Annotated in this window: 46 protein-coding genes and 1 tRNA gene (1 of these 47 running past the window's edge); 18 read left to right on the forward strand and 29 right to left on the reverse strand. The window is 71.4% G+C overall.

Going from position 1 to position 57,671, the window contains the following annotated elements; all coding sequences use genetic code 11:
- On the forward strand, window positions 1-295 hold a 295-nt coding region (locus B9O00_RS33910; RefSeq protein ID WP_235017193.1), incomplete at its 5' end, for a transposase.
- 83 nt (window positions 296-378) lie between these two features.
- Here B9O00_RS33910 and B9O00_RS24895 read toward each other — a convergent pair.
- From B9O00_RS24895 to B9O00_RS24930, 8 genes are all read right to left on the reverse strand, one after another.
- On the reverse strand, window positions 379-1,149 hold the full coding sequence (locus B9O00_RS24895; protein ID WP_085125449.1) for an SDR family oxidoreductase: 771 nt from the start codon (window positions 1,147-1,149) through the stop codon (window positions 379-381).
- Window positions 1,146-2,030, reverse strand: a complete 885-nt coding sequence (gene mazG / locus B9O00_RS24900; RefSeq protein WP_085125450.1) for a nucleoside triphosphate pyrophosphohydrolase — start codon at window positions 2,028-2,030, stop codon at window positions 1,146-1,148. The genes B9O00_RS24895 and mazG overlap by 4 nt, the downstream gene beginning before the upstream one ends.
- 85 nt (window positions 2,031-2,115) lie before the next feature.
- Window positions 2,116-2,388 carry a hypothetical protein gene (locus B9O00_RS24905; RefSeq protein ID WP_085125451.1) on the reverse strand — a complete coding sequence of 91 codons (273 nt, stop codon included), beginning with the start codon at window positions 2,386-2,388 and terminating at the stop codon, window positions 2,116-2,118.
- A gap of 45 nt (window positions 2,389-2,433) precedes the next feature.
- Entirely contained in the window at window positions 2,434-3,048 is a 615-nt protein-coding gene (locus tag B9O00_RS24910) for a short chain dehydrogenase (RefSeq protein ID WP_085125452.1), read from the reverse strand.
- A gap of 125 nt (window positions 3,049-3,173) precedes the next feature.
- On the reverse strand, window positions 3,174-4,517 hold the full coding sequence (locus tag B9O00_RS24915) for a TRAP transporter large permease (protein ID WP_085125453.1): 1,344 nt from the start codon (window positions 4,515-4,517) through the stop codon (window positions 3,174-3,176).
- A gap of 3 nt (window positions 4,518-4,520) precedes the next feature.
- On the reverse strand, window positions 4,521-5,036 hold the full coding sequence (locus tag B9O00_RS24920) for a TRAP transporter small permease (RefSeq protein ID WP_159460322.1): 516 nt from the start codon (window positions 5,034-5,036) through the stop codon (window positions 4,521-4,523).
- On the reverse strand, window positions 5,024-6,106 hold the full coding sequence (locus tag B9O00_RS24925) for a C4-dicarboxylate TRAP transporter substrate-binding protein (protein WP_085125455.1): 1,083 nt from the start codon (window positions 6,104-6,106) through the stop codon (window positions 5,024-5,026). The genes B9O00_RS24920 and B9O00_RS24925 overlap by 13 nt, the downstream gene beginning before the upstream one ends.
- A gap of 89 nt (window positions 6,107-6,195) precedes the next feature.
- Entirely contained in the window at window positions 6,196-7,365 is a 1,170-nt protein-coding gene (locus B9O00_RS24930) for a hypothetical protein (RefSeq protein ID WP_085125456.1), read from the reverse strand.
- Between the two features lie 156 nt (window positions 7,366-7,521).
- Between B9O00_RS24930 and B9O00_RS24935 the strand changes: the two genes are divergently transcribed.
- The 6 genes from B9O00_RS24935 (at window position 7,522) to B9O00_RS24960 (ending at window position 13,845) form a co-directional block, all read left to right on the forward strand.
- Window positions 7,522-8,250: a GntR family transcriptional regulator gene (locus B9O00_RS24935; RefSeq protein ID WP_085125457.1), complete on the forward strand. Its 729-nt coding sequence runs from the start codon at window positions 7,522-7,524 to the stop codon at window positions 8,248-8,250.
- Window positions 8,251-8,341: 91 nt separating this feature from the next.
- Window positions 8,342-9,190 (forward strand): O-methyltransferase, encoded by an 849-nt coding sequence (locus B9O00_RS24940; RefSeq protein ID WP_143596343.1) that lies wholly within the window; start codon window positions 8,342-8,344, stop codon window positions 9,188-9,190.
- Window positions 9,187-11,160 carry an ABC transporter substrate-binding protein gene (locus B9O00_RS24945; protein ID WP_085125459.1) on the forward strand — a complete coding sequence of 658 codons (1,974 nt, stop codon included), beginning with the start codon at window positions 9,187-9,189 and terminating at the stop codon, window positions 11,158-11,160. Before B9O00_RS24940 ends, B9O00_RS24945 begins: the two co-directional genes overlap by 4 nt.
- 1 nt (window position 11,161) lies before the next feature.
- Window positions 11,162-11,854, forward strand: a complete 693-nt coding sequence (locus B9O00_RS24950; protein WP_159460323.1) for a methyltransferase domain-containing protein — start codon at window positions 11,162-11,164, stop codon at window positions 11,852-11,854.
- 149 nt (window positions 11,855-12,003) lie between these two features.
- A complete protein-coding gene (locus tag B9O00_RS24955; protein WP_085125461.1) occupies window positions 12,004-12,852 on the forward strand; it encodes a transporter substrate-binding domain-containing protein in 849 nt (282 codons plus the stop codon).
- Window positions 12,853-12,876: 24 nt separating this feature from the next.
- Complete coding sequence (locus B9O00_RS24960) at window positions 12,877-13,845, forward strand: amino acid ABC transporter permease (RefSeq protein ID WP_085125462.1); 969 nt, start codon at window positions 12,877-12,879, stop codon at window positions 13,843-13,845.
- A gap of 181 nt (window positions 13,846-14,026) precedes the next feature.
- Here the strand turns inward: B9O00_RS24960 and B9O00_RS24965 are convergent, their stop codons facing one another.
- The 10 genes from B9O00_RS24965 to B9O00_RS25010 all read right to left on the reverse strand — a co-directional run bounded on the left by B9O00_RS24965 (window position 14,027) and on the right by B9O00_RS25010 (window position 24,465).
- Entirely contained in the window at window positions 14,027-14,812 is a 786-nt protein-coding gene (locus tag B9O00_RS24965) for an MBL fold metallo-hydrolase (protein WP_085125463.1), read from the reverse strand.
- 13 nt (window positions 14,813-14,825) lie between these two features.
- A complete protein-coding gene (locus B9O00_RS24970) occupies window positions 14,826-15,638 on the reverse strand; it encodes a TatD family hydrolase (RefSeq protein WP_235017194.1) in 813 nt (270 codons plus the stop codon).
- A complete protein-coding gene (gene metG, locus B9O00_RS24975) occupies window positions 15,638-17,203 on the reverse strand; it encodes a methionine--tRNA ligase (protein ID WP_085125464.1) in 1,566 nt (521 codons plus the stop codon). The genes B9O00_RS24970 and metG overlap by 1 nt, the downstream gene beginning before the upstream one ends.
- Window positions 17,204-17,463: 260 nt before the next feature.
- Window positions 17,464-18,549, reverse strand: a complete 1,086-nt coding sequence (locus tag B9O00_RS24980; RefSeq protein WP_085125465.1) for a DNA polymerase III subunit delta' — start codon at window positions 18,547-18,549, stop codon at window positions 17,464-17,466.
- 53 nt (window positions 18,550-18,602) lie between these two features.
- The gene (gene puuE, locus B9O00_RS24985; RefSeq protein WP_085125466.1) at window positions 18,603-19,514 is read right to left on the reverse strand and encodes an allantoinase PuuE; all 912 of its coding nucleotides are present in this window, start codon (window positions 19,512-19,514) and stop codon (window positions 18,603-18,605) included.
- Between the two features lie 29 nt (window positions 19,515-19,543).
- Window positions 19,544-20,287: an aspartate/glutamate racemase family protein gene (locus tag B9O00_RS24990; protein WP_085125467.1), complete on the reverse strand. Its 744-nt coding sequence runs from the start codon at window positions 20,285-20,287 to the stop codon at window positions 19,544-19,546.
- Window positions 20,288-20,306: 19 nt separating this feature from the next.
- On the reverse strand, window positions 20,307-21,149 hold the full coding sequence (locus B9O00_RS24995) for an ABC transporter permease (protein ID WP_085125468.1): 843 nt from the start codon (window positions 21,147-21,149) through the stop codon (window positions 20,307-20,309).
- A gap of 4 nt (window positions 21,150-21,153) precedes the next feature.
- Window positions 21,154-22,089 (reverse strand): ABC transporter permease, encoded by a 936-nt coding sequence (locus tag B9O00_RS25000; protein WP_085125469.1) that lies wholly within the window; start codon window positions 22,087-22,089, stop codon window positions 21,154-21,156.
- Entirely contained in the window at window positions 22,079-23,383 is a 1,305-nt protein-coding gene (locus tag B9O00_RS25005; RefSeq protein WP_085125498.1) for an ABC transporter substrate-binding protein, read from the reverse strand. Before B9O00_RS25005 ends, B9O00_RS25000 begins: the two co-directional genes overlap by 11 nt.
- A gap of 35 nt (window positions 23,384-23,418) precedes the next feature.
- Entirely contained in the window at window positions 23,419-24,465 is a 1,047-nt protein-coding gene (locus B9O00_RS25010; protein WP_322111242.1) for an ABC transporter ATP-binding protein, read from the reverse strand.
- Between the two features lie 358 nt (window positions 24,466-24,823).
- Here B9O00_RS25010 and B9O00_RS25015 point away from each other — a divergent pair, with 358 nt between their 5' ends.
- The gene (locus B9O00_RS25015; RefSeq protein ID WP_159460324.1) at window positions 24,824-25,579 is read left to right on the forward strand and encodes a GntR family transcriptional regulator; all 756 of its coding nucleotides are present in this window, start codon (window positions 24,824-24,826) and stop codon (window positions 25,577-25,579) included.
- 15 nt (window positions 25,580-25,594) lie between these two features.
- Here B9O00_RS25015 and tmk read toward each other — a convergent pair whose 3' ends face one another.
- The 3 genes from tmk to B9O00_RS25030 form a co-directional block, all read right to left on the reverse strand.
- Window positions 25,595-26,251: a dTMP kinase gene (tmk, locus tag B9O00_RS25020; RefSeq protein WP_085125472.1), complete on the reverse strand. Its 657-nt coding sequence runs from the start codon at window positions 26,249-26,251 to the stop codon at window positions 25,595-25,597.
- A gap of 50 nt (window positions 26,252-26,301) precedes the next feature.
- The gene (locus tag B9O00_RS25025; RefSeq protein ID WP_159460325.1) at window positions 26,302-27,450 is read right to left on the reverse strand and encodes a D-alanyl-D-alanine carboxypeptidase family protein; all 1,149 of its coding nucleotides are present in this window, start codon (window positions 27,448-27,450) and stop codon (window positions 26,302-26,304) included.
- Between the two features lie 69 nt (window positions 27,451-27,519).
- Window positions 27,520-28,473 (reverse strand): septal ring lytic transglycosylase RlpA family protein, encoded by a 954-nt coding sequence (locus tag B9O00_RS25030; protein ID WP_085125474.1) that lies wholly within the window; start codon window positions 28,471-28,473, stop codon window positions 27,520-27,522.
- A gap of 340 nt (window positions 28,474-28,813) precedes the next feature.
- Between B9O00_RS25030 and B9O00_RS25035 the strand changes: the two genes are divergently transcribed.
- Window positions 28,814-30,079 (forward strand): molybdopterin-dependent oxidoreductase, encoded by a 1,266-nt coding sequence (locus tag B9O00_RS25035; protein ID WP_159460326.1) that lies wholly within the window; start codon window positions 28,814-28,816, stop codon window positions 30,077-30,079.
- A gap of 85 nt (window positions 30,080-30,164) precedes the next feature.
- Window positions 30,165-30,884, forward strand: a complete 720-nt coding sequence (locus B9O00_RS25040; RefSeq protein WP_085125476.1) for a c-type cytochrome — start codon at window positions 30,165-30,167, stop codon at window positions 30,882-30,884.
- 4 nt (window positions 30,885-30,888) lie between these two features.
- Here the strand turns inward: B9O00_RS25040 and B9O00_RS25045 are convergent, their stop codons facing one another.
- The gene (locus tag B9O00_RS25045; protein ID WP_089229791.1) at window positions 30,889-32,178 is read right to left on the reverse strand and encodes a lytic murein transglycosylase; all 1,290 of its coding nucleotides are present in this window, start codon (window positions 32,176-32,178) and stop codon (window positions 30,889-30,891) included.
- A gap of 83 nt (window positions 32,179-32,261) precedes the next feature.
- Window positions 32,262-33,098, reverse strand: a complete 837-nt coding sequence (locus tag B9O00_RS25050) for a YdcF family protein (protein ID WP_085125478.1) — start codon at window positions 33,096-33,098, stop codon at window positions 32,262-32,264.
- Between the two features lie 188 nt (window positions 33,099-33,286).
- On the opposite strand from B9O00_RS25050, the gene B9O00_RS25055 reads away from it, so the two are divergent.
- A complete protein-coding gene (locus tag B9O00_RS25055) occupies window positions 33,287-33,664 on the forward strand; it encodes a DMT family protein (protein ID WP_085125479.1) in 378 nt (125 codons plus the stop codon).
- Window positions 33,665-33,686: 22 nt separating this feature from the next.
- Here B9O00_RS25055 and pdxA read toward each other — a convergent pair whose 3' ends face one another.
- The 3 genes from pdxA to B9O00_RS25070 form a co-directional block, all read right to left on the reverse strand.
- Window positions 33,687-34,727 (reverse strand): 4-hydroxythreonine-4-phosphate dehydrogenase PdxA, encoded by a 1,041-nt coding sequence (gene pdxA / locus B9O00_RS25060; RefSeq protein WP_085125480.1) that lies wholly within the window; start codon window positions 34,725-34,727, stop codon window positions 33,687-33,689.
- Window positions 34,728-34,796: 69 nt separating this feature from the next.
- Complete coding sequence (locus tag B9O00_RS25065; protein ID WP_085125481.1) at window positions 34,797-35,918, reverse strand: four-carbon acid sugar kinase family protein; 1,122 nt, start codon at window positions 35,916-35,918, stop codon at window positions 34,797-34,799.
- Complete coding sequence (locus B9O00_RS25070; RefSeq protein ID WP_085125482.1) at window positions 35,915-36,745, reverse strand: DeoR/GlpR family DNA-binding transcription regulator; 831 nt, start codon at window positions 36,743-36,745, stop codon at window positions 35,915-35,917. The genes B9O00_RS25065 and B9O00_RS25070 overlap by 4 nt, the downstream gene beginning before the upstream one ends.
- Before the next feature lie 238 nt (window positions 36,746-36,983).
- Between B9O00_RS25070 and dctP the strand changes: the two genes are divergently transcribed.
- The 5 genes from dctP (at window position 36,984) to B9O00_RS25095 (ending at window position 40,976) form a co-directional block, all read left to right on the forward strand.
- Window positions 36,984-37,994: a TRAP transporter substrate-binding protein DctP gene (dctP, locus tag B9O00_RS25075; protein ID WP_159460327.1), complete on the forward strand. Its 1,011-nt coding sequence runs from the start codon at window positions 36,984-36,986 to the stop codon at window positions 37,992-37,994.
- 67 nt (window positions 37,995-38,061) lie between these two features.
- Window positions 38,062-38,595: a TRAP transporter small permease subunit gene (locus B9O00_RS25080; RefSeq protein ID WP_085125484.1), complete on the forward strand. Its 534-nt coding sequence runs from the start codon at window positions 38,062-38,064 to the stop codon at window positions 38,593-38,595.
- A 4-nt stretch (window positions 38,596-38,599) separates the two neighbouring features.
- Window positions 38,600-39,907, forward strand: coding sequence for a TRAP transporter large permease (locus B9O00_RS25085; RefSeq protein ID WP_085125485.1), 1,308 nt, complete (start codon window positions 38,600-38,602; stop codon window positions 39,905-39,907).
- Window positions 39,908-39,924: 17 nt separating this feature from the next.
- The gene (locus B9O00_RS25090) at window positions 39,925-40,839 is read left to right on the forward strand and encodes an SMP-30/gluconolactonase/LRE family protein (RefSeq protein ID WP_085125486.1); all 915 of its coding nucleotides are present in this window, start codon (window positions 39,925-39,927) and stop codon (window positions 40,837-40,839) included.
- 47 nt (window positions 40,840-40,886) lie between these two features.
- Window positions 40,887-40,976, forward strand: a tRNA-Ser gene (locus B9O00_RS25095).
- A 156-nt stretch (window positions 40,977-41,132) separates the two neighbouring features.
- Here B9O00_RS25095 and B9O00_RS25100 read toward each other — a convergent pair.
- On the reverse strand, window positions 41,133-41,687 hold the full coding sequence (locus B9O00_RS25100) for a GNAT family N-acetyltransferase (protein ID WP_085125487.1): 555 nt from the start codon (window positions 41,685-41,687) through the stop codon (window positions 41,133-41,135).
- Between the two features lie 321 nt (window positions 41,688-42,008).
- Entirely contained in the window at window positions 42,009-42,746 is a 738-nt protein-coding gene (locus B9O00_RS25110) for an SDR family oxidoreductase (RefSeq protein WP_085125488.1), read from the reverse strand.
- Window positions 42,747-42,813: 67 nt separating this feature from the next.
- Here B9O00_RS25110 and B9O00_RS25115 point away from each other — a divergent pair, with 67 nt between their 5' ends.
- Together B9O00_RS25115 and B9O00_RS25120 are read left to right on the forward strand one after the other, a co-directional pair.
- Window positions 42,814-43,737 (forward strand): AraC family transcriptional regulator, encoded by a 924-nt coding sequence (locus B9O00_RS25115; RefSeq protein WP_200808655.1) that lies wholly within the window; start codon window positions 42,814-42,816, stop codon window positions 43,735-43,737.
- A gap of 224 nt (window positions 43,738-43,961) precedes the next feature.
- Window positions 43,962-45,344, forward strand: coding sequence for a PfaD family polyunsaturated fatty acid/polyketide biosynthesis protein (locus B9O00_RS25120; RefSeq protein WP_085125489.1), 1,383 nt, complete (start codon window positions 43,962-43,964; stop codon window positions 45,342-45,344).
- A gap of 6 nt (window positions 45,345-45,350) precedes the next feature.
- Here B9O00_RS25120 and B9O00_RS32705 read toward each other — a convergent pair whose 3' ends face one another.
- Window positions 45,351-57,671 carry the final stretch of a non-ribosomal peptide synthetase gene (locus B9O00_RS32705; protein WP_089229793.1) on the reverse strand. 13,341 nt of this gene lie beyond the right edge of the window, so only the last 12,321 of its 25,662 coding nucleotides appear in the window; its start codon lies beyond the right edge, outside the window; its stop codon occupies window positions 45,351-45,353.

Below are 57,671 nucleotides of genomic sequence, written 5' to 3' on the forward strand. Positions count from 1 at the left end.
CCAGGGCTACCTGATGCCCGGCCGCGCCCGCCACGGCCGCGCCGGCGACACCGGCGCCAGACGCATCGCCCCGGGCAGCCGCATGGCCGCCATGGACGCCAAGCTCAGACGCGCCGGCCCGCGCAGCCGCTACCGCCTCAGGAAGCAGGTCGTCGAGCCGGTGTTCGGGCAGATCAAGGCGGCCAGGGGCTTCCGCCAGTTCCTGTTGCGCGGATACGCCAAGGTCCGTCACGAGTGGGCCCTCGTCTGCACCGTCCACAACCTCGCAAAGCTCCTCATCGCACGCACCGCCTGACCACCAGACATGCACCGCTCGACAAGCCACCACCCCCAGCCACCCAGCCGCCAAAACCGCCGCGCCTTTAGCCGGACAGGCTCCTAGCCGCGGTGGATCGCCAGCGGACCGAAGGCCTGCATCACCGGCATCATCTCCATGCGGTTGATGTTGAGATGCCGGGGCAGGGTGGTGACCCAGAAGATCGACTCGGCGATGTCCTCGGCGACCATCGGCTTGACGTTCTCGTAGACCTTCGCGGCCTTGTCGGCGGCGCCCTTGAAGCGGACCTCCGAGAATTCGGTCTCGGCGAGGCCCGGCTCGATCGAGGTGACGCGCACGTTCTTGCCCAGCAGGTCGGCGCGCAGGTTCAGCGAGAACTGGGTCACGAAGGCCTTGGTCGCGCCGTAGACATTGCCGCCGGGATAGGGATAGGAGCCGGCGATCGAGCTGAGGTTGACGACGTGGCCGCGGTCGCGCTCGACCATGCCCGGCAGCAGGGCGTGGGTGCAGTGGAGCAGGCCCTTGATGTTGGTGTCGACCATCGTGTCCCAGTCCTTGAAGTCGACCAGGTGGGCCGGCTCCAGGCCGAGCGCGAGGCCGGCGTTGTTGACCAGCACGTCGATGCGCTCGAAGCCCGAGGGCAGGCCGGCGACGGCCTCCAGCACCGCCTCGCGGTCGCGCACGTCGAGGGTCACGGGGTGGAAGTTCTCGCCCAGCTCGACCTTCAGCTCGTCGAGGCGGTCGGCGCGCCGGCCGGTGCCGACGACCTTGGCGCCGGCGCCGACGTAGCGCCGCGCGAGCGCCTTGCCGAAGCCGGAGGTGACGCCGGTGACGAAGGCGGTGATCTCGGCGGGGTCGAGGGTCTGGATCATCGGATCGGCTCCTTTTCTTCGGTCTGTCGGGCGGCGGTCTCCCGGCGGTCCGGGCGGCGCTCGTCGCGCTTCGCCTTCTGCCAGGCTTCCTCCATGTCGTCGAGGCTGCTGTCGACCAGGCTTTTGCCTTCGGCAGCAAGGCTTTGCTCGACCTTGCCGAAGCGCCGCTCGAACTTCGCGTTGGTATGGCGGAGGGCGGCTTCGGGGTCGACCTTGAGGTGGCGTGCGAGGTTGACGACGGCGAACAGCAGGTCGCCCAGCTCGTCCTGCAGGCGCTCGTGGCCGGCCTGCTCGGCGATCTCGTGGCGCAGCTCGGCCAGCTCCTCGTCGATCTTGGCCAGGACCGGCGCCTCCTCGGGCCAGTCGAAGCCGACGCGGGCGGCGCGCTTCTGCAGCTTGACGGCGCGCAGCAGGGCCGGCAGGCCGCGGGCGACGCCGGCCAGCGCCCCGGTCTCGCCGCGCTCGGCGCGCTCGGCCGCCTTGCGCGCCTCCCAATCTGCGTTCAGACGGGCTGCCTTCTGCTCGCCGAGGTCGGCGAAGGCGGCATCCGCGAAGACGTGGGGATGGCGCCGCACCATCTTGTCGACGATCGCGCCGGCGACCGCGTCGAAGTCGAAGGCGCGGGCCTCCTCGGCCATGCGGGCGTGGAACACGACCTGCAGCAGCAGGTCGCCGAGCTCGTCCCTGAGGCCGGGCAGGTCGCCGCGCTCGATCGCGTCGGCGACCTCGTAGGCTTCCTCGATCGTGTAGGGCGCGATGGTCGAGAAGTCCTGGGCGACGTCCCAGGGGCAGCCGCGCTCGGGATCGCGCAGCCGCGCCATGACCGCCAGCAGGCGGTCGATGTTGCGGGCGGTCTCGGGGGGCGGCGCGCGGTCGTCCATCGCCCGGCAGCATAGACGCCGGGGATGACCGGTCAACGCCGGGAGGTGCGCAGCAGGCAGGCGAAATCGCAGATCGGCGACGGGTCTATGGACAGCGGGCTGAAAGGAGCGCCATGCCGCCGCCGTCGAGCAGCAGGCGCACGTCGGCGAAGCCGGCCGCGGCCAGGGCCTCAGGCTGCTGCTCGCGGGTCAGGTAGAGCTCCGGGTTCTTGCTGCTGCCGGCCTCGACGTCGTGGTCGCAGTAGAGGAACAGGCCGCCGGGCTCGAGGCAGGCCCGGACGCTTTCGAAGAGTGCCGGCAGGCGGCAAGCTGTGGCGGGCGATCGGGGGGCCGTGCGGATGGTCCCCCTCCGGTGCATCGTTTATCGCATAATGTATATTATGGAAAATAATGGCGGTCTGTCTCAGGCGTCGCGCGACCAGCCGATGCGGTAGACCCGGCCGGTCTGTGCGCCCTCGACGCTCTTGGCGTAGCCGAGCGCGACCTCGCTCGCCGGCACGGCCTTGGTGCCCCGGAAGAACGGCCCGTAGGCCGGCAGCGATTCCTCGAGCACGGTCGGGCTGACGATGTTGATGCGCAGGCCGCGCGGCAGCTCGATCGCGGCGCCGCGGACGAACCCCTCAAGCCCGCCGTTGGCCATGGCGGCCGACAGGCCCTGGCGGATCGGATCCTCGTTGAGCAGGCCGCTGGTCAGGGTGAAGGAGCCGCCGTCGCGGATGTGTTCCAGGCCCTGCATCACGAGGTTGACCTGGCCCATCAGCTTGTCGCGGAGGCCGACCTCGAACAGCTCCGGCGTGAACTGCTCGAGCGGCCCGAAATGGACGTTCCCGGCGGTGCTGACCAGGGCGTCGAACGGCCCGGTCTGCGCATAGAGTCGCGCGACCGACGCCGGGTCGGCCATGTCGACCCGGACGTCGCCGCTGCTGCGGCCGACGCGCACGATCTCGTGTCGGGCGCTGAGCTCGGCGTCCACGGCCTTGCCGATGGTGCCGCTGGCTCCGACGAGGATGATCTTCATTGACCCGTTTCCCTTGGCGGCCTGGTCCCGGGGCGCTCTCCGCCCGGGGTGACGCCGGTTGTAGGACGGCGAGCCGCCGCCGGTCGAGCGGCGATCTCGCCGCGCCCTCTCCTGCCCCGCCTTCGCTAGAGCGCCATCGCCGGGATCCAGAGCGACAGCCCGGGGATCAGCAGGATGGCCGCCAGCACCACCAGGTCGAGCAGCAGGAACAGCGCGACGCCGCGGAAGATCTGCTCCAGGCCGACGTTGTCCGGCGTGCAGGCCTTGATGACGAAGACGTTGAGCCCGATCGGCGGCGTGATCAGGCCGATCTCGAGCAGCTTGACGACGACCACGCCGAACCAGACCAGGTCGAAGCCGTAGCCCTCGACCAGCGGCACCATGAAGGGCAGCGTCAGCACCAGGATGCCGATCGAGTCCAGGAACATGCCGATGACGACGTAGAAGACGACGATGCCGAGCACGACCAGGGCCGGGTCGGCGCCGGTGCCCTGCAGCCACTCCAGGGCGGCCGGCGTCACCCGGGTCAGCGAGATGAAGGAGACGAAGAGCTTGGCGCCCATGGCGATGACGAAGATCATCGCGGTCTGGCGCACCGTGACGGAGAGCGCCTCGGCCATGCCGGTCCAGGTCAGGTGGCGGCGCGCGAGACCGATCAGGATCGCGACCGACAGGCTGACCGCCGCCGCCTCGGTCGGCGTGAAGACGCCGAGGTAGATGCCGCCGACGATGACCAGCAGCAGCAGCCCGACCGGCCAGAGCTTGCCCAGGGCGGCGCGCCGCTCGGCGGCCGTGAAGGCCAGCGCGGGCCGCGGCGCGACCGAAGGCTGCAGCTTCGCCCAGACGACGATGGTCGCGACGTAGCCGGCCAGCGACAGCGCGCCCGGCAGGATGCCGGCCAGGAAGAGGTTCTTGACCGACTGGTCGGTGAAGATCGCGTAGATGACGAACAGCAGGCTCGGCGGGATCAGCGAGCCGAGCGTGCCGCCGGCGGCGACCGAGCCGGTCGCCAGGGTCGGCTTGTAGCCGTGGCGCAGCATCTCCGGCACCGCGATCCGGCCCATCGCCGAGGCGCAGGCGACCGACGAGCCGGTGATCGCCGAGAAGCCGCCGCAGCCGAGCACCGAGGCGATGGCGAGGCCGCCGGGCAGCCGCGCCGTCCAGACCTGCAGCGCGTCGAACAGGTCGGTCGTGATGCGCGCCTGGTAGGCGACGTGGCCGAGCCCGATGAACAGCGGGATCATCGAGAGCTCGAAATTGTGCACGAAGCCGAAGGTCGTCGAGCCGAGGATCGACAGCGTCGGCACCAGGCCGCGCGCGAAGTCCGGGTCGCCGCCCGGCCGCCACGAGAAGAACAGAAGCAGACCGAGGCAGGCGGCCAGGCCCAGGCAATAGGCGATCGGCACCCGCAGCACCAGCAGCAGCGACGCGCCGCCGAGCACCAGCAGCGCCAGGAGTTGCGGATCCATCGGCTAAGGTCTCTCGCGCCCGCCCGTGAGGTCGGTGCGCAGCAGGAAGGCCAGGCGCAGGATGATGCCGGCGAAGGCCGCGGTCGCCAGGGCCTGGCCCGGCCACTGCGGGATCGCCAGCAGGCCGTCGTAGAACTCGCCGGTCTGCCAGGACTTGAGGGTCAGCTTCCAGAAGGCGGCCAGCAGGAAGCCGAAGAAGGCGATGCCGGCGAGATGCCCCAGGCAGGCCAGCAGGCGCCGGCCCCCCTGCCCCACGCGCTCGGTGAAGACCGTCACCTCGATGTGCTCGCGCTCGGCCGTGACCAGGGCGATCGGGCCGAGAATCACGATCAGCATCAGCTCCGAGACCAGCAGGATGTCGTCGGGCACGACGGCCCGCCAGAGCGCGCGCGAGATGACATTGAGCGTGACGATCAGGCAGAGCGTGACCAGGGCGAGCCCGGCCGCCGTCACGCCGCCGCGTTCGAGCAGCGTGTGGCGTCCGGGCGTGCCGAGTCCGGGGTCGCTCAGCGGGCCCACGGATAGCCCTTGGCGGCCTTCTCGGCCGCGTAGGCCTTGATCTTCGCCTCGTAGTCGGCGAGCAGCGCGGCGCCGTCCAGGCCGGCGTCGCTGGCGGCCTTGACCCAGCCGTCGACCTGCGTCTTGCCGTCGGCGACGACCTTGGCCCGGTCGGCCTCGGAGAATTTCTCGATGGTGATCGCCTTGCCGTCGATGCCCTTGACCATCGCCGCGCGGTCGGCCGCCAGCTCGTCGATCATGACCTGCGCCATGTGGTCGACGAAATCGCTGCTGACCGCGTCGACGACCTTGCGGTCCTTCTCGGAGAGCGCCGCGTAGCTGTCCTTGTTCATGAAGATGCCGAAGGACATGTTCTGGCCCCAGTCGAGCTCGGTGACGTAGCTCGCCACCTCGTACTGCTTATAGGCCTTCATGGCGTAGAAGTAGTTCTGGTTGCAGGTGATGACGCCGCTGTCGAGGGCCGGATAGACGTCGGCCTGGCTCATCCGCTGGACGTCGGCGCCGAGGGCGGCCAGCGCCTTGCCGTAGGGGCCGGAGGCACGGATCTTCAGGCCGGAGAGGTCGGCGACGCTCTTGACCGCCTTGGTGCAGATCAGCTGGATCGGCCCGGTGGTGAAGTTCGACAGGTAGGCGACGTTGGCCTTGTCGAACTCCTTCTTCATCGCCGCATTGTGCTTCGAGAGGTCGTAGAAGGCGCGCAGCCCGACCCATTCGTCGGAGTTGTCGACCGGCAGGTCGCCCAGGTTGTAGCCGCGCAGCTCGCTCGGCGTGAAGAAGCCGATCACCGTGCCGGCGTCGGCGACGCCGGTCGACAGGCCGTTGAGCGTCGCCTTGCCGCTCAGCAGCGCGCCGCCCCAGTGGAACTCGACGCTGAGGTCGCCGCCGGAGCGCTGCTTGAGCTGGTCGGCCCACCACTGCAGCGCCTCGGCGCGCGAGCCGCGGTTCGGCCCGTAGTCGGCATAGCGGATCACGGTCGCGGCCTCGGCCCGCGGGGCGAGGCCCGGGGCCAGGCTCAGGGTGGCGGCCAGGGCCAGGCCGGCGCCGGCCAGCAGCAGGGTTTTCTTGAGCATCTTCAGGGTCCTCCCGTTCGCTTCTCGTCTCTTGGTTCAGGCTTCCGGCCGGGCGGAATCCGGTCCCCCGGGCCGGCGTCGGGCCGGCCTCAGTCGGGCCAGTTCTCCAGCAGGTCGACGTCGTTGCCGTAGCGGCGCGCCGCTTCCCGCACCTGCGGGTCGTCGAGCGCGGTCAGGTAGCCGGCGTCGATCATCACCTCGTTGTCGGCGGTCACCGTGCTGTCGAAGGTGATGAGGTCCATGTGCACCGGCGGCTCCTCCCAGTCGGGCATCTGCCGGCGGATGAAGTCGCAGGGCTTGGCGAGGTCGATGCCGAAGTGCAGCACGCCCGGCGAGTTGGAGCCGGCCGGGTAGATCTCGTAGCGCGGCGCCTTGGGGTTGAAGCCGCAGCCGAGCTCGATCAGCTGGCCGCCGACCAGCATGTCGCGCAGGATCTCGGCCTCCTTGCTGCCGCCGCCGACCTCGACGATGCGGTCGTCCCTGAAGACCACCGGGATCTTCTCCTCGAAGGGCCGCTCGAAGCCGACCGCCCACTGCGGGTAGACCACGCCGTTGATCGGCACGACGACGCTGTCGTCGTTCATCACCATGGTGCGGTCGTAGAGGTTCGGGCCGTGGCACGGCAGGTAGTGCACGTAGCAGCCCGGCTGGTCGGCGATCATCTCGCCCTTCCAGCGGGTCGTCTTGAGCAGGTTGTCGACCATCTCGCCGTTGACGTCGATGCCGAGGTCCGTGCCCCGCTCGTCCGAGAAGTGCAGCTTGAAGTCGCGGCCGCGCGGATACTGGCGCGCCGTGCCGCGGATGATCTCGCCGAGCAGCTCGGGCGCGAAGCGGGCCTGCGGGGTCTGCAGCAGGTCGAGGTCGCGGAAGTAGGTGATCTTGATCCAGCGCTGGCCCTTCTCGCGGCGCATGCGGATCGCGAAGGGATCGAGCACCGAGCAGAACCAGGTCGAGACCACGAAGGTCGCCGCCTCGAGGTGCGGCTTGGCCCAGTCGGGCATGGTCTCGTGCTGGGTCGTGTGGCTGAGCAGCACCAGCGGCTCGGTCACGCCGCGCGCCTTGGCGAGGCCGGTGATCGCCGAGATGACCCGGGGGTCGAGCTTCTTGTCGGCGAGCAGCAGCACCTTGTCGTCGGGCCGGATCGCGAAAACCCGGCTGAAGATGTCGTAGGCCGCGAAGGCGTTCTCGATCTTCGTGGTCGGCAGATCCTCGCGGGTCGGCAGGCCACGGCCGATGAACTGGCCGTCGACGTTCAGCATCGGAGCGTTTCCTCGTTATTGGAACTTAGATATCTTAGAACGGAAAATGCGTGCAATAATCCGAACCTGTCAAGCAAGCGGGCCGTCAATCGCAATTGATGTCGTTCTTTTGCATGCAAAGATGGAAGAGCGGTCAGTCCAGGAGGACCAGCAAAGGTGTCGAAGCAGCTTGCCGAGGTGAAGGACGAGATCCGGGCGCGCATCCTGTCCGGCGACTATCCGGCCGGCGCCTGGCTCAAGGAGGCCCATGTCGCGGCCGACCACGACACCTCGCGGACCATCGTCAAGCTGGCCTTCACGGCGCTGGAGAGCGAGGGCCTGCTGGAGCCGCTGGCGACCCGCGGCTACCGGGTCGCGAGCTTCAGCCCGGAGGAGGTCTTCGACGCCATCGCGCTGCGCGCGCAGATCGAGGGCCGCGCCGCGCGCCTGGCCGCCGAGCGCGGCCTGGGCGGCAGCGAGCTGCGACATATCGTCGAGGAGGGCGAGATCCCGGCGGACGCGGTGCTCGACGACGCGCTCAGGACCCGGGTCGTCGCGGTCAATGCCCGCTTCCACGGCGCGATCGAGCAGCTCGCCGGCAGCCGGGCGATCGGCCGCGCCCTGGCGGCCCTGCGCGCCACGCCCCTGTCCGGACCGAGCGCGATCGTCTTCGACCCCGAGGATCCGGCGCGCGACCTGGTGCGCCTGCGCCGTGCCCAGGAGGACCATCGGCGCATCGCCGGGCTGATCGCCGGCGGCGAGGGACGGCGCGCCGAGGCCATGATGGCCGAGCACATCCTGTCCTCTGCCGACCACAAGCGGCGCTACTTCGACGCCCTGAAGGAGCGGCGCCTGGTCACGCTGACGCCCGGCATCGCCCTGATCGCCGAGCCCGCCGGGGACTGAGCCGGCGCGGCCCCTGGCGCTCGCCGGCGGGGGCCATTATCGTGCCGGCGCCATGCAGGAAAGCCCCAGGATTCATCGGGATGTGAACGGCGTGACGGTTGAGCCGGCCGCCGGCCCGGCAGAGCCGCTGCGCCCCGGCGACCAGCCGGTGCCGGCCCGCGACGACCGCAACTGGATGCTCTCGCCGGACCAGCAGGCGCGGCTCGAGGCGGCGATCGTCGAGTGGCTGCTGCCCAGCCTGGCGGCGATCCTGGATCGGCCCGAGGCCGAGACCGCGGCGCGGGCGACCGAGGCCACGGCCGACTTCTTCCCGCTCTACCGCGGGCGGCCGATCCGCAACAACAAGGGCGGCGGGCTGATCAACGACAGCCTCTGCCTCTACCTGGTCGCCCGGCTGCTGCAGCCGGCGACGATCGTCGAGAGCGGCAGCTACCAGGGCCATTCGGCCTGGCTGCTGCGCCAGGCCTGCCCGGCAGCGGAAATCGTCACCTTCGACGTGCGGCCCGAGCAGCTGCGCCACCGCGAGCCGGACATCGACTACCGGGCCGGCGACTGGAGCGAGGCCGCCCTGCCGGCCTTCGATCCGGCGCGCACCCTGGTCTGGTTCGACGACCACATCAGCCATGCCCGGCGTCTCGTCGAGGCACGTCGCCGCGGCTTCCGCCATGCGTTGTTCGACGACAACTTCGATGCCTATAGTCTCTACGCCACGGGGGGCGCGCCGGTGCCGACCCTGGCGATGACGATCGATCGGGGACTCGCCGACGGCGAGGAAATCGTCTGGATGCGGCACGGCAAGACCTATCGCTATCGCGTCGACGGGGCGGCCTGCTCGGCCGCCCGGGCAGCCATCGAGGCCTACCATCCGCTGCCCGACCTCTCGCCGATCACCCGCTACTCGCCCGCCTCCGGAATGACCTACGCGAGGATCGCCCCATGACGGTTCCGAGCACGCTGCGCCGCCCGCTGCTCGCCGGCCTTCTGCTGGCCCTCCCCCTGCTCGCCCTGGCCGGCCGCGCCCTGCCCGCCCAGGCCACGACCGAGACCTACGAGCGGGCCGCGGTGCCGCTGCCGAAGAGCTACCTCGAGCCGGACAGCCTGAAGGACGAGGTCGAGGACCACGCGCTGCCGCCGGTCGCCGAGCGCCTGCCCAAGGTGCCGCTGGTCGTCGACGAGACCGCCGACCGCAAGCTCGGCCAGTACGGCGGCGACCTGCGCATGCTGGTCGGCCGGCCGAAGGACAGCCGGCTGCTGTCGGTCTACGGCTACGCCCGCCTGGTCTCCTTCGACCGCGACTTCGAGCTCAAGCCCGACATCCTGCAGAAGGTCGAGGTCCAGGACGGCCGCATCTTCACCCTCTACCTCAGGCCGGGCATGCGCTGGTCCGACGGCGAGCCCTTCACCGCCGAGGACTTCCGCTACTGGTGGGAGGACGTCGCCAACAACAAGGACTTCAGCCCGACCGGCGTGCCGCGCGCCATGATCGTCGACGGCCAGCCGGCGACCTTCGAGATCCTCGACGACTACACGGTGCGCTACAGCTGGCCCGAGCCCAATCCCTTCTTCCTGCCCGACCTGGCGAAGTCCTCGCCGCTCTTCATCTACCGGCCGGCGCACTACCTGAAGCAGTTCCACGAGAAGTACGGCGACGCGGCGTTCATCGCCAAGATGTGCGAGAAGTACGCGGTGCGCAGCTGGGCGCCGCTGCACAACCGCCTCGACGATCTCTACCGCTTCAACAACCCCGACCTGCCGGTGCTCCAGCCCTGGATGCTGACCAAGGAGGACACCGGCCAGGAGCGCATCGTCGCGGTCCGCAACCCCTACTTCCACCGCGTCGACAGCAACGGCAGGCAGCTGCCCTACATCGACAGGTTCACCCTGGCGATCACCTCGCCGCAGCTGATCCCGGCCAAGACCGCCTCGGGCGAAGCGGACCTGCAGGCGCGCGGCATCAACTTCAGCGACTACACCTTCATCAAGGGCAACGAGAAGAAGGCCGGCTACACGGTGCGCCTGTGGGACACGGTGCGCGGCTCGGAGATGGCGCTCTACCCCAACCTCAACGTCAACGACCCGGTCTGGCGCAAGCTGCTGCGCGACGTGCGCTTCCGCCGCGCCCTGTCGCTGGCGACGCCGCGCGAGGAGATCAACCAGGTCATCTATTTCGGCCTCGGCCTGCCGGGCAACCAGTCGGTCCTGCCGGCCTCGCCTCTTTACGACGAGCACTACCGCCAGGCCTGGGCCGAGTTCGACCCGAAGCTGGCCAACAAGCTGCTCGACGAGATCGGCCTGACCGAGCGCGGCGACGAGCGCATCCGCCTGATGCCGGACGGCCGCCCGCTCGAGATCGTCGTCGAGACCTCCGGCGAGAACCCGCAGGAGTCGGACGTGCTGCAGCTGGTCGCCGACGGCTGGAAGAAGGTCGGCATCAAGCTGTTCATCAAGCCCTCGTCGCGCGAGGTGCTGCGCAACCGCGTGTTCTCCGGCGATACGGTGATGTCGCTCTGGTTCGGGCTGGAGAACGCGATCCCCTCGTCGGACCTACCGCCCAGCGAGTTCGTGCCGGTCCAGCAGGCCTCGTTCCAGTGGCCGAAGTGGGGCCAGTACTACGAGACCAAGGGCCGCTCCGGCGAGCCGGTCGACATGGAGCAGGCCAAGGACCTGATGGAGCTCTACGAGAAGTGGCTGCACGCCAAGGGCCGTGCCGAACGGCGCGAGGCCTGGACGGAGATCCTGAAGATCGACGCCGAGGAGGTCTACACCCTCGGCCTGGTCGCCAAGGTGCCGCAGCCGGTGGTCGTCACGGACCGGCTGAAGAACGTCCCGGAGAAGGCGATCTACAACTGGGACCCGGGCGCCCAGTTCGGCGTCTACCATCCCGACAGCTTCTTCTTCTCCGGCAAGTAGCGTGGCTGCCGAGTCCGGCGCCGCCGGCCCTGCCCTCGCCTGCCCGGTCTGCGGCGTCACCGGCCCGTTCCGCGACCATCCGCGCTCGGGCCGGCGCAACGCCAGCTGCGGCCACTGCGGCGCGCGCGAGCGGCACCGGTTGCTGGCGCTCTATCTCAAGGGCCATCCGGCCGAAGGCCAGGCCGGGCGCGAGCCGCCGCTGGCCGGCCGCCGCCTGCTCCACGTCTCGCCCGAGTCGATCCTGGAGCCGCTGCTCGGCGACGTCGCCGAGTACGTCACCGGCGACCTGACCGACCCCGAGGTCGATCTCGCCATCGACCTGACCGCGACCGGCCTGCCCGCGCGCAGCTTCGGCGCGGTCATGGCCAACCACGTGCTGGAGCACATCCCCGACGACCGGGCGGCGCTGGCCGAGCTGTTCCGCATCCTGGAGCCCGGCGGCCTCGCCGTGATCACCGTGCCGGTCGTCGAGGGCTGGGAGCGGACCTACGAGGACCCGGCGATCGACACGCCGGAGCTGCGCGAGCTGCACTTCGGCCGCTGGGACCACGTTCGCTGGTACGGCCGCGACCTCCGGCTGCGCATCGCCGCGGCCGGCTTCGACCTGGAGGTCTGGCAGCCCTCGCCGGCCGACTGCGTGACCTACGCCCTGCATCGCGGCGCCAGCGTCTTCGTCGGCCACCGGCCCGGCTGACCCGGCGCGGGGCTTCGTCGCGACATTCCCGCTCGCGTTGCGCTCATCGTCGCCTTGGCTTAGCCTTCCAGGCGCAAAAGCAGCGGCGCCAAGCCGCGCGAGCGGCGGTCCCGCCGGGGCGCCCGAAGCAGACAGGGAAAGGCAATTCGATGATCCGCAGAACGTTCTTCACGGCCCTCACGCTGGCCGCGGCCGTCGGCCTGGCGCAGGCCGCCGTCGCGCCCTCCGCCAAGGCCGGCGCCACGCTCGACCGCGTGATGCAGTCCAAGACCCTGAAGGTCGCGACCGACCCGGCCTACCCGCCGCAGTCCGCGCAGAAGCCCGACGGCAGCTTCGAGGGCTTCGACATCGACGTGGCGACCGAGATCGCCAAGCGGCTCGGCGCCAAGGTCGAGTTCGTGACGCCGGCCTGGGACGTCATCACCGCCGGCCACTGGGGCAGCCGCTGGGACCTCTCGGTCGGCTCGATGACCCCGACCAAGCAGCGCGCCGAGGTGCTCGACTTCCCGGCGGTCTACTACTACACGCCGGCCAGCTTCTTCGTGCACAAGGACGCCAAGTACACCAAGGTCGAGGAGCTCGACGGCAAGAAGATCGGCGTCTGCGCGGCCTGCACCTACGAGGACTATCTGCGCGGCACCCTGAAGATCGACGCGGCGGGCGTGCCGCCCTTCAAGTTCCTGGTCAAGCCGGGCGAGATCCGCACCTACGACACCGACCTCAACGTCATGGACGACCTCAGGCTCGGCGACGGCGTCCGCCTCGACGCCGGCCTCTCGGCCCTGCCGACGGTGCAGGGCGCGATCAAGTCGGGCTATCCGCTCAAGGTCCTCGGCGACCCGGTGTTCTACGAGCCGCTCGCCGTCGCCGCCGACAAGGGCGATGCCGAGTTCGACGCCAAGCTGAAGTCGGTCATCGCGGAGATGCACAAGGACGGCACGCTGAGCGAGCTGTCCAAGAAGTGGTACGGCGTCGACCTGACCAGCGCCGGCGGCTGACGCTCCGCGGCCAGCGTCCAGCCGATGCTGGACCTGCTCTTCGACGGATGGGAACGGCCGGAGGTCCGCCGGCCGTTCCTCTTCGTCCTGTTCTTCGTCCTGCTGTTCTGGCTGGACCTGCACGAGGGCGCGCTCGGCGACGGCCTGCTCGACGCTCTCGGCCTCGGCCACGCCGGCCTGGAGCCGCTCGCCCGGGCGCTGCCCGCGGCCCTCGTCTCCGGCTTCCTGATCCTCGACTTCTGGCTGATCTCGTTCCTGCCGCTGCTCTGGCAGATCGCCGTGGTCTGGGCCGAGCTGCTCGGCGGCTTCGTGCTCTTCGTCTACGCCTTCAACCTCGACATCCCCTACATCGTCGTCCGCCTGCCGATCATGATCGGCACCGGCGCCGTGACGACGATCTACGTCTCGGCTGCCTCGATCTTCTTCGCCTCGATCATCGCGCTGTTCGGCGCCCTGGCCCGCCTGTCGAAGAGCGGCCCGGCCTTCGCGATCGCGACCTTCTACATCTCCTTCTTCCGCGGCACGCCGCTGCTGCTGCAGATCTTCCTGATCTACCTCGGCCTGCCGCAGTTCGGCATCAACCTGGAGGCCGTGCCGGCCGGCATCCTGGCGCTCTCGCTCTGCTACGGCGCCTACATGGCGGAGATCTTCCGGGCCGGCATCCAGGGCGTGCCGCACGGCCAGAGCGAGGCCTCGACGGCGCTCGGCCTCAGCCGCAGCCTGACCCTGCGCAAGGTCGTGCTGCCCCAGGCGATGAAGCTGATCGTGCCGCCGACCGGCAACCAGTTCATCGCGATGCTGAAGGACTCCTCGCTGGTCTCGGTGATGGGCGTGCTGGAGCTGATGTACCTGGCGCGCACCCAGGGCCGCGCCGGCTTCCGCTACTTCGAGATGCTGATCACCGCGGCGGTGATCTACTGGATCATCTCCTTCTGCTTCGAGATGATCCAGGCACGCATCGAGCGCCACTACGGCAAGGCGGACAGGCGGTAGCGGGGACGGAAGCTCGGATCCCCTCACCTCACCCCGGCCCTCTCCCCTCCCCAAGGGAGCGGAGAGGGAGTCGAATGGTAAGGCCCGCGCCCCTCAAGTCCCTCTCCGCTCCCTTGGGGAGGGGAGAGGGAGGGGCCCGCGCGAAGCGTGGGAGGGTGAGGTGCGGGGGGCTTCCCCCGCGCTACTCCGGCAGATCCAGCACCAGGCCGTCGTACGCCGGCTCGACCCCCTCGGGGCAGAGCCCGAGCAGCGTGCGGTAGTCCATGGTGTGGTTGAGGTGGGTGAGCCAGGCCTGCTTCGGCTTCACCCGCCCGATCCAGCCCAGGGTCTGCTCGAACCAGGAGTGGGTCGGGTGCGGCTTCATGGCCAGGCAGTCGACGATCCAGGTCTCGACGCCCTCGAGCGCCGCGAAGGCGGCCTCGTCGAGCTTCCAGACGTCGGTCGAGTAGGCGAAGGAGCCGAAGCGGAAGCCGGCGCTCTCGACGCCGCGGTGGTCCTGGCGAAAGGCCCGGCAAGCGACGCCCTCGACCTCGATCTCGCCGTAGTCGAAGGGCCGCTCCTCCAGGATCGTCGGGTACTGCTGGTGGCGCGGGGCCGCGTGCTTGAACATGTAGTCGAAGCGCTCGGTCAGCATGCGCCGCGTGTCCTCGCTCATGTAGGCCGGGATCTGGCCGTGGCGGGCGTAGGCCATGGCGCGCAGGTCGTCGAGGCCGTGGCAGTGGTCGGCGTGCCAGTGGGTCAGCAGCACCGCGTCGATCGGCGGCACCGAGAAGGTCATGAGCTGCTCGCGGATGTCCGGCCCGGCGTCGATCAGCAAGACGCGCCCGCGCGTCTCGACGGTGATCGAGACCCGGCGCCGGCGGTTGCGCGGCTCGCCGGGGTCGCAGTCGACCCAGCTGCCGCCGGGGCTGCCGTCGGGCAGCGGCACGCCGCCCGAGCCGCCCGAGCCGAGCACCGTGACCTTCATGCGCCCCGGACCTTCATGCCCCGAGGGCTGCCCCGGCCGGCGCCTCGGCCTTGCCGAACAGCCGGAAGAAGTTGGCCGTGGTCGCCGCCGCCAGGGTCTCGGGCGAGACCTCCTTGAGCTCGGCGAGCTTCGCGGCGGTGTGCGGCACGAAGGCCGGCTCGTTGGTCTTGCCGCGGAACGGCACCGGCGCCAGGTAGGGCGCGTCGGTCTCGACCAGCAGGCGCTCGAGCGGCACCCGCTTCACCGTCTCGCGCAGAGACTCGGCGCTCTTGAAGGTGACGATGCCGGCCAGCGAGATCGCGAAGCCGATCTCCAGCGCCGCCTCGGCGAGGCCCGGTCCGGCGGTGAAGCAGTGGATCACCCCCGGGAAGGCGCCGGCCGCATATTCCTCGCGCAGCACCCGCACGGTCTCGTCGTCGGCGTCGCGGGCGTGGACGATCAGCGGCAGGCCGGTCTCGCGGGACGCCGCGATGTGGGCGCGGAACGAGGCCTCCTGGGCCTTGCGCGGGCTGTGCTCGTAATAGAAGTCGAGGCCGGTCTCGCCGATGCCGACCACCTCGGGCGCCTGCGCCAGCGCGATCAGCCGCTCGGGCGTCTCCTGCCCCTCCTGCTCGGCCTCGTGGGGATGCACGCCGACCGAGCACCAAACCTCGGGATAGCGCCGCGCGATGGCGTGCACGCCCTCCCAGGTCGAGAGCTTGGTCGAGATGGTCAGCAGGGTCCCGACGCCGGCGTTGCGCGCCCGCGCGACCACGCCGTCCAGGTCGCCGGACTCGGCGAGGTAGTCCAGGTGGCAGTGGGAATCGACGAGCATCGCGCCGGCCATCACGAAGCGGCCGCCTCGCCCTCGCCTTCGGGCTCGACGTAGCGCGGGAAGACGCCCTGCGGCTTCGGCAGCGGCGTCCCGGCGACCAGGCCCGCGTCGAGATCCGCGAAGCCGCGCCTGTCGGCCGGCACGCCGAGCTGGTCGAGCATCGTCTCCATGGCCTGCGGCATCACCGGCTGGACCAGGATCGCGACCCGCCGCACCGTCTCGGCGAGCACCCAGAGCACCGTCGCCATGCGCGCCGGGTCGGTCTTCCTGAGCGCCCAGGGCGCCTGCTCGTCGACGTAGCGATTGGCGTCACCGACGACCTGCCAGACCGCCTCGAGGCCGCGGTGGAAAGCCTGCTGGCCGTACTCCTCGCGCAGCCGCTGCAGCAGGCCGGCGGCCTTGTCGAGCAGCGCCCGGTCGGCCTCGGTGAGCGCGCCCGGATCGGGCACCGCGCCGCCGCAGTTCTTGGCGATCATCGAGAGGCTGCGCTGGGCCAGGTTGCCGAGGTCGTTGGCCAGGTCGCCGTTGATCCGCGCGACCATCGACTCGTGGCTGACGTAGCCGTCCTGGCCGAAGGGCACCTCGCGCAGCAGGTAGTAGCGGACGGGATCGAGGCCGTAGCGCTCGACCAGGTCGGCCGGGCGCAGCACGTTGCCCAGGGACTTCGACATCTTGGCGCCCTTGTTGAGCAGCCAGCCGTGGGCGAAGACCCGGCGCGGCGGCTCCAGGCCGGCGGCCATCAGGAAGGCCGGCCAGTAGACCGCGTGGAAGCGCAGGATGTCCTTGCCGACCATGTGCAGGTCGGCCGGCCAGAACTTCCGGAAAGTCTCCGCGTTCTCATCGGGATAGCCGACGGCGGTGATGTAGTTCGTCAGGGCGTCGAGCCAGACGTACATGACGTGCGCGGCGTCGTTCGGCACCGGGATGCCCCAGCCGAAGGTGGTGCGGCTGACCGAGAGGTCGCGCAGGCCGCTCCTGACGAAGGAGACCACCTCGTTGCGCCGGGTCTCCGGCAGGATGAAGTCCGGGCGCTCCTCGTAGAGCGCCAGCAGGCGGTCCTGCCAGGCCGAGAGGCGGAAGAAGTAGGAGGGCTCCTCGACCCACTCGCACTCCGCGCCGGAGGGCGCGATCATCCGCCCCTCCTCGTCCTTCGTCAGCTCGTCCTCGCCGTAGAAGGCCTCGTCGCGCACGGCGTACCAGCCGGAGTAGCTGCCGAGGTAGATGTCGCCGGCCTCGACCAGCTTCTCCCAGAGCGCCTGGCAGGAGGCGTAGTGCCGCGGCTCGGTGGTGCGGATGAAGTCGTCGTTGGAGAAGTTCATCAGCCGCGCGAGCTCGCGGAAGTTCTCGCTGACCTCGTCGGTGAAGGTCTGCGGGTCGACGCCCCTGGCCTGGGCCGACTTCTCGACCTTCTGGCCGTGCTCGTCGGTGCCGGTCAGGAAGTGGACCTCGCGGCCGTCGAGCCGCATGAAGCGCGCCAGCACGTCGCAGGCCAGCGTCGAGTAGGCGTGGCCGATATGGGGCCGATCGTTGACGTAGTAGATCGGGGTCGTGACGTAGTAGCGGTCGGGAGCGGACATCGCGGCTCTTGTTCTCCTCGGCGCCGGCGGACCGGCGCCCTCTCATCTGGTCTCTGCCGCCCGAGTGGCAAGCGACGACGCCCCCTCTCTTCGTCATCCCCGCGAAAGCGGGGATCCAGAGGAAGGAGACGTTCGAGCCGACCAACGGCCGTTCGCGCCTACGGCACCGTCCTCTGGATCCCCGCTTTCGCGGGGATGACGAGACGGGGACAGCGACCGGCACGCAGCCGCCGTTCCATCGCACGAATCGCCCCGGCGATCTAGGCGGCGCGGGCCTGCAGGGCCAGGAAGGCGGTCAGGATCGCCTGCTTGCGGTCGAGATTGGCGCTTTCGGTCCGGCTGAACAGGCGCGACAGCTTCTCCCACAGCCGCAGCCAGGCTTCCAGGCTGCCCCGCTGCAGCAGGCGCGCGATCACCTCGGCCTCGCCGGGCACGACCTCCGGCGGCAGCTCGCCGCCGGCGCCGGCGCGCAGCAGGCGGGCCAGCCAGCGCTCGAGCAGCTCGCCGACCGTGCGGAAGGCCTCGCCGCTGCTGTCGCGCGCCAGGCGCTCGCCGAACTCGTGCAGTCGCCCGACGTCGAGCCTGGGCAGCGCCTCGAGGTAGCCGAGCAGCTCGCGGTAGAGCAGCAGGCCGCCGAGCTCGGCCAGGGTCTCGGCCCGGCCGATCGAGCCCTCGGACAGCACCGCCAGGCTGTGCCGGTCGGCCGGATCCAGCTCCGGCCGGAAATCCGCGAGCAGGCCCTCGACCGTGCCGCTCGGCAGCGGCCGCAGCGCGAGCTGGCGGCAGCGCGAGCGGATCGTCGGCAAGAGGCCGCCGGGGCTGTGGCTGACCAGCAGCAGCAGCGCGGCCTGCGGCGGCTCCTCCAGGACCTTCAGCAAGGCGTTGGCAGCATTGGCATTCATCTCGTCCGCCGAGTCGACGATGACGATCCGCCGGCCGCCCTCGGCCGAGGTCAGGCGCAGGAAGTCGGTCGCCTTGCGGACGCTGTCGACCGAGATGTCGCGCTTCACCCGGCCGGTCTTCGGGTCGGCCTCGCGGGCGATCGTGACGAGGTCCGGATGGCCTGCGGCGGCGACCTGGTGGAAGATCCGGTGGTCGGGCGAGAGCGCGAGGCTCGGTTCCGCCGGCGCGTCGCCGAACAGGCCCGGCCCCTCGTCCCGGAGGCCGCCGGCCAGCAGGTGCCGGGCGAAGCGGAAGGCGAGCGTCGCCTTGCCGATGCCGCGCGGCCCGACGATCAGCCAGGCGTGCGGCAGCCGGCCCGAGCGCTCGGCCTCGAGCAGCCGGCGCTCGGCGGCCTCCTGGTCGAGCAGGCGCGGGTTCGCGCGCGGTTCCGGGGCGGCACTCATGACCAGGGCTCTAGCACGGAGCGCGTCGCGAGGCGACCCGGACGCGGCCCCGCTCAGCGGAACGGATGGACCTCGCGCCAGTGCCGCGCGATGTCGACGCGCCGGCAGACCCAGACGTCCTGGTGGCCGGCGACGTAGTCGAGGAAGCGGGCCAGGGCCGCGGCCCGGCCCGGCCGGCCGACCAGCCGGCAGTGCAGGCCGACCGACAGCATCTTCGGCCGGCTCTCGCCCTCCTCCAGCAGCAGGTCGAAGGCGTCGCGCAGGTAGGTGAAGAACTGGTCGCCGGAGTTGAAGCCCTGGAAGCTGGCGAAGCGCATGTCGTTGGCGTCGAGGGTGTAGGGGATCACCAGGTGTCCCTGCCCGTCCGGGCGCCTCAGCCAGTACGGCAGGTCGTCGGCGTAAGAGTCCGAGTCGTAAAGGAAACCGCATTCCTCCATGACCAGCTTGCGGGTCTGCGGGCTGATCCGGCCGGTGTACCAGCCGAGCGGCCGGACACCGGTCAGCCGGGTCTGGATCGCGATCGCCTCCTGGAGGTGCGCCCGCTCCTCGTCTTCCGGCATGTCCTGGTAGTCGATCCAGCGCAGGCCGTGGCTGGCGATCTCCCACCCGGCCTCGGTCATGGCGGCGACCGCCTCGGGATTGCGCGCCAGGGCCATGGCGACGCCGTAGACCGTGACCGGCAGGCCGCGGGCCGTGAACAGGCGATGCAGGCGCCAGAAGCCGGCGCGGCTGCCGTACTCGTAGACCGACTCGCTGTTGAGGTTGCGCCGGCCGACCAGCGGCTGGCCGCCGACCGTCTCGGTCAGGAAGGCCTCGGAGATCGGGTCCCCATGGAGGATGCAGTTCTCGCCGCCCTCCTCGTAGTTGATCACGAACTGCACGGCGAGACGCGCGCCGCCGGGCCACTGCGGATCGGGCGGCGTGCGGCCGTAGCCGATCATGTCGCGCGGATAGCTCTGGTCCATGGCTCCCCCCGGATGGTCTCGCGGCCGCTTCAGCCGGCCGTCGTCGGCGCGTCGTCGGCGAACGCGCCCTTGTAGTCCTTGACCCGTGGCCAGGCCAGGGCGCCGGCCTTGGCGGTCGCCAAGCCCAGGCCGACCAGGGCCTCGACGAGCTTGACCGCCGCCGAGACGCCGTCGATGACCGGCAGGCCGAAGTCGGCGGACAGCTCGGCCGCGAGGTCGACCATGCCGGCGCAGCCGAGCAGGATCGCCTCGGCCCCGTCCTCGCGGACCGCGAGCTCGATCTCGCGCGACAGCCGTGCCCGCGCGTCCGAGGCGGGGTTCTCCAGCTCGAGCACCGGGATGTCGGAGGCGCGCACCGAACGGCAGAGCGGGGCCGTGCCGTAGCGCTGCATCAGCTCGTGGAACACCGGCAGCGAGCGCGACAGGGTCGTGACGATCGAGAAGCCGCCGGCGATCCGGCCGGCCAGCAGGGCCGCCGCCTCGGTGTGGCCGACCACCGGCCCCCGGGCGATCTCGCGCGCCGCCGCCAGTCCGATGTCGTCGGCGCAGGCGATCACGTAGCCGTCGATGCCCCGTCTCTCGCCGGCGCGCACCAGGCGCAGCAGGCCGGGCACGGCGAAGGCCTCGTCGTAGCGGCCCTCGATGGAGACCGGCCCGTCGCTCGGGTTGGCCGCCTCGATCTCGGTGCCGGGCGCGGCCGCGGCCCGCGCCGCGGCGGCGATGCGCGCGGTCATCGAGGCCGTGCTGTTCGGGTTGATCACCAGGATGCGCATGGCGCCCTCGTCATGGGGGTTACACGCCCTTGCCGGCATCCGAGCCGTGGCGGGCGCGGCGCCGCTGCAGGATCAGGGCCGTCGCCAGGCAGATCAGGATGATCGCGAAGGAGAAGCCGGTGGTCAGGGTGCCGAGGGCGTAGAGCACCGGCGTCGTGACGTTGGTCGTCATGCCGTAGATCTCGAGCGGCAGGGTGTTGAAGCTGCCGGCGGTCATCAGGGTGCGCGCGAACTCGTCGTAGCTGAGGGTGAAGCCGAACAGCGCGACGCCGACCAGGCTGGGCGCGATCAGCGGCAGCACGACGAAGCGGAAGGTCTGCCAGGCGCCGGCGCCGAGATCGCGCGCCGCCTCCTCGTAGGCCCGGTCGAAGCGGTTGAAGACCGCGAACATGATCAGCAGGCCGAACGGCAGGGTCCAGGTCAGGTGCGCGCCGAGCGCCGAGGAGTACCAGGCCGGCTGCCAGCCGGCGATGCTGAAGATCAGGCCGATGCCGAGGCCGATCAGGATCGAGGGCACGATCAGGCTGGCGACGGTCAGGTAGAACAGGAAGGTCGCGCCCCTGAAGCGGCGCCGGAAGGCCAGGCCGGCGCTGACCGAGACGACCAGGGTGATCGCCATGACCAGCAGGCCGAGCTCGATCGAGCGGGTGAAGGAGCCGCCGAAGTCGCCGACCGCCTGGCGCTCGAACAGGTTGGCGAACCAGTGGGTCGAGACGCCGTTCATCGGGAAGGTCAGGCCGCCGTCGGGGCCCTGGAACGACAGGATCACGATGGTCGAGATCGGGCCGTAGAGGAACAGCACGAAGAGCCCGAAGAAGGCCGCGAGCAGCCAGAAGCCGAGCGAGCGCCGTTCCCGCCTCATGGGCCTAGAGCTCCTTCCTCACGTCGACGATGCGCATCATCGCGGCGACCATCAGCAGCACGACGGCCAGCAGCGCCACGGCGTCGGCCGCGGCCGCGGGGTACTGCAGCAGCGAGATCTCGTTGGACATGGCGAGGCCGACCGAGGCGCGCTGGCCGCCGCCCATCAGCCGCACGGTGATGAAGTCGCCCATCACCAGGGTCACCACGAAGATCGAGCCGATGGCGATGCCCGGCTTGCAGAGCGGCAGCACGACATGCCAGACGACTTGCCGCGCCGTCGCCCCGGCGTCGACCGCCGCCTCGATCAGCGCCCGGTCGATGCGCATCATCGAGTTGAAGATCGGCACCACCATGAACAGCGTGTAGAGGTGCACGAAGGCCAGCACGATCGCGAAGTCCGAGAACAGCAGGAACTCCAGGGGGCGGTCGACCAGGCCGAGCGACAGCAGGGCCTGGTTGAGCAGCCCGTGACGGCCCAGGAAGGGGATCCAGGAGATCATGCGGATGATGTTCGAGGTCCAGAAGGGGATCGTGCAGAGCACGAAGAGCGTCATCTGCCAGGTCGTGCTGCGCACGTGGAAGGCCAGGAAGTAGGCGACCGCGAAGCCGATGCCGAGGGTCAGGACCCAGGCCAGGGCCGCGTACTTCAGGGTGTTGAGGTAGAGCCCGAGGGTGACGGCGGAGGTCAGCAGATAGCTGTAGTTGTCGAGCACGACGTCCGGGATGATCCGGTACTCGTCGAAGCGCCAGAAGCTGACCACGACGATGGTCAGGATCGGGATCACCAGGAACAGCGCCAGGATCACCGCGAGCGGCGCGACCTGCAGGTAGGACGCGCCGGCCCGCAGCCTCGGGAACCGGGCCGCCGCCGGGCTCGCCGGCCGGCCGCGCGGGAGCCCGCCCCGCGCGACCTCGCCGACGGCGCCGTCAGGCGACAATGAACTCGTTCCACTTCCTGATCATGTAGCTGTTCTCGTCCATCACCGAGTTCCAGCAGGCGATGTGGCCCATGCGCTCCTCGAAGGATCCGCCGTCGCGCACGGCGCCGGCCTTCTCCATGACCTTGCCGTCGGGGCTCAGGATGTCCTTCTGGGCCGGCTTGCCCTCCATCCAGTAGCCCCACTCGTCGGCGCTCATGTACTTCTTGGCCGTCTCCAGGCAGGCGCTGTAGTAGCCCTGGCGGTTCAGGTAGGCGCCGACCCAGCCCGAGAGGTACCAGTTGAGGTACTCGTAGGCGGCGTCGAGCTCGAGGCCGCTCAGGTGCTTGGCCAGGCCGAGGCCGCCGCCCCAGGCGCGGTAGCCCTCCTCGAGCGGCTGGTAGGTGCAGGCGATGCCCTTGGAGCGCACCGCGGCGACCGCCGGCGACCACATCGACTGGATCACCACCTCGCCCGAGGCCATCAGGTTCACCGACTCGTCGAAGGTCTTCCAGAAGGCGCGGAACTGGCCGGCCTTCTTGGCCTCGGTCAGCACCGCCATGGTCTTGTCGATCTCCTCCCTGGTCATGTTGCCCTTGTCGGCGTAGGTCACCTTGCCGAGGGACTCGCAGACCATCGCGGCATCCATGATGCCGATCGAGGGGATGTTCAGGATCGAGGCCTTGCCGACGTAGTCGCTGTCGAGCAGGTCCCGCCAGTTCTTGACCGGCTTCTTGATCAGGTCGGGACGGATGCCGAGCGTGTCGCCGTTGTAGATTGTCGGGATCAGCGTCATCCACTCCGTCGGCTGCTTGGCGAAGCTCGTCGAGTTCTTGCCCTCGACGAAGCCGACGGTGTGCGGCGCGGTGCCCTGGGCGATCACCGAGTCCGGCGTCAGCTTGCCGGTTTTGAAGATCGGCACGATGGCGTCGTAGTACGCCAGCTTCTTGACCTCCATCGGCTGCAGGTTGCCGCTGGGGAAGACCTTCTTGCAGATCCAGTACTCGATGTCGGCGATGTCATAGGAGTTCGGCTGGGTCACGGCGCGCTGCGCGACGGCATCGGAATCGAGCGCGGTCATCTGGATCGTGATGCCGGTGTCCTGCTTGCACTTCTCGGCCACGGCATTGAGGTTCGAGACGCCGGTGCCGAACTGGCGCAGGGTCACGTTCTTGATGTTCTGGGCCCAGATCGTCGGGAAGCCCCGGACCGCGCCGGAGCCAATGGCGGCGCCGCCCGCGACGGCGGCCGACTTGACGAAGGCGCGGCGCGACAGACCCTGCCGCCCGGTATTCCCTTTGGTCTTCCTGGTCATGACAGCCTCCTTGCTGGTCTCGTTGCGATCTTTGTTCATAGCGATTGCAGCAGGCGGGTCTCCGCGACCGGCCAGCAGGCCTTCGCCCAGTCGCCCGGCGCCAGCGGGCCGGCGAAGAAGACCGCCTCGTCGAGGTCGAGCAGCAGCTCCTCGGCGGCGCAGGCGAGCGTGACGCGGACGCGCGCGCCCTGGTACTCGATGGCCGCGACCCGGCCTTCCAGGACGTTCGAGTCCCCCTCCCCCTCGCCGAGCCGGATGCGGTCGCTGCGCACCGCGAGGAAGACTTCGCTGCCGCCCGCGAGCCCGCCGGCCGGGACCAGCAGCCGGCTGCCGCCGGCGCCGGCCACGGCGGCCCGGCCGCCGCTGCAGCTCTCGACCCGACCGGCCAGCACGTTGTGGCCGCCGATGAAGCGCGCGACGAAGGGGGTGCGCGGGCTGTTGAAGACCTCGCGCGCCGAGCCGCTCTGCTCGATCCGGCCGTCGTTCATGACGACGACCTGGTCGGCCAGGGCCATCGCCTCCTCCTGGGAGTGCGTGACGTGCACGAAAGTGATCGCGAGGTCGGCCTGCAGGCGCTTCAGCTCGGCCCGCACGCGGGTGCGCAGGAAGGGGTCGAGGGCGGACAGCGGCTCGTCGAGCAGCAGGACGTCCGGGTTGGTCGTGAGCGCCCGGGCCAGGGCGACGCGCTGCTGCTGGCCGCCCGACAGCTGGCTCGGCCGGCGTGCCGCGTAGTCGGTCATCTGCACCACGCCGAGCAGATCGAGCGCCTTCCGGCGCCGCTCCGCCCGGGCGACGCCGCGCATGCGCAGGCTGAAGGCGACGTTGTCCAGGCAGTCGAGGTGCGGGAACAGGGCGTAGCTCTGGAACATCATCGCCGTGCCGCGGCGTGCCGGCGGCAGGTCGGTGACGTTCTGGTCGTCGATCAGGATGTCGCCCTCGCTGACCGCTTCGTGGCCGGCGATCATCCGCAGCGTCGAGGTCTTGCCGCAGCCCGAGGGGCCGAGCAGGCAGCAGTAGCTGCCCGAGGGGATCTTCAGCGTGACGGCCTTGACCGCCTCGGTCCGGTCGTAGCGCTTGGTCACGGCGACCGCCTCGACGGCGCCGCGCGGCGATCGTGCTTCGGATCGGTTCGACAGGCCCGGATCCCCCATTGACGCCCTCGCCGTCGTCGGATTGTTACCAATCTTTCGGCGAATGTACGCAAGCGCCGTGCCAGTGACGTCTGGCGCTGGATTCCGAGCGTCTCGGGCAGGAAGCCGGGAATGCCGGCAGTTGCACTGCACAATTCCTGGGATCGCCGCGCCGAATCTGCTCAATCTCGCGCCAGCGGGGTGCCGGGGGAATTGCGAGAGCGGTGGCTACGATTGTCGACAAGTGCTAGCTTCCCTGTCGACGATCACTCCGCAATCCTGCCGCCCCGCAGCCGAACCGATCCGATCCATGACCAGCGACATCGCCTTCGACACCGCTGCAGCGCCCCGGCAGGCCCAGGGCCCCTCCCGCCGCAAGGGCGATCTCGACGAGGCCGAGCGCGAGAGCCGGATCTACGAGGCGCTGCTGGTCGCCATCGTCGAGCGCCGGCTGCCGCCCGGCGCCAAGCTGCCCGAGATCGAGCTGGCCGAGATCTTCGGCACCAACCGCAGCCGCATCCGCCGGGTGCTCGGCCGCCTGGCGCAGGAGCGCATGGTCAGCCAGGTGCTGAACCGCGGCTCCTTCGTCGCGCGGCCGACGGTCGAGGACGCGCGCGAGGTCTTCGACGCCCGTCGCCTGCTCGAGCGGTCGCTGGTGCGCGCCGCCGCCGAGCGGCTCGGCGAGCGTGCGCTGCAGCGCCTGCGCGCCCATGTCGAGAGGGAGCGCGAGGCGGCACGGCGCGGCGACGCCCTGGCGAGGGTCCGGCTGTCCGGCGAGTTCCACCTCCTGCTCGCCGAGGTCGCGGGCAACCGCATCCTGGAGGACGTGCTGCGCGAGCTGGTCGCGCGCAGCTCCCTGGTGGTGGCGCTCTACGAGCACGTCGCCTCGGCCGACTGCTCCCACGAGGAGCACGGCACGATCCTCGACGCGCTCGCCGCCGGCGAGGCCGGGGCCGCCGCGGACGCGATGCTGCACCACCTGTCGGAGATCGAGGAGCGCCTGCGGCTCGATCAGCCCGAGGAGCCGAAGATCGATCTCAGGAGCCTGTTCGCCGGGGCGCGGTAGCCGGCAGCGGCAGGCTCAGGAGTCGCCGCCGACGGCCGGGAGCGCGAGGCGCTCGGCGACGCATCGCCAGACCGCGCGCTCGACCGCCTCGGCATCGCCCGAGGCGTCGAGGACGGCGCAGCGCTCGGGCTCGGACCCGGCGATGGCCAGGAAGCCCTCGCGCACGCGCTCGTGGAAGGCCCGGTCGAGCGCCTCGTAGCGGGCGCCGCCGCCGCGCCGGGCCGCGGCGCGCTCCAGGCCCTGCTCGACCGGCAGGTCGAGGATCAGGGTCAGGTCCGGCTTCAGCCGGCCGACCGCGATGCCGTAGAGCAGCTGCAGCGTCTCGGGCGCCATGCCGTGGCCGTAGCCCTGATAGGCCGCGGTCGAATCGGCGAAGCGGTCGGACAGCACCCAGCGGCCGGCGGCGAGGGCCGGCTCGACGGTGCACCTCAGATGGTCGCGCCGGGCCGCCGAATGCAGCAGCGCCTCGGTCGTGCGGTCCCAGCGGTCGGCCTCCCCGTGGATCAGCAGCTCGCGGATCTGCTCGGCCCCGGGACTGCCGCCGGGCTCGCGGGTCGCCACGACGGCGAGGCCGAGCGCCTCGAGGCGCGCCGCGAGCCGGCGCAGCTGCGTCGACTTGCCGGCGCCCTCGCCGCCCTCGAAGGTGATGAAGCGTCCCCTGCCCCGGTCCATGGCCGGACCCTGCACCCGGCCCCGCGGAAGCGCAATCGCTCCCGCGCGTCCTAGGGCTGGCCCAGGACGAGGTACTTGGCGGCGGCGACGATGCGGCCGACCGAGCCGAGCTTCTCGACGTCGGCGCCGGCATAGAGCGGATAGCTCTTGGGCTCCATGCCGGGCGCGGTCACGGTCATGGTCGCCAGCTCCTGGCCCTTCGCGATCGGCGCCGGGATCGGCGAGTCGTAGCTGACCGTGACCTTCATGTCGGGGCGCGCGGTGCGGCTCAGGCTGATCGCGACCGGGTCCATCGGCACCAGCGGCACGTAGGGCTCGGTGCCGAGCCAGACCGGCGCCTTGTCGATCGTCTCGCCGGCCTTGGCGAGGTCGTACTTGTCGAACTCGCGGAAGCCCCACTCCATCAGCTTCTCGCCTTCCTCGGCGCGCGCCTGGACCGAGGGCAGGCCGGTCACCACCAGGACGAGGCGCCGGCCGTTGCGCACGGCCGAGGCGGTCAGGCAGTAGCCGGCCTCCTCGGTGTGGCCGGTCTTCAGGCCGTCGGCGCCGATGTTGCGGTAGAGCAGCGGGTTGCGGTTCGACTGCTTGATGCCGTTCCAGGTGAACTCGGTCTCGGAGTAGATCGGATAGTACTTGGGATGGTCCTCGATGATGTGCGTGGCCAGGGTCGAGAGGTCGCGCACGGTCATGTATTCCTCGGGGTCCGGCCAGCCGGTCGCGTTGGCGAAATGGCTGCCGGTCAGGCCCATCTTCTTGGCGTGCTTGTTCATCAGCTCGGCGAAGGCCTCCTCGCTGCCGGCCAGGCCTTCGGCCAGCACGATCGAGGCGTCGTTGCCGGACTGCACGACCACGCCCTGCAGCAGGTCGCGCACCTTCACCTTGTTGCCGACCTTGACGAACATCTTGGAGCCGCCCTTGCGCCAGGCCTTCTCGCTGACCAGGAACTCGTCGTCGAGCGAGATGTGGCCGGCGTCGATCGCCTCCTCGATGATGTAGGCGGTCATCATCTTCGACATCGAGGCCGGCGGGATCCGGCGGTCGGGGTCCTTGGCGTAGAGCACCGTATGGGTGCTGAGGTCGATCAGGATCGCCTCCCGCGCCTCGGTCTCGAAGGCCGCTGCCGGTCGTGGCCCGGCCGCGGCCAGGACGAGCAGGAACAGCGGCAGCAAGAGACCGTGACGAAGGCCGGAACGAAACATGATCACCCCACGCGGTTGGCTTGGCATCTCTTCTTCTGCGTCCGGCGCCCGGCGGCGCCGGCCGACGGCTCAGCGGATGACGACCCGGGCCTCGGTGAAGCCTGAGTCGATCAGCCGGTTGAGCAGCATATCAGCCTCGTCGACGCTGGCCAGGGGACCGAGCTGGACCCGGTAGAATCGCGTCCCATTGACGCTGGCCGGCGCCACGTTGACCGGTCCGAGCCCGCCGAGCCGCCCGGCCAGGCGCTGGGCGTTGCCCGACTCGGTGAAGGCGCCGGCCTGGACGAAGATCGAGCTCGGCAGGACGGCGGTCTGGGTCACCCGGCCGTCCGGCAGCGGCAGCGGCTCGGCCTGCACCGGCCGGGCCACCGCCGGCTCCGGCTTGACCGCGGCGGGCGGCGGCGTCGTGCCCGGCAGGGGCTCGGCCTTGACGTCGACCACCGGCACCGCGGGCGGCGCCGCGGCCTGAGCCTCGGCGACCAGTTCCGGCGACTTGCCCTGGGCGATCGCGGCGAGCTGCAGGCTCTCCTCGCGCAGCAGGCGGACGCGCACCTTGGCCGTGCCGTGGCGGGTGACGCCGAGCAGCTCGGCGGCACGCTTCGAGAGGTCGATGATCCGGCCGTTCTTGTAGGGGCCGCGGTCGTTGATCCGGACCTTGAGCACCCGGCCGTTCTCGAGGTTGGTGACCTCGACCAGGCTCGGCATCGGCAGGGTCGGATGGGCGGCGGTCAGGGCGTTCTGGTCGTAGAGCTCGCCGTTCGCGGTGACGCCGCCGTGGAAGCCGGGACCGTACCAGGAGGCGATGCCGGTCTCGTCGTAGTCCAGGTCGACCTGTGGGTAGTACCACTTGCCGGCGACCTGGTAGGGATTGCCGACCTTGTAGCGGCCGATCGTCTCGCTGCCCGGCGGTCCGGCGATGCCCTTGGCGGTCTGCGCGGCGAACTGGACCTCCGTGCAGGCGCTGAGCCCGAGCAGCCCGGCCAGTGCAACGATACCGGCCAGTACTGTCAGCGGCCGCAACATATTGTGGAATCCTGTCCCCGGTCTGACCACGGGTAGCATAACAGGCGCCTTTCCCGGGTCGCAAGCGGCGAACTCCCGCGCGGCGCGGCGTCGCGCCGCTCCCCGTGCCTGCGCGCGATCGGCATCGACCATCATATTCAATTTACCGTAATTGTTCTTGCCGTGCCGGCGGACCCGGGCGGATGATGGCCGCAGCGGAAGATACCGCGACGGCCGGGCCATGCCGCTTAGACGGGCCCGGCCGGACAGCAATGGAGCAGTGCGCGCCCCGGCCGGGGCCCCGTCACGGATGGAAAGAGGCCGGCACGGACAGGACGCGCATCCCAGAAAGGGAGGAACCATGTCCAGGTCCATCGATTCGTTCGAGATTTCCCGGCGCCGTTTCGGCGCGCTGGCCGGCGCCGCCGGTCTGTCCATGGGACTGGGCTCGCGCCTGGTCTCCCCGGCCTTCGCCGAGGCCGTAGCGGATTCCGCGGAGATCATCCAGGGCAAGGTGCCCGGCCTGCTCGTGCACAATGCCAAGCTCGGGGTCATGGAGACCCCCCTGACCCTGCTGCGCAAGTACGCGCACACACCGAAGGAGATCCTGTTCTGCCGCTTCCATTTCCCCCATGAGGGCAATGCGGCCTGGTACGCGACGACCGCCGCCCCGGACCGGAAGGACTGGACGATTCGGGTCGACGGCCTGGTGCAACGGCCGCGCGACGTCACCCTGGCCGACCTCGAGAAGATGGGCCAGGAAAAGCGCGTCTCGGTGATCCAGTGCGCCGGCAACGGCCGCTCCTACTACGCCGCCAGGCAGAAGGTCGCGGGCGGCCAGTGGAAGAACGGCGGCATGGGCAACGTCAAATGGGAAGGCGTGCCGCTGCGGCCCTTCCTCGACGAGCTGAAGATGGTGCCGAGCAGCGAGGCGACCTGGCTGACCGCGGAGGGCTGGGACCAGCCGGCGACCCCCGAAGGCACCGACTTCGCCAAGAGCTATCACCTCGACGACCCGGCGCTCGACCACGCCATCATCGCGCTCAAGATGAACGGCGAGCCGATCCCGGCCTGCCACGGCGGCCCGGTCCGCCTGATCATCCCCGGCTACTACGGCAACATGAACGTCAAGCTGCTGAGCGGCCTGCTGTTCGCGGCCGCGCAGTCGCCGAGCGCCTATCAGTCGCTCGGCTACCGGATGCCGATCATGCCGGTCGAGCCGGGCAAGTTCGGCGCCAACGACTACACCCTGTCGAACAGCGTCCCGACCTACGGGCACACGATCAAGAGCGTGATCTTCTCGCCGCTGCCCGACGACAATCCGAAGGCCGGGGCGGTCGAGATCACCGGCGTCGCCTTCAACGACGGCGTCGCGCCGATTACCAGCGTCGAGGTCTCGGCCGACGGCGGCAAGAGCTGGCAGAACGCCGAGATCGAGACGCCCGAGAGCCCCTGGGCCTGGCATCACTGGTCGGCCAAGGCGAGCCTCGCCAAGGGCGCCGCCGTGCTGATGTCGCGGGCGACCGACGCGCTCGGCCGGACCCAGCCGATCGACGGCCTGGCCCGCTGGAACCCGCGCGGCTACGAGTGGAACGGCGTCGAGCGTCTGGAGCTCACCGTCGCCTGACGGCCACTGCCTGCGGGGGGGCGCCGGGCCGGCGCCCCCCGCCCTTCCCCTCCGCAACGCCTGTCCTTCAGCCGGGAGCGCCCCCTTGCCGCCCAGGACAACCTTCCGCCTGCTTCCGGCCGTGTTCGGCCTGTGGCTTCTCTCCGCCGCCTCGGCGGCGGCGCAGATCGAGTTGCCGCAGGGCCCGGACCGCGACCTCGTCTACGGCAACTGCCGGACCTGCCACGACCTCCAGTATCTCGTCGACTCGGCCGGCATCCCGGCCGACGCCTGGGACGACGTGGTCGCCAACATGCGCCAGTTCGGCCTGCGGATCCCGGCCGAGGAGCGCGCCAAGATCGTCGCCTATCTGGGCAGCTACCTCGGCCCCAATCCGCCGAAGCCGGACGCGCAGCCGGCAGCGACGGAGCCGGCCGGGACGACCGCCGACGGCGCCACGCTGTTCGGCGAGCAGTGCGTGGCCTGCCACCAGGCCGACGGCCGGGGCGTGCCCGGCCAGTTCCCGCCGCTCGCCGGCAACGGCGATCTGTATCTCGCCCCGGCCTTCCCGGCCGCGGTCGTGCTCAACGGACTGCAAGGCAGGATCGAGGTCGCCGGCACGGCCTACGACGGGGTCATGCCGCCCTTCGACCATCTGTCGGACCGGGAGATCGCCGCGCTCGTCGGCTATGTCCGCTCGGCCTGGGGCAACGACGAGCTGCGGCCGGCGAGCTTCGGCGAGCTGACCCCGGACGCGGTCGCCGCGATGCGCGCCAAGACGCTGGGCGCCGAGGCGGTCCACGCCCTGCGCGCGGAGCTCAAGTGACCGGTCAGCTGTCGGCGCGCAGCCGGTTCAGCAGCGTCGGGTCGGCCAGGGCGTCGGGCGGGTAGCCGCGCGACTTCTGGTAGGCACGGATCGCGCCGCGCGTCTGCGGCCCGACCCGGCCGTCGGGCCTGCCGACGTCGAAGCCGAGGCGCGCCAGATGGCCCTGCAGCTCGGTCACCTCGTCGCGGCTCAGGCGCTGGTCGACCGTCGAGGGCTGCGCGACCAGCGGCGGGTCGCCCTCGATCCGGTCGGCCAGCACGCCGACCGCCAGGGCGTAGAGGATCGAGCGGTTCCAGTCGAGGATCCGCTCGTAGTTCTCGTAGACCAGGAAGGCCGGGCCGTCGTAGCCGGCCGGCAGCAGCAGGGCGGCCTTCATGTCGGAGATGCCCGGGCCCTGGGGCAGCGGCCCGCCGTCCGCCCGGCGCACGCCGAGCGTCGCCCACTGTGACAGCGGCAGCTTGTTCTCCGGGTAGGTGTCGATCGACGACAGCGAGTAGTCGAAGCCCTTGGGCAGCAGCACCTCGCGGCCCCAGGTCTGGCCGCGCTTCCAGCCGAGATCCTGCAGGAAATGCGCGGCCGAGGCGAAGACGTCGGGCAGGCTGCCCCAGATGTCGCGCCTGCCGTCGCCGTCGAAGTCGACGGCGTGGGCCTCGAAGGTCGAGGGCATGAACTGCAGGTTGCCCATGGCGCCGGCCCAGGAGCCCTCCATGCGCGCCGGCTGGATGTCGCCGTGCTGCAGGATCCGCAGCGCGGTCAGCAGCTCGGAGCGGAAGAAGTCGCCGCGCCGCTCGTCGAAGGCCAGGGTCGCCAGGGCGTGGACGACCGAATAGCTGCCGAAGTTCTGGCCGTAGTTGGTCTCCAGCCCCCAGAAGGCGATCAGGAAGCGGCCCGGCACGCCGTACTGCGCCTCGATGCGGTCGAGCAGCGGCCGGTACTGCGCATAGAGCTGCTGGCCGGTCGCCACGCGCTGGTCGCTGACCGCGCGCTTGAAGTAGCCCCAGAAGGTCAGGGTGAACTCGGGCTGCTTGCGGTCGAGATCGATGACCTGCTCGAGCGGCGCGTCGATGCCGGCGAAGGCGGCGTCGAGCGTCGCCTGGGAGATGCCCTTGGCGAGCGCCTCCTGCTTCAGCGCGGTCAGCCAGGTGGCGAAGGCCTGGCGCTCCTGCGCGCTCGGCGCCGCTCCCGTGGCGGGCGCCGAGGCCCCGGCGTCGCTCGCCGCGATGCTCTGCGAGGCGCAGGCCGGCAGGCCGAGCAGCAGGGCGGCGGACAGCAGCAGGCGGAGGGACGAACGCAAGGGGGCAGTGCGCATGGCGCGGCGACCTTTCGGCTTGGCGGCGGGCCCCTTGTGCCACGGGGCGCGAGTCGGGCGAAGCGGCCTCATGGCCGCGCCGCCGGCGAGGTCTTCGGCAGCGGCGCACGCGGCGCCGGGAACAGGCTGTCGGTCCAGCCGAGCAGTCGGTAGCCGACCAGGCCCATCCATTCCTTGAGGCCGCCGTTGAAGCGCTTCAGGCGGTTGGCGAAGTCGACCATGAGGCCGGTGCCCTCCGGATAGACCTCGAAGTCGACCGGATAGGCCTCGACCTCCCAGCCGGCCGCCCGGAAGCTGCCGACCGCGCGCGGCATGTGCTTGGCCGAGGTCACCAGAAGCCAGCGCTGGCCCGGCTGCGGATCGGCGACCAGGAAGGATTCGATGGCGTTCTCGTGGGTGTTGCGCGAGGCCGTCTCCAGCAGGATCCGGCCCGCCGGCAGGCCGGCCGCCTCGGCCAGCTCGCCGGCGAAGGCGGCCTCGGTATGGTTCGGGTCGCCGGACACATAGGACCCGCTGGAATAGACGATCTTCGCCTCGGGATAGCGCTCGGCCAGCTCGATCATGGCCAGAAGACGATCGCCGGCCTCGTTGAGTTCCGGCCGGCCGGTCTGGCTGCTCATCATGACGACGATGCCGCCGCCCAGCACGACCGCGCCGTCGATCCGCTCGGGCGGCGTCTTCGGCGGCGGGAAGCGGTGCTCGAGGGGCGCCAGGATCCACTGGTCGAGCGGCAGCACCGCGACGGCGAGCGCGAACAGGATGCCGGCGGCCAGCAGCCGGGCGCCGCGGCGCCGCCAACGGCCGCGGCCGAGCCAGGCCAGCAGGCCGCCGAGCGAGAGGGCGAGCAGCAGCAGTGTCTCGGCGTTGGCGAGCCACCAGACCAGCTTGTTGACCCAGAACAGCACGCCCGCCGCGTCCTCCCTGCCGTCGCCCGCAGGGCTTGCCGCAGGCGACCTGCCCCGTCAAGGCACGGCAGCGGACGGCCGGCGGCTTCCGGTCGCAGCGGCTTCGACGGAACCGGCCTGCGGGGTCTCTGGCTTATTCCGCGGAATCGTGTCCCGATGACGGCGCGACCCCCAGCCATAGGCCCGCCATGCCCAGCCTCTCCCCCGCGCTTTCCCAGCTGGTGCCCTACCTCGCGCCGGTGCTGCTGCTCTGCGGCTCGAACCTGTTCATGACCTTTGCCTGGTACGGGCACCTGCGCTACACTGACCAGCCGCTCTGGGCGGTCGTGGTCTCGAGCTGGGGCCTCGCCTTCTTCGAATACTGGCTGGCCGTGCCGGCGAACCGGCTCGGCTATTCGGTCTACAACGGCGCGGAGCTGAAGACGATCCAGGAGGTCGTCACGCTGACGATCTTCGCGCTCTTCTCGGTCTTCTACCTCAAGGAGGCGCTGACCCTGAACCACGTCGTCGGCTTCGCCTTCATCGCCCTCGGCGCCTTCGTCGTGTTCCGCGGCCCCTTCGGCTGAGCCGCCGCTTCGCCGAGCCGGTTCAGGCAGCCGCCCGCGCCGCCTTTGCCGCGCCGAGCCGGACCGCGAAGTCGATCGCCTCGATCAGGCTCTGCTCGTTGGCCAAGCCCTTGCCGGCGATGTCGAAGGCCGTGCCGTGGTCGACCGAGCTGCGGATGATCGGCAGGCCCAGGGTGACGTTGACCCCGCTCAGCGAGTCCCAGGCGCCGGTCTCCGGATCGACCGAGAAGCCGAGCAGCTTGACCGGGATGTGGCCCTGGTCGTGGTACATCGCGACGACGGCGTCGTATTGGCCGGCGTGCAGCTTGACGAAGACCGTGTCGCCGGGCACCGGGCCCTCGACCTCCAGGCCGCGCTCGCGCCAGCGCGCCACGGCCGGCACGGTCACCCTGCTGTCCTCCTGGCCGAACATGCCGCCCTCGCCGGCGTGCGGGTTGAGCGCGGCGACGGCGATGCGCGGCCGGTCGATGCCGAGGTCGGCCAGGGTGTCCCGGGTCAGCTCGATGACCCGGTCGAGCCGCTCCGGCGTCAGGCGCTTCGGCACCTCGGCCAGGGCGACGTGGGTCGAGACGTGGCTGACCCGCATGTTGCCGTGCGCCAGCATCATCACGGAATCGCGGCTGCCGGTCAGCGCCGCCAGCAGCTCGGTGTGGCCGGCATAGGCGTAGCCGGCCCGGTTCAGCGCCTCCTTGCTGATCGGCGCCGTGACGATCGCCTCGACGCTGCCGTCGAGCGCCGACCCGACCGAGCGCTCGATCGCGGCATAGGCCAGGCGCCCGGCCTCGGCGGAAACCTCGCCGGGCACGACCGGCCCCTCGGCGACGGCCGATTCGAGCAGGGCCAGGGCCGGCATGCCGGCCGTCGCCGCCTCGACTCTCGGCAGCTCCCACGCGACGCCGAGGGCCGAGGCCGCCCGGCGGAAGCAGGATTCCGTGCCGACGACCAGCAGCTTCAGCTCCCCGGCCTCGGCGCGCGGGCGCAGGGCGCGGCAGGCCTTGACGACGATCTCCGGCCCGATGCCCGCGGGGTCGCCCATGGTCACGGCGATTCTCGGTGTCTTCACCTTGCTTCCTTCTCTGTTTCTCGCGCCGCTCGGCGCGGACCTTCTCGTCGCTTGTCGGGCGCTCCGCTGTCAGGCACTCCGGCGCGCCGGCGTGGCCTGGCCGATCAGCTCGGCGAGCAGCGCGGGGCCGCCGAACGCGCCGGATTTCGAGACCAGCGGCAGGCCGTCCCAGCGGCCGCCGACCAGGCGCGAGGCCGGCAGGCCGGCCGCGACCTCGCCGACGACCTCCAGGCGCTCGACCGCCAGCGCCTCGCAGAGCGCGCGCAGGGTCTCGCCGCCGGACACGAACAGGCTCGCCGGCCGCGGGCAGCGCTGCACCAGGCCGCGCAGCCGCCCGGCGATCAGCCCGGCCGCCTCGGCCTCGGCCAGGCCGTCGGGCAGCTCGAAGGTGACCAGCGCCCTGCCCGCCTGCTGCAGGCGCCGCTCCAGGGTGGCGAGCGCCGCCGCGGCATCGCCCTCCGGCAGCGCGACGGTGATCCCGGAGTCGAGGTCGCGCAGGCGGGCGAGCTGATCCAGCATCACCGGGTGCCGCGACCCGACGACCAGCAGCAGCGGCTGCGGCCCGAGCGCCGCCGGCGCGGCCGGCTGCCCGGCCAGGGCCGCCGCCAGCCCGGCGGAACCGCACCACAGCAGGGGACCGTCGAGCGCACGTCCCGCGGCGGCGATCGCGGCCAGGTCGGCGGCGCACTCGGCGTCGCAGACGAAGACGCCCGAGCCCGACAGGCGGTCGGGCCGCGCGGCCGGCCGGGGCGCCAGTCCGGCCTCGCTCAGTGCCGCCGTCAGGTCGCAGGCCGTCGGCTGCCAGGCGCCCGAGGGGGCGCGCCAGAGCTGGCGGCCGTCGCGGGTCACCCGGTGCTGCGCCGGGAAGGCCGGCGCGACGATGCAGCTGCGGAAGCCGCCGAGCTCCAGGCAGAGCGCCAGTTCCTCGGCAAAGGGCCCGCGCAGCAGGCTGTCGATCTTCTTGAAGGCGAGGCCGGCGCCGCGCAGCCGGGTCGCGGCGCTCGCGACCGCCGCCAGCGCGGCCGCCTTCGGCCGGTCGCGCGTCGCCGTGTCGATCGCCAGGTTGCCGGCGGCCGCCGGCTCCGCCTCGGGATCGAGCAGCACCGTGACCGGCGCGCCGGCGCCGGTGAACTGCGCCGCGCTGTCGAGCGCGCCGGTCAGATCGTCGGCGATCAGGCGGAGAGCGGTCACGCCGACGGCTCCGGCCGCGCGAGCTCGATGCCGAGGCCCTGCTCGCGCAGCGCCCGCTGCCGTTCGGTGGGCAGCGCCGAATCGGTGATCAGGCCGTCGACCTCGGACCAGCGGCAGATCGTGCAGAACGAGCGGATGCCGGCCTTGCTGCTGTCGGCCAGCACCAGCGTGCGGGCCGCAGCCGCGATCATCGCGCGCTTGGTCGAGACCGCGTCGATCGTCGTCTCGGTCAGCACCGCCTCGTCGAAGCCGTGGGCGCCGAGCAGCGTCAGGTCGGCATGCAGGTCGCCGAGGAAGCGCTCGCCCGGCTGGCCGAGCAGGGTCGGCGAGCCGGCGCGCAGGCTGCCGCCCGGCACGATCAGCCGGACGCTGCGGCTCGCGGCGAGCAGCTGGGCGATGCCGAGGTCGTTGGTCACGGCGGTGATCGGCAGGCCGCGGGCGACGATGGCCCGCGCCGCCTCCAGCACCGTCGAGCTGCTGTCGAAGATCACGCTCTGGCCGGGCTCGACCAGCGCTGCGGCCCGACGGCCGATCGCCTCCTTCTCGGAGCGGGCGATATGGCCGGCGATCGCGCTGTCGACCTCGAAGCTGGCGCGCCCGCCCGACGACAGCGCGGCACCGCCGTGGGTGCGCTCCAGGTAGCCGCGCGCCTGCAGCTCGTCGAGGTCGCGGCGGATCGTCGAGACCGAGGCGCCGATCGACTTCGAGAGCTCCTGCAGCGAGGCCGCCTGGGACTGCTGCAGGTGCTCAAGGATCATCGCCTGGCGCTGCGCGGGGATGCGCTCGACGCGCGGGCTTCTCGTCCCCTGGGTCATGCGGGCAGCCATTCGCTCTCCATCTCCTCCCCGCTGATCCTTCAAAATCTATCAATACACGTCAACAGGGAAACGACATTGGCGGCTGCGCTCGCCCATGCGCAGCAAAATATCTCAAAATCCTCCAAAGTCTATTGACAACTTTCAAAACTGCACCGAGCCTGGACCCACAGAAGCGGGCGCGGGCCGGCACCGGTCCGACGCCTTCCGGAGCCCGCTCCGGACCAGAAGCAACGGGAGACGTCCAGCGATGAAGACAATCGGAGCATGGCGTGCTGCGCTCGGCCTGGCGGCCGCGGCCGGCATCGCGCTCGCCGCCCAGGCCGGTCACGCGGCCGAGGTCGAGTGGAAGTACTACACCTACTTCGCCGCCAACGATAAGCCGACCCAGCTGCACCGGCAGTTCGCGGAAGCCGTCGAGAAGGCCAGCAACGGCCGCTTCAAGATCGACGTCTTCGCCGCCGGCGAGCTGCCCTACAAGGCCCAGGACGTGCTGAAGGCGGTGGCCTCGCACCAGGTCGACATGGGCGACGTCGCGCTCGGCTTCGTCGCCGGCGACGTGCCGCAGCTCAACGCCTTCGCCATGCCCTTCGTCTGCACCTCGATCGACAAGTTCTACGACAGGGGCGCCGCGGCCGCGAAGCCGTACCTGGACAAGGTGCTGGACGGGAAGTTCCACGTCGTCCCGCTGATGCAATGGGTCATGCCGCCGCAGCAGCTCTGGCTGCGCAAGCAGGTCGCCGGCATCGACCAGCTCAAGGGCCTCAAGGTGCGCGCCTGGAACCGTCAGCAGGTCGAGATGATGCAGCTGCTCGGCGGCACCGGCGTGACCATCACCCCGGCCGAAGTGATCCCGGCGCTCGAGCGCGGCGTCGTCGACGGCGCCTTCACCGCCGCGGTGCCGGCCTACGACTGGAAGTTCTACGACGTCGTCGACTTCGGCTACATGCTGAGCTTCAACCTGGCGCACCAGGTCGCCGCGGTGAACGGCGCCGCCTACCAGGCGCTGCCGGCCGACCTCAGGAAGATCCTCGACGACACCGCCAGGACCTTCCCGGCCGAGTACCGCAAGGCAATGATCGAGGGCGACCGCACGGCGCGCGAGAAGCTCAAGGAGAAGGGCATGACCCTGCGCGACGCGACGCCCGAGGAAGAGGCGCGCCTGCGCAAGATCACCCAGCCGATGTGGAGCGAGTGGGCCGACGCGAACGGCGACACCGCGAAGCAGATGCTCGCGGACGTGGCCGCGGCCTGCAAGTAGCCGGAGCGCCCCTCCGCCGGACTCCGGCGGAGGGGTATCCTGTCGTCGCGTCCACGCCGAGAGAGCCATGCGCTATCTGGACCTGTTCGGCCGGCTGTTCGACCGGCTCGCCCTGCTGCTGGTCGGCCTCGCCGCCGTGCTGCTCGTGGCCATGGCGCTGCTGATCAACGTCGAGGTCCTGGGCCGCTACTTCTTCAACTTCTCGACGCTGATCTCCGACGAGTACAGCGGCTACTTCTTCACCTGGATCACCATGCTCTGCCTGCTCTACGCCCTGCGCAGCGGCCGCATGCTCACCGTCGAGACCCTGGTGCAGCGCCTGACGCCGCGGCTGCGCCGGCTCTTCGAGGTCGCCGGCGCCCTGGTCGGCATCTTCGTCTGCGCCGTCATGGCCGACGCGACCTGGGGCACGCTCTCCCTGAGCTGGCTCTTCGACTCGCGCTCGATCCAGCCCTCCCAGACGCCGCTGTGGATCCCGCAGGCCGTCATGCCCGCCGGCTTCGCGCTGCTCGGCCTCGGCTACCTGGAGAACGGGCTGCGCAACCTCGCCCTGCTGCTCGGCGCGCAGCCGGCCCCGGAACCCGATTCCGGGAAGGCCTGAGACCATGGCCTGGGACACGGCGCTGCTGCTCTACGGGGTGATCCTGGCGGCCTGCCTGGTCGGCGGCGTCGCGATCGGCACGACCATGGGGCTGATCGGCATCATCGGCGTCACCCTGGTCTCCGGCAGCCAGCTCTGGGCCAGCTTCGGCGACATCGTCTGGAACACCACCAACACCTTCACCCTGGTGTCGATCCCCCTGTTCGTGCTGATGGGCGAGATCATCCTGCGCAGCGGCCTGTCGCAGCGCTTCTATTCCGGCGTCTCGCACCTGCTGGCCCCCTTCCCCGGCGGCCTCGCCCACACCAACATCGTCGGCTGCGCGGTCTTCTCGGCGCTCGCCGGCTCGTCGGTCGCGACCGCCATGACGGTCGGCACGGTGGCGTTGCCGGAGATGCGGCGGCGCGGCTACAGCGACCGCCTGACCCTCGGCTCGCTGACCGGCGGCGGCTGCCTCGGCATCCTGATCCCGCCCAGCATCCCGATCATCGTCTACGCCTCGATCGTCCAGGAATCGGTCGTCGACCTGTTCGTCGCCGGCATCCTGCCCGGCCTGGTGCTGGCGGCCTGCTTCATGGCCTACATCGCCCTGCGCACCAGGCTGTCGCCGGAGATGGCCCCGACCGCCGGCCGCCGCGCCACCCCGGCCGAGGTCCTGCGCGGCCTGCTCGACACCGTGCCAGTCGGCGCCCTGATCGCGGCGATCCTCGGCGGCATGTACTGGGGCGTGGTGACGCCGACCGAGGCCGCCGGCTTCGGCTGCCTGCTGGCGACGCTGATCGGCCTCGCCTACCGCGACCTGACCTGGGCGTCCCTGCGCGAGGCCCTGGTCAACGCCGTGCTGACCAGCACCGTCGTGCTGTTCATCACGATCAACGCCCAGGTGCTGAGCTTCGCCATCACGACCTCGGGCATCGGCCGGGGAGTCGCCGGCCTGCTCACGGAATCGGGGCTCGGGCCCTTCGCCTTCTTCTGCCTGCTGTTCCTGCTCTACCTCGTGGTCGGCATGTTCATCGACGGGCTGTCGATCCTGCTGCTGACCGTGCCGGTGCTCTATCCCGGCCTCGTCGCCATGGGCTTCGACGGCGTCTGGACCGGCATCGTGCTGGTCGTCTTCATCGAGCTCGGCGCGCTGACCCCGCCGATGGGCCTCAACCTCTTCGCCATCAAGTCGATCACGCCGGCCACGCCGCTCGGCGAGATCGGCTGGGCCTCCCTGCCCTTCGCCCTGATCATCGCCGGCTTCGGCTTCCTGCTCTACGCCTTCCCCGGGATCGCGCTCTACCTGCCGAGCCTGATGCGCGCCCACTAGCCCAGCTGGAGACGCCCATGTTCGCCCCGCCGCCGGTCGTCCGCACCGAAGTCTTCGCCACCCTGCCCGAGGCGTACCGCAACCCGCCCAAGCGCTCGGAGTGGCTCGAGGGCCAGCCGGGCGGCAACCCGACCCACTCGCTGCTCGAGGGCCCCTCCTTCGACCGCGCCGGCAACCTCTACCTGGTCGACATCCCCTTCGGCCGGGTCTTCCGCCTGTCGCCGGCCGGCGACTGGAGCCTCATCGCCGACTACGACGGCGAGCCGAACGGCCTGAAGATCCACCGGGACGGCCGGATCCTGATCGCCGACTACAAGAACGGCATCGTCGAGCTGGATCCGCAGAGCGGCAGCGTCACCCCGGTGCTGCAGCGCGTCCAGCTGGAGCGCCTCAAGGCGGTCAACGACCTGGTCTTCGCCAGCAACGGCGACCTCTACTTCACCGACCAGGGCCTGACCGGCCTGCACGACCCGACCGGCCGGGTCTTCTGCCTGCGCGCCGACGGCCGGGTCGACTGCCTGCTCGACAACGTGCCGAGCCCGAACGGCATTGCCCTCAGCCCCGACGAGAGCCACCTCTACGTCGCGGTGACCCGCGCCAACGCGGTCTGGCGGGTGCCGCTGATGCCGCACGGCCGGGTCGCCAAGGTGCACAACTTCATCCAGCTCTCCGGCGGCGGCGGCCCGGACGGCCTGGCGGTCGACGCCGAGGGTGGCCTGATCGTCTGCCACATCGGCCTCGGCGTGGTCTGGCGCTTCACGGCGCGCGGCGAGCCCTCGCTGCGCATCGAGTCCTGCGCCGGCCTGCACAACACCAACGTCGCCTTCGGCGGCCCGGAGCGGCGCCACCTCTTCATCACCGAGAGCGAGAGCGGCAGCATCCTGCGCGCCGAGCTCGAGGTCCCGGGCCTCCGGCTCTTCTCCCACGCCTGAAGCGCCCTTCCCCGCCGCCCCGGCCTTTGCTAAGCCGGGAGCCGTCCGGAGGGGTGGCCGAGCGGTTGAAGGCACCGGTCTTGAAAACCGGCAGGGGGTCACCCCCCTCGTGGGTTCGAATCCCACCCCCTCCGCCACTTGCCGCCGATTGCCCTCTATAGTGCGATATTGCCGCCGGCTGCCGCCAATGGCCGCATCGACACCACGTAGCATACGCACTCCGCCGATCACCGCCGCTTATACGCCATAACCCAACGTCTCAGCGCCTGCGTGCCGGTCATGACAAGCGTTTTTCAAATTGCTGGAACACCAGACATCCATTCGCGACGCAGGATGGCGTATTGCATGGTGTTTTCGTAGATCGGATTGCCCGCATCGTCAGTGGTGAACGATATAAACTCAACGAACACGCCTTCCCGGCGCATTCCGAGCTTTTCGCAGAGTCGCTGCGAGGGCTTGTTGTGGTCTTCGACATAGGCATAGAGCCGGCGAAAGCCCTTTGCCCGGAAAAGATGATCAAACAGGGCTCTCGCGGCTTCAAACGCATATCCTTGGCCACCGAACTGCGGGTTGAGGTTCCAGCCGACTGAGGTGGTTCCGTCTTCCTCGACATCTGCACCGCCGCCGAACAGATCGCCGATGACCTGACCGGTCTGTTTCAGGCATATTGCCACACTGCCCTCGTCGAGAGCGCGTTTCCTGACTTCGATCTCCGCGTCAGCCAGGTTTGAGAGCTTGAGCGAGAGGAAGCAGGTGGCGGTGGGCGCGTGCAGATAAGCGAAGAGGTCGGCGGCATCCCCTTCCCGGAAGGGCCTCAGGATCAGGCGCTCGGTCTCAATGATTTGCATTTGCGCTACTCTCCTGAGGGCGGCCAATGATGTGCACGGGAAGGGGTGTGATACCTGGCCAGGGTAAAGAACACCACGACCGCCAGAATCGCGATCACCCCGGCGGCTGTCGTCAACGGCACTGAGTGCGCCTGAGTGAAGGCGACCTTGCCTGCCTCGATCAATGCCTCCCCTTGCCCGCCCGCAATCTGGCCCGCGACGATGTAGGTGTCACCAAGCGCATCGCGAGCCGCCGGTTATGCGCTGAAGCTCGATTGACTGCGGCCCGGAACGATGAGCCAAGGTGCATGCACAGGCGTCGCGCCAACAAGCTCCCCACTGTCAATCCTGTGCGGTCGGGCGCACCACGATGCTGCCGATTTCGACGTCGTCGGGTTGTTCGATTGCGAAGGCTATCGCCCGTGCGATCGCGTCCGGTGAAATAGCCAGTTCTTTCTTGCGCTTTTGCATCGCCGCTTTGATGGCCGGATCGGCAATGGCGGCCTCGACGAAACTTGTGTCTACGAAACCCGGCGATACTTCCGTTACGCGCAGGTTTGGGCCTGATTCCTGCCGCAACGCTTCGGTGACGGTTCGCAGCGCGTTCTTTGTGGCTGCGTAGACGCCCATTGTCGGCACGATCTTGATACCGGCCGTCGAGATGACGTTGATGACGTGCCCGTTGCCCTGACGGCTGAATACAGGCAGCGCGGCGGCGATGCCATAAAGCGCGCCCTTCAGGTTTGCATCGATCATGGCGTCCCAGTCATCGACCTTCAGAGCGTCGAACCTTGAAATCGGCCCGATGCCGGCATTGTTGACGATGACGTCGAGCCGGCCGAAACGCTCGCAGGCAAGGCCCGCAAGAGCAACAAGGTCCGATCGTCTCGTGACATCGGTCACTCGGTAGACCGCTTGGCCGCCGGCGGCCTTGATCCCCCCCGCCACCGCGGCGATCTCGGCTTCGTTTCGCGCCCCGAGCACTATTTGCGCTCCGCGCGCGGCCAGATGGAGTGCGGTTGCCCGGCCGATGCCGCGTCCGGCCCCGGTGATGACAACAATCTTGTTCTCTACAGTCACGATAAGGCTCCGTCTTCCGCGCGAGAAGTCAGACCTACGCACTCCATTCCGGATGATCTATGCTTGAATGACCATGTCTTTATCGCGATCCGCCGAAATTGCCTGCGATCCATACTCCGAGGTTCTTGCAGCGCTCGGTGCGCGCAGCGTTCGCGCGACAGGGCTCGAAGCGGCGGGAGACTGGGCGCTCGCCTTCGATGGACGGGCGCGGTTGAAATTCGTCGCCATCACCCGGGGCCAATGCTGGCTTCTGCTCCCTGGCCGTCCGCCAATAGCCCTCGCGGAAGGCGACGTCGTCCTTGTCAGCAACACGCGCTACACAGTGGCCAGCAATCCGGCGGTCGAGCCGATCGACGGTATGCCGCTCTACGCTTCGCCAGGACACAACTTGGTGCGCCTCGGCACGGGAGATGAGACCGCGATGATAGGCGGTGGCAGCGGCTTTGCGGATGGCGGCGCCTCGTTCGTTCTGGATGCGCTTCCCACATTCCTGCTCGTCGACCGGACCTCACCCACCGCACAGGCTGTCGAAAGGACACTGAAATCTCTAAGAGCCGAGATCGATCACGCGGAACTAGGCGGTTCGCTCGTCGCCGAGCGCTTGGCGGAAGTTCTCGTCGTCGCGGCGGTCCGCGCTTTCGTGGCCGTCAATCCGTCAACAAGTGTGGGCTGGATCACCGCGCTGGCAGATCCGCAGATCGGCAAGGCGCTCAGACTGCTGCACAGTGATGTCGCGCGCCGTTGGACGGCGCCGATGCTGGCATCGGAGGTCGGCATGTCACGCTCGGCCTTCACGCAACGCTTCGCGGCGCGCGTTGGCCGCCCACCGCTTGACTATCTGATCAACTGGCGGATGGTTCTGGCGCGGAGAAAGCTTGACGCGGGCCAGACCGTTGCAGCGGTTGCCGCCGCGGTCGGCTACAGCTCGCAAAGCGCCTTTTCTCATGCTTTCAAGCGAACATTCGGCCATACGCCACGGTTTGGCGGCTGACACCCCTTCCACCCAGCTTCGCTATTCGCTTGTCGCTCCAATTGGGAGGGGTATGGCGTAAACGTAGTTCTCAGTTTCATCGGCTGCGGCCCGCCAGTATGGCACCGCGGGTCGGTCGCCGGCCTGGTTGCCGCAAGCGCGGCGTCCGGCGCGGCCGAAAGGCTTGTCCCCGTCGGGACGATCGGGTTGAACTGCGGGCCGGAACCACTCGAGGGCCGCGCTCCGTGATCACCGTCGACAGCCTCGGCTCCAGCGCGTTCAAGCGCGAGCACGGCCTGCGCTACGCCTACGTGCAGGGCTCGATGGTGCGCGGCATCGCCTCGGCGCGCATGGTCGTGGCCATGGGCCGGGCCGGGTTCCTGGGTTTCCTCGGCACCGGCGCGCGCAGCGTCGAGGCCGTCGAGAGCGCGATCCTCGAGATCAAGGCGGGCCTGGCCGAGGGGCAGCCCTGGGGCGTCAACCTGCTCGCCAACGCCGCGACGCCGCAGGCCGAGATGGCGGCGGTCGACCTGCTGCTGCGCCACGACGTGCCGCGGATCGAGGCCTCGGCCTACCTGCAGGTCACGGCGCCGCTGGTGAAGTACCGCGCCAAGGGCCTGCGGCGCGGCCCCGGCGGCCGCATCCTCTTCGACCGGCTGGTCATGGCCAAGCTGTCGCGGCCCGAGGTCGCCGCCCAGTTCCTCGCCCCGGCGCCGGAGAGGCTGGTCGCGGCGCTGCTGGCCGACGGCGCGATCACCGCCGAGGAGGCCGAGCTGGTGCGCGCGGTGCCGATGGCCGACGACCTCTGCGTCGAGGCGGACTCCGGCGGCCACACCGACAGGGGCTCGCTGCCCAGCCTGCTGCCGCCGATGCTGCAGCTGCGCGACGAGCTGGCGGCGCGCCACGGCCATCCCAAGCCGGTGCGCATCGGCGCCGCCGGCGGCATCGGCACGCCGGCCGCGGCCGCGGCGGCCTTCGTGCTCGGCGCCGACTTCGTCCTGACCGGCTCGATCAACCAGTGCACCGTCGAGGCCGACACCAGCGAGGCCGTCAAGGACCTGCTGCAGCAGATCGACGTCCAGGACACCGGCCACTGCCCGTCCGGCAGCCTCTTCGAGCTCGGCGCCGAGATCCAGGTCGTCAAGAAGGGCCTGTTCTTCCCGGCCCGCGCCAGCAAGCTCTACGACCTCTGGCGCCTGCACGGCTCGCTCGACGAGATCGACGCCCGCACCCGCAGGCAGATCCAGGAGAAGTACTTCAGGCGCAGCTTCGAGGCGGTCTGGGACGAGACCCGGAGCTTCTACGCCGAGGTCGCTCCGGAAGAGATCGCCAGGGCCGAGGCCAACCCGAAGCACAAGATGGCGCTGATCTTCCGCTGGTACTTCGTGCACAGCATGCGGCTCGCCGAGCAGGGCGACACCGAGCAGAAGGTCGACTACCAGATCCACTGCGGCCCGGCCCTCGGCGCCTTCAACCACTGGGTCAAGGGCAGCGGGCTGGAGGACTGGCGCAAGCGCCACGTCGCCGAGATCGCGCTCAGGCTGATGGAGGCCACGGCGGCGCTGCTCGAGGAGCGCTTCGCCGCCCTCTCCGCCCCGGCCCCCGCCGCCGCGGCGTCGGACGCCTGAGCGGGCTCAGCTCCCCGCCCCCAGCTCCCGGCCCAGCAGCGCCGCCAGCTCCGAGACGTTCGGCTCCTGCAGGATCGTGTAGTGGCTCGCCGTGGTGAGCGAATGGCGGACCAGGCGGCCGACCGGCACCAGGCAGTTCCAGCCGTGGTCCGGGGCGCTGTCCAGGCCCTTGCCGAAGGCGTGGTCGGCACTGACCAGGACCACCGGGCCGCCGGCGTAGGGCCTGGGCTGGTAGGCGTCCATCGCCAGGACGTGCGCCCTGAACAGCGGGAACAGCTCGGCCAGCGCCGTCGAGCCCGCCTCGGGCCCGGCCGCCCCGAGCCGCGCCAGCAGGGCGGCGGCCGGCGCCCGGCGCGCCGCCCGTTCCAGCTCGACGATCAGCTCGTGGTCGGCGCCCAGCACCTCGCGGGCGAAGTCGAGCACCAGCTTCGCTTCCGGATCGGTGACCCGGCCGTCGTCGAGCCGCTGCTCCAGCGCCCGTACCGCCGCCGGCGTGTAGCTGTCGATCAGGGCGAGCAGCGCGACCCGCTCGCCGGCCCGGGTCAGCTGCTGGGCGACCTCGTAGGCGAGCACGCCGCCGAACGACCAGCCGGCCAGGCGGTAGGGCCCGTGCGGCTGGCGCGCGCGCAGCGCCGTCACCTGCAGGCCGGCCAGCGCTTCCAGCGTCTCCGGCACCTCCTCGCCGGTCAGGCCGGGCGACTGCAGGCCGCAGACCGCCAGGTCGCCCGGCAGGTCCCGGACCAGGGCCCGGTAGGGCAGCACGCTGCCGCCGACCGCGTGGAAGCAGAACAGCGGCGCCTGCCCGCCCTTCTCGCCTCCGCCTTTCTCCTCACCACCCGCCGCCGCGCCGCCCAGCTCGACCAGCAGGGCCGCCGTCTCCGGCAAGGGCCGGGCCAGCAGCTCGGCCTGGGCACGCAGGGTCGGGCGCAGCAGCAGCGCCGCCAGCGGCAGGCTGCGCCCGAAGGCGGCCTCGATGCGCGCCATCAGCCGCACCGCCAGGATCGAATGGCCGCCGAGGGCGAAGAAGTCATCGGTCGGGCCGACCGACGGCACGGTCAGGACCTCGCGCCACAGCTCGGCCAGGCGCGCTTCGAGCTGCGAGTCGGGCAGCGCCGCCGCCACCCGCTCCGGCGCGACGGCCGGCGCCATCAGGCCGAGCGCCGTGCGGTCGATCTTGCCGCCGGCGGTCAGCGGCATGGCCTCGAGGCGCCGCAGCTCCGCGGGCACCATCGGCGCCGGCAGCAGGGCGCGCAGCTGGGCGAGCAGCGCCTCCTCGGAGGCCGCGCCCTCGCCGGGGACGAAGAAGCCGACCAGCCGGAGCTCGCCGTCGTCGTCCTCGAGCGCCAGCACGGCCGCCTGGGCGACGCCGACGAGCGCGCCGAGGCGCGCCTCGATCTCGCCGAGCTCGACCCGGAAGCCGCGGATCTTGACCTGGTGGTCGTGCCGCCCGACGAACTCGACGAGCCCGCCGCGATCGGGCAGGACGCGCACCGCGTCGCCGGTCGCGTAGAGCCGCGACGCATCGCCCGTCTGCGCGGCGAAGGGGGCCGGCGCGAAGCGCGCCGCGGTCAGCTCGGCGCGGTTGAGATAGCCCTCGGCGAGCCGGGCGCCGCCGAGCCAGAGCTCGCCGACCACGCCCTCGGGCACGGCCTGGCCGTGGCGGTCCAGGACGTAGGCCGCCGTGCCGGGCAGCGGCCGGCCGATCGGCACGTTCGCCGTGTCGCCGGGCGACCAGGGCTCTGCCGTCAGGTCGCAGACGAGGCTGGTGATCGTCGCCTCGGTCGGCCCGTAGGCGTTGACCAGCCGGGTCCCGGCCAGCGGGCTCTCCCGGTAGCGGCGCAGGGTGTCGGGCAGCAGCGCCTCGCCGCCGACGACGACCAGGCGCAGCCGCTCGTGCAGGCGGAAGCCGGCGTGCTCCCAGGCGCGCAGCACCTCGCGCAGGTAGCTCGGCGGCAGGTCGGCGACGGTGACCCCGGCAGCGGCGACGACGCGATCGAACTCGCCGACCGTCCAGAGCCGGCTGCCGCGCACGACCAGGCAGGCGCCGGCCAGCAGCCCCGGCAGGATCTGCTCCAGGCTGGTGTCGACGCTGAGGGCGGCGAACTGCAGGATCCGGTCGTCGGGCGTCAGGCCGTAGTACTCGGCGATCAGGCGGCAGTGCTCGGCGAGCGCCCGATGGCCGACCTGCACGCCCTTCGGCCGCCCCGTCGAGCCCGAGGTGTAGACCAGGTAGGCGGGATCCCCCGGGCGCACGGCGACCGGCTTGCGCCGGGAGCGGCGCGGCCGCGCCGGCAGCGCCGACAGCTCGACCAGGACCAGCGAGTCGCGCGCCTCGGCCGGCAGGCGCTCGGCCGTCGCCGGCTCGACGACGAGGGCGCGGGTGCCGCTGTCGGCCAGCTGGAAGGCGATGCGGTTGGCCGGATGCTCGGGATCGAGCGGCAGGTAGACGGCGCCGGCCTTCAGGATGCCGAGCAGCCCGACGATCATGTCCGGCGAGCGGGTCACGAACAGCCCGACCCGGTCGCCGGGCCCGACGCCGGCGTCGGCCAGGCGCGCGGCCAGCGCGTCGGCGCGGTTGGCCAGCTGCCGGTAGCTGACGACGCGCTCGGGCTCCTCGGCATCGAGCAGGGCCGGCGCGTCGGGAGTCGCCTCGACGCGGGCGTCGAAGGCCGCGGTCACCGGTGCCGCCTCGGCCTCGTCCGTGCGCGGCCAGGCCGGCGGCAGCGGCTCGGGCACGCCCTGGCGGCAGAGCTCGGCGATCGGCCGCCCGGGCGCCTCCAGCGCCTCGCAGAACAACGCCAGGTACTGCCCGGCGAGGCGCTCGATCGTCTCCACCTCGAACAGGTCGGCACTGTAGCTGAAGCGCAGCTTGAAGCTCTCGCCGACCTCGTACACCTCCAGGCCGAAGTCGCTGTCCCCCTCCTGGCAGACCTCGTCGATCACCGTCCAGGTGGCATTGCTCTCCTGGCCGGTGGAGGCCTGGTAGACGTAGCTGACCTCGAAGATCGGGGCGCCTCCGCCGTGCCGGGCCGGCAGTGCGCGCACGACCGCCGGCAGCGGATAGGCGGCGTGATCGAGACCGTGCATCATGGTCGCCCTGACCGCGCGCGCCAGCTCCGCGAATGACTGCTCCGGCGCGACCCGGCTGCGCAGGGCGAGGACGTTGACGAAATAGCCGATCAGCAACTCGAAGCGCGGCTCGGGGCGGTTCATCGTCGGCATGCCGACGATGACCTCCTCCTGTCCGCCGAGCCGGGCGAGCAGCATGTTCAGAACCGTCAGGAACAGCGTCGGCGCGGCGACGCCGAGCTCACGCGCGAAGCGGCGCAGGGGCCGGGCGACCAAAGGCGTCAGGCAGAGATGCAGCGTGCGGCCGCCGGCCGGGCCGCGCGCCGGCCGTGGGTGGTCGTAGGGCAGCGCCGCGCGCGGCAGCTCGCCGCCGAGATGCTGCCGCCAGTAGTCCCGATGCGCGCCGGCCTCCGGGCTCGCCATCATCGCCTGCTCCCAGGCGACGAAGTCGGCGAAGCTGGCCGCGGGGCGTGGCAGCGACGGCGCCTCGCCGCGGCGCAGCGCCTGGTAGGCCTCGTACAGCCAGTGCGTCACCAGAACCCCCGACACGGCGTCGCAGATCAGGTGGTGCATGGTGACCATGACGGCGGTCGGGCTGCCGGCGCGCGGGAAGAGGTGCAGCCGCACCAGCGGCCCGTCGAGCTGGAAGGGCATCTTGGCCACAGCCAGCAGATGCGGCCCGATCTCGGCGTCCGCGAGATGGGAGAGATCCTGCCGGTAGATCGGCAGCTCGCCGGCGGGCGCGGTCTCGCTGTACCAGCTGCCGGCCTCGCTGCGGACCACGCTGCGCAGCATGTCGCAGTGCCCCCAGACCGCCTGACAGGCGGCCCTGAACGCGGCCTCGTCGAAGCCGGGCTCGGTCAGGAAGGCGACCGGTATGTTGTAGGCGCCCGAATCCGGGTCGGCGAGCTGCAGCAGCCACAGGCCCTGCTGGCCTTCGGACAGCGGCAGCCGCTCCGGCTGGAGCGCGGGGCCTGGCTCGACCGGCGTTGGCGCCTCCGCCGGCTCGGCCGTACCGAGAGCCCGGGCCAGAAAGTCGGCTATCCCGGCAGTCGTGACCCGGTCGAGGAAGTCCGACGGCCGCAGCACCGGCCCATGCTCCTTGTTGAGCAGGTTGGTCAGGCGCGTGATGCCGATCGAATCGAGGCCGTGATCGGCGAGGTCGTCCTCGGGACCGATCTCCTCGGGCCGGAGCTTGAGCAGCTCCGCGACCGTGCGCCGGACCGAAGCGCGCAGCGCGCTCGCCGGCGCGGCGGGTCCGGCCGCGCCGGCCGCCACAGGCACCGAGACCGCCGCCTCGGCCGGTGCCGGCGTCGCCTCCGGGGCGGCCGTGCCCAGGGCCTGCTCCAGGAAGCCCACGATGCCCGCGACCGTGACCCGGTCGAGGAAGTCAGACGGCCGCAGCACCGGCCCGTGCGCCTTGTTGAGCAGGTTGGTCAGGCGCGTGATGCCGATCGAATCGAGGCCGTGGTCGGCCAGGTCGTCCTCGGGGCCGATCTCCTCGGGCCCGACCTTGAGCAGCTCGGCGACCGTGCGCAGAACGGAGTCGAACAGGGAACCCGCTGCTGCGCGGGAGGGGCCGGGCGCGGCCTCCGCCGGCGGCACCGGCGCCTCGACCTCGGCCGGCGCCGGACCGAACAGCGCCTCGCGCAGGCGCGTGCGGTCTCCCGACAGCATGACGACCTGGGGTCCGCCGGCCGCGAGCGCCCGGTAGAGCGCCTCGAAGGCCTGCCCGGCCTGCAGCGGCAGGATGCCGCTGGTGGCCAGCATGCGCTCCGCGCTGGCCTCGTCCACGGCCATACCGCCCTCGGCGGCCCAGAGCGGCCAGCCGACCGAGAGCGTGCCCGCGCCGCGCCCGGCCGCGTAGGCGTCGAGGAAGGCGTTGGCGGCGGCGTAGTCGGCCTGCCCGCCGTTGCCGAAGCTGCCGGCCACCGAGGAGGCGAGCAGGAACAGCCCGACGTCGAGGCCGCGGATGGCGCGGTCGAGGTTGACCGTGCCGCGGACCTTCGGCGCCAGCACCGCCCGGAAGTCCTCGGGGCTCTTCTTGACGGCATAGCTGTCGCGCAGCACGCCGGCGAAGTGCAGCACGCCGTCGAGCCGGCCGTGGCGCGCGCGGAGGCCCGCGACCAGGGCCTCGACCTGGCCCGCCTCGGCGACGTCCAGGCGCTCGTAGACGACGGTGGCGCCGGCGGCTTCGAGCCGTGCCAGGCGCGCGCGCCGCTCTTCCGACAGCGCCGAGCGCCCGGTCAGGATCAGGGTGGCCCGGGTCGTCCTGCGGACGATCTCCTCGGCGAACAGCAGGCCGATCGCCCCGGCGCCGCCGGTCAGCAGGTAGATGCCGCCGTCCTTCCAGGGCGCCGGCGGCACCGGTCCTGCGGCCTCGATCTCGGCCAGGGCACGGACCTGGCGCCGGCCGGCGCGGTAGCGCACCTCGGCGTCCTGCCAGGCCGCGTGGTTCTCGGCCAGCCGCCGCTTCAGCGTGTCGGCCGTCTCGTCGCCCTCCAGCGCGATCACCTGGCCGGCCAGCCTGCGGCTCTCCTGCGCGGCGCTGCGCAGCAGGCCGGAGACGCCGGCGAGCAGCGCCCCCTCGGCGGAGCCCGGCACGACGACCTGGAGCAGCAGCGGCGGTGCCGAGGCGTCCTGGAGGACCGCCTTCACCAGCCCGAAGAGCTGCTCGTAGAGCGCGCAGCACAGGGCGGCGGGGTCGCGCTCGGAGGCGTTCAGCGTGGTGCCGCCGACCTGTTCGGCCAGCGCCGGCGGCAGGTCGAGCAGGACGACGCGCACGGCCGGTGACGCGCCCGGCGCCGGCCGCGCCGGGGCGTCCCGCCACTCGGGCCGGCAGAGCAGCAGCCCGTTCTGCGACGGTCGGGCCTGCAACGGTCCGCTCTGCGCCTGCGTCTCCGGCAGCAGGCTGCCGTAGCGCGCCGTCTCGGGCAGCCAGTAGCGGTCGCCGGCGAAGGGATAGGTCGGCAGGCCGACCCGGCGCGGCCGCACCGCCCCGTAGAGCAGCCGCCAGTCGACCACGCGGCCGTCGACCCAGGAGGCCAGCAGCCGGTCGAGCTCGCCGCGCCCGATCCAGCCGCGCACCGTGTCGTCACTCTCCGCCTCCTCGTCGAGGCCGCTGGGCAGCGAGCCGCGACGGCAGCCCGGGGCCTCGCCGGCCTCGGCGAAGGCGGCGAGCCGGGCCCGCGCCTCGGCGAGCGAGCCGGCCACGAAGGCCAGGCGCTCGGCCAGGGCCCGGCGGCCGACCTGCAGGGTGAAGGCGACGTCCTGGAGGTCGAGCTCCCGGCCCTCCGGTCCGTCGAGGAAGGTGGCCAGACGGCGGGCCATCACTTGCAGCCGATCGGCGCTCGCGGCCGAGAGCACGATCAGCGCCGGCTGCCCGGGCGGCAGGGCGGCCGAGGTCGGCGGCGCCTCCGGCGCCAGATACTCCTCGACGATCGCATGGGCGTTGGCGCCGCCGGCGCCGAAGGAGGAGACGCCGGCGCGCCGCGGCCCCTGCCCCGGGCTCGGCCAGGGCGCGAGCCGTCGCTGCAGGACGAAGGGCGTGCCGGCGAAGTCGATCTTCGGATTCGGCGGGTCGCAGTTGATCGTCGGCACGAGCTGCCGGTGGCGCAGCTGCAGCAGCACCTTGGTGAGGCCGGCCATGCCGGCGGCGCTCTCGGTATGGCCGATGTTCGACTTCACCGAGCCGAGGGCGATCGGGCGCTCGACGCCGGCGAAGGCCCGGGACAGGCCGCGGACCTCGATGGGATCGCCGAGCGCGGTCCCGGTGCCGTGCGCCTCGACGTAGTCGATGCTCTCCGGCGCGACGCCGGCCCGCGCCAGGGTCCGGGCGATGAGCCGGCCCTGGGCCAGGGGGTTGGGCACCGTGTAGCCCTTGTTCCGGCCGTCGGCACCCGCCTCGCAGCCCTTCAGCAGGGCCAGGACACGATCGCCGTCGGCCAGGGCGCGCTCGAGCGGCTTGACGATCAGGGCGCCGACCCCTTCGCCGACCACGAAGCCGTCGGCCCCCTCGCCGAAGACGCGGGACGTCGGGCCGCTGGACAGCATGCCGGCCGAGGCCCGGACCGTGAAATGCCGCGGATGCAGGACCAGGTTGACGCCGCAGACCAGGGCGGCCTCGCAGCCGCCGTCGCGCAGGCTCTCCATGGCCAGGTTGAGCGCGGTGAGAGACGAGGCGCAGGCCGTGTCGACGGCTAGGCTCGGCCCGTCGAAGTCGAAGAGGTAGGAGATCCGGTTGGCGAAGGACCAGTGGTTGGAATAGGGGTGATAGGTGCTGTTCGTCACGCCGACGAAGACGCCGACCCGGCCGCCCTCCCCGCCGGCGAGCGTTTCCGGCGTATGGCCGGCATCCTCGATCGCCGCCCAGGCGACCTCCAGGGTCAGCCGCTCCTGGGGGTCCATGAACTCGGCCTCGGCCGGGGAGATCCGGAAGAAGCGCGGGTCGAAGCGGTCGAAGCCGTCCAGGAATCCGCCCCAGCGGCTGTAGGTGCGGTTGGCCTTGCTGCGCTCCGGATCGAAGCTCGGCCGCCAGTCCCAGCGCTCGGCGGGAACCTCCGAGATGCAGTCGCGCCCGCTCCGCAGGTTCTCCCAGAAGGCTTCCAGGTCCGGGGCCTTCGGGTAGCGGCCGCTCAGCCCGACCACCGCGAGCTCCACCGTCGCGGCGCCCGACGACGGCCGGGAGAGGCCGACGGCCGGCGCCGCCGGCCGCGCCGGCGGCACGGTCGGCGCCGAGAGGCCGAGGTGGGCCTCCAGCGCCGCGCGATCGTGCGCGATCAGCCAGTCGGCGATCGCACCGATCGACTGCACCTCGAACAGCAGGGTGTTGCCGACCGCGGGGAAATGCCGGCGCAGCGCCTCGGCGAGCCGCACCGCCAGCAGCGAGTCGATGCCGTAGCTATCGAGCGGCGCGCCGGCCCGGATCTCCTCGGGCGCCATGCACAACGTCTCGGCGACCAGCCCCTTGACCGCCTCGACGGCGCGCACCCGAAGCGGCTCTGCCGGGGCCGCCGGGACCGGCGGCATCGCGGCGGCGACGGCCGCGGCCGGCGGCTCCTCGCCGACCCAATGGCGCTCGCCGGAGAAGGGGTAGGTCGGCAGCGGCACGCGGCGGAAGCCGGGGCCGAACAGGCGCGCGTAGTCGAGACGGCAGCCCTCGAGGTAGAGCTCGGCGAGGGTCTCGAGCGCTCCCGTGTCCACGGCGGCGCCCGCCCCCCGCGCCCGCCAGGTCTCGATGGCCGCGTCACCGCGGCGGCGCGCCGCCGCCGTCTCGCCGAGCGCGCCCTCCCCGAGCTCGGCGGCGCGCAGGCCCGCCGCCGTCTCGCCCTTCAGCCAGCGCTCCAGGGCCTCGGCCAGCCCCGCGGTCGAGTGTGCCACACAGGCCAGGCGGTAGTCGCAGTGCTGGCGGCCGACCAGCAGGGTGAAGGCGACATGGCCCAGATCCTCGGCCGGCCGCGCCCGGCAGTGCGCCGCCAGGTTGCGGGCCTGCACGCGGAGCTGCACGGCGTTGCGGGCCGACAGCACCACCAGATGGGCCGGTCGGGCCGGCGAGGCCACCGCCTGGGCCGGCGCCTCCTCGATCACGACGTGGGCGTTGGTGCCGCTGAGGCCGAAGGAGCTGACGGCGGCGCGCCGCGGGCTGCCGGCCGGCGCCGGCCAGTCGGCGAGCCGGGTGCTGACGTAGAAGGGGCTGTCCTCGAAGTCGATCGCCGGGTTCGGCGTCTCGAAGTTGAGGCTCGGCGGGATCTGCCGCCGCTCCAGGGCGAGCAGCACCTTGAGCACGCCGGCGATGCCGGCGGCCGTCGTCAGGTGGCCGATGTTGGTCTTGACCGAGCCCAGGGCGCAGAAGCCGCGCCGCTCGGTGAAGGCGCGGAAGGCCGCGGTCAGCGCCCTGACCTCGATCGGATCGCCGAGCCTGGTGCCGGTGCCGTGCGCCTCGACCAGCTGCAGGCTCCCGGGATCGATGCCGAAGCGCTCGTAGACCCGGCGCTCCAGCCGCTCCTGGGAGCGCGCGCTCGGCGCCGTGATGCCGTTGGTGTGGCCGTCCTGGTTGGTGCCGCTGCCGCGGATCACGCCGCGGATCGCGTCGCCGTCGGCCAGCGCGTCGGACAGGCGCTTCAGGACCACGACGCCGACGCCCTCGCCCGGCACGAAGCCGTCGGCGGCCGCGTCGAAGGTGCGGCAGCGGCCGCTCGGCGAGAGCATGCCGGCCGAGGTCGCGGAGACCTGGAAGTCCGGCGTCGCCCGCACGAACACGCCCCCGGCCAGCGCCATCTCGACCTCGTCGCCCTGCAGGGCCTGGCAGGCCTGGTGCAGCGCGACCAGCGAGGCGGAGCAGGCGGTGTCGACCGCGATCGCCGGGCCCTGCAGGTCGAGGTGGTAGGTGATGCGGGCGGGGATCATCGAGGCGGCGCTCCCCCAGCTGGCATGCGGCGGCACCGCACCCCGGTACAGCCGCGAGTAGTCGCCGCTGCCGCAACCGACCCAGACGCCGCAGAGCCGGCCGCGCATGGCCTCCCCGGCATAGCCGGCGTCCTCAAGGGCGTGCCAGGCCTCCTCCAGGAACAGCCGCTGCTGCGGATCGATGTAGGCGGCCTCGAGGCCGGAATACCGGAAGAAGCGGGCGTCGAATCCGTCGACGCGCTCCAGGAAACCGCCGTGACCGCAGCGCCCCTCGGCCGCGGGGTCCGAGTCCCAGCGGGTCGCCGGACCGACAAGGTCGTCGCCGGCGGCGAGGTGCCGCCAGAAGGCGTCGAGGTCCGGCGACCGGGCGAAGCGGCCGGCCATGCCGACCACGGCGATCGGCTCGTCGCGCGTGTCGGCGCTCGACCGCCGCGTCGGCGCGAAGGCCGCCGCCGGCACCGCCGCCGCGGGTGCGGCCCGCGAGGCGGCCGACACGCCGGAGCCGTCGCCGGCATCGGCCGCCGGGGCCGCCGGTGCCCGGGCCTGCACCGTGGCGAGATGGCTCGCCAGCTCGTCGAGCGTCGGGTAGTCGAACAGCAGGGTCGACGGCAGGCTCAGCTCGAGCCGGCGGTTGATCTCGCCGACCAGCTTCACCGCGACGATCGAGTCGACGCCGTACTCGGCGAAGCTGCGGTCGTTCTCCAGGCGCGCCGGGTCGAGCTGCAGCGCCTCGGCCACGGCATCGCGCAGCAGGCCGCGCAGCCGAGCAGGGTCGGGCTGCGGGGGCCCGGCCACCGGCTCCGGCACCGGCAAAGGTCCGCCGGCCGCCGCCCGGGCCCCGCCGACCGGCTCCGGCGCCGCCACCGGCTGGCGGACCAGGCCGTCGCTCTCGGCGACCAGGATCTGCTGGCCGATGTCGACGGCCTCGGCCGCCGGCAGCCAGGGCCCGGCGAAGCCCTCCAGGCGCAGCAGCCTCGTCCAGCCCTCCGGCGACAGGGCAGGGCTGCCCGGTAGGCGCAGCGCCGCATCGTCGTAGAGCCACCAGCCGTCGAGCAGCCCGAAGGTCACGTGGGAGAAGAGCGCGGTCGTCGACAGCTCGTTGAGCAGCAGCAGGCCGCCCGGTCGCAGCGTCGCCTTGGCGTTGCGCAGCGTGCGGCGGAGGTCGCGGGTGGCGTGGAGCACGTTGGCCGCCACGACCAGGTCGTAGGCGCCCTCTTCGATCCCCTGCCCGGCCGGCGGCGTCTCGACGTCGAAGCGCCTGGTGACCAGCCAGGGACGCCCCGGCGCGTAGCGCTTGCGCGCGTGCAGCAGGAAAGCCGGCGAAAGGTCGGTGTAGCAGTACTCCTCGACCGCGCCGGGCAGCACGTCGAGGCGGGCCAGCAGCGGCGCCGAGGTGCCTCCGGTGCCGGCGCCGATCTCCAGGATGCGCAGCGCCCGGCCCGGCTCGCGCGCCCGGCGCTCCTCGATCGCCGCCACGGCAGCCTCGACCAGGATGCCGTTGTAGAGGTCGGCGATCGGATTGGCGCCGTAGATCGCCTCGACCAGGGACAGCGAGGAGCCCGGGAACAGCACCTCGGTCGCCGGGACCCGCCCGGACAGCACGGCCGGCAGCGCCTCCAGGCAGGCCTCGAGCAGACGGACCCGGCCGGCGAGGTGCGGAACGGCCTGCCAGGCCGGCCGCGCCGCCGTCCAGTCGGCCCGCAGCGCGCCGGGGTCGCGGCCCGGCCGCTCCGGCCCGTGGCCGGCGGCGAGCAGAGCCCGGCTGGCGGCGAGCCAGCGCTTGTACTTCGGAAGCAGCGGCCCCTCGAAGGCGTCGAGGATCGCGTGCAGCCGCTCTGCCGTCAGCCGGCCGAGCTCGGCCGGCGGCAGCGCCGCGCGCGCCTCGGCGACCGCGGGGGCGAAGCGGCCGTCGGGCAGCCGCTCGCGCAGCCGCTCCAGCACGGCGGGCGCCGGCTCGCCGACCCGGCGCCGCCGCTGGTCGGCCAGCAGGCCGGCGATGCGCTTGGGCACCAGCGTCTTGTAGACCGCGAGCTGGCGGTCCGGCCCGGCGAGCAGGCGTTCGAGCGCGGCCATGCCTTCGGCGGGCTCGATCGAGCCGATGCCGGCGCGCTCCATGCGCTGCCGGTAGCGATCCTCGGCGACGACGCCGATGCTGCCCCAGTAGCCCCAGTTGACGACCTTGACCGCGCCAGGGGCGAAGCCGCCGCCGTGCGCCAGCGCCGCCGCGAAGGCGTCCTCGAAGCAGCAGCCGGCCACGTAGTTCGCCTGGCCGGCCGCGCGGGTCGTGCTGTTCACGGAGGAGAAGAACAGCAGGAAGTCGAGATCCAGGCCGGCGAACAGCTGGGCGAGGCGCAGGCTGACGTCGAGCTTCGCCGCGTAGGCCGCGCGGAAGTCCGCCTCGCCCATGCGCGCGAGCGACTGGTCGCGCAGCACCAGGGCCGAGTGGACGACGCCGTCGATCCGCCCGAAGCGGCGCAGGGCCTCGTCGCGCGCCGCCGCCAGCGCCCGGCGGTCGGCGGCGTCGGCCTGCAGATAGAGCGGCACCGGCCCGCGGCCGGCGACCGCTTCCAGCCGGGCACGCAGCGCCTCGTCGGGGGCACGCCGGCCGATCCAGACGAGCTGAGCGCCGTAGCGCTCGACGAGATGGCGGCTCCAGGCCTCGCCGAGCCCTCCGGCGCCGCCGACCACGAGATAGACGCCGCCCTGGCGGTACGGCAGCGGGGACAGGGCGGGCTCCCCGGCGAGCGGCAGCAGGGCCTGGCGCAGCCACTCGCCATCCCGCCAGGCCCAGGTCGCGCCGGCTCTCTCGGGGCCGTCGGCCGGCAGGCGCAGCGCCTCGTCGATCGGGCCCTC

The sequence above is a fragment of the Tistlia consotensis USBA 355 genome (assembly GCF_900177295.1).
Taxonomy (GTDB): domain Bacteria; phylum Pseudomonadota; class Alphaproteobacteria; order Kiloniellales; family DSM-21159; genus Tistlia; species Tistlia consotensis.

Bases quoted from the DNA above. Each gene is read 5' to 3' on its own strand.
- B9O00_RS24895 (WP_085125449.1), bottom strand. From the start codon at position 1,149: ATGATCCAGACCCTCGACCCCGCCGAGATCACCGCCTTCGTCACCGGC.
- mazG (WP_085125450.1), bottom strand. From the start codon at position 2,030: ATGGACGACCGCGCGCCGCCCCCCGAGACCGCCCGCAACATCGACCGC.
- B9O00_RS24905 (WP_085125451.1), bottom strand. From the start codon at position 2,388: ATGCACCGGAGGGGGACCATCCGCACGGCCCCCCGATCGCCCGCCACA.
- B9O00_RS24910 (WP_085125452.1), bottom strand. From the start codon at position 3,048: ATGAAGATCATCCTCGTCGGAGCCAGCGGCACCATCGGCAAGGCCGTG.
- B9O00_RS24915 (WP_085125453.1), bottom strand. From the start codon at position 4,517: ATGGATCCGCAACTCCTGGCGCTGCTGGTGCTCGGCGGCGCGTCGCTG.
- B9O00_RS24925 (WP_085125455.1), bottom strand. From the start codon at position 6,106: ATGCTCAAGAAAACCCTGCTGCTGGCCGGCGCCGGCCTGGCCCTGGCC.
- B9O00_RS24930 (WP_085125456.1), bottom strand. From the start codon at position 7,365: ATGCTGAACGTCGACGGCCAGTTCATCGGCCGTGGCCTGCCGACCCGC.
- B9O00_RS24945 (WP_085125459.1), top strand. From the start codon at position 9,187: ATGACGGTTCCGAGCACGCTGCGCCGCCCGCTGCTCGCCGGCCTTCTG.
- B9O00_RS24955 (WP_085125461.1), top strand. From the start codon at position 12,004: ATGATCCGCAGAACGTTCTTCACGGCCCTCACGCTGGCCGCGGCCGTC.
- B9O00_RS24960 (WP_085125462.1), top strand. From the start codon at position 12,877: ATGCTGGACCTGCTCTTCGACGGATGGGAACGGCCGGAGGTCCGCCGG.
- B9O00_RS24965 (WP_085125463.1), bottom strand. From the start codon at position 14,812: ATGAAGGTCACGGTGCTCGGCTCGGGCGGCTCGGGCGGCGTGCCGCTG.
- B9O00_RS24970 (WP_235017194.1), bottom strand. From the start codon at position 15,638: ATGGCCGGCGCGATGCTCGTCGATTCCCACTGCCACCTGGACTACCTC.
- metG (WP_085125464.1), bottom strand. From the start codon at position 17,203: ATGTCCGCTCCCGACCGCTACTACGTCACGACCCCGATCTACTACGTC.
- B9O00_RS24980 (WP_085125465.1), bottom strand. From the start codon at position 18,549: ATGAGTGCCGCCCCGGAACCGCGCGCGAACCCGCGCCTGCTCGACCAG.
- puuE (WP_085125466.1), bottom strand. From the start codon at position 19,514: ATGGACCAGAGCTATCCGCGCGACATGATCGGCTACGGCCGCACGCCG.
- B9O00_RS24990 (WP_085125467.1), bottom strand. From the start codon at position 20,287: ATGCGCATCCTGGTGATCAACCCGAACAGCACGGCCTCGATGACCGCG.
- B9O00_RS24995 (WP_085125468.1), bottom strand. From the start codon at position 21,149: ATGAGGCGGGAACGGCGCTCGCTCGGCTTCTGGCTGCTCGCGGCCTTC.
- B9O00_RS25005 (WP_085125498.1), bottom strand. From the start codon at position 23,383: ATGACCAGGAAGACCAAAGGGAATACCGGGCGGCAGGGTCTGTCGCGC.
- B9O00_RS25015 (WP_159460324.1), top strand. From the start codon at position 24,824: ATGACCAGCGACATCGCCTTCGACACCGCTGCAGCGCCCCGGCAGGCC.
- tmk (WP_085125472.1), bottom strand. From the start codon at position 26,251: ATGGACCGGGGCAGGGGACGCTTCATCACCTTCGAGGGCGGCGAGGGC.
- B9O00_RS25025 (WP_159460325.1), bottom strand. From the start codon at position 27,450: ATGTTTCGTTCCGGCCTTCGTCACGGTCTCTTGCTGCCGCTGTTCCTG.
- B9O00_RS25030 (WP_085125474.1), bottom strand. From the start codon at position 28,473: ATGTTGCGGCCGCTGACAGTACTGGCCGGTATCGTTGCACTGGCCGGG.
- B9O00_RS25035 (WP_159460326.1), top strand. From the start codon at position 28,814: ATGTCCAGGTCCATCGATTCGTTCGAGATTTCCCGGCGCCGTTTCGGC.
- B9O00_RS25055 (WP_085125479.1), top strand. From the start codon at position 33,287: ATGCCCAGCCTCTCCCCCGCGCTTTCCCAGCTGGTGCCCTACCTCGCG.
- B9O00_RS25070 (WP_085125482.1), bottom strand. From the start codon at position 36,745: ATGGCTGCCCGCATGACCCAGGGGACGAGAAGCCCGCGCGTCGAGCGC.
- dctP (WP_159460327.1), top strand. From the start codon at position 36,984: ATGAAGACAATCGGAGCATGGCGTGCTGCGCTCGGCCTGGCGGCCGCG.
- B9O00_RS25080 (WP_085125484.1), top strand. From the start codon at position 38,062: ATGCGCTATCTGGACCTGTTCGGCCGGCTGTTCGACCGGCTCGCCCTG.
- B9O00_RS25085 (WP_085125485.1), top strand. From the start codon at position 38,600: ATGGCCTGGGACACGGCGCTGCTGCTCTACGGGGTGATCCTGGCGGCC.
- B9O00_RS25090 (WP_085125486.1), top strand. From the start codon at position 39,925: ATGTTCGCCCCGCCGCCGGTCGTCCGCACCGAAGTCTTCGCCACCCTG.
- B9O00_RS25100 (WP_085125487.1), bottom strand. From the start codon at position 41,687: ATGCAAATCATTGAGACCGAGCGCCTGATCCTGAGGCCCTTCCGGGAA.
- B9O00_RS25115 (WP_200808655.1), top strand. From the start codon at position 42,814: ATGACCATGTCTTTATCGCGATCCGCCGAAATTGCCTGCGATCCATAC.